Annotated in this window: 71 protein-coding genes and 1 pseudogene (2 of these 72 running past the window's edge); 54 read left to right on the top strand and 18 right to left on the bottom strand. The window is 39.7% G+C overall.

What is annotated here, in order from left to right:
* On the top strand, window positions 1-206 hold the 3' end of the coding sequence (locus tag VP98_RS02035; RefSeq protein WP_046173628.1) for an Imm30 family immunity protein. It extends 265 nt beyond the left edge of the window; only the last 206 of its 471 coding nucleotides appear in the window; its start codon lies beyond the left edge, outside the window; the stop codon is at window positions 204-206.
* Window positions 207-248: 42 nt separating this feature from the next.
* Here the strand turns inward: VP98_RS02035 and VP98_RS02030 are convergent, their stop codons facing one another.
* Window positions 249-437 carry a hypothetical protein gene (locus tag VP98_RS02030; protein ID WP_046173627.1) on the bottom strand — a complete coding sequence of 63 codons (189 nt, stop codon included), beginning with the start codon at window positions 435-437 and terminating at the stop codon, window positions 249-251.
* 76 nt (window positions 438-513) lie between these two features.
* Window positions 514-825 carry a hypothetical protein gene (locus VP98_RS02025; RefSeq protein ID WP_046173626.1) on the bottom strand — a complete coding sequence of 104 codons (312 nt, stop codon included), beginning with the start codon at window positions 823-825 and terminating at the stop codon, window positions 514-516.
* 107 nt (window positions 826-932) lie between these two features.
* Here VP98_RS02025 and VP98_RS02020 point away from each other — a divergent pair, with 107 nt between their 5' ends.
* The 4 genes from VP98_RS02020 to VP98_RS02005 all read left to right on the top strand — a co-directional run bounded on the left by VP98_RS02020 (window position 933) and on the right by VP98_RS02005 (window position 3,153).
* Window positions 933-1,517 (top strand): hypothetical protein, encoded by a 585-nt coding sequence (locus VP98_RS02020; protein ID WP_046173625.1) that lies wholly within the window; start codon window positions 933-935, stop codon window positions 1,515-1,517.
* A gap of 82 nt (window positions 1,518-1,599) precedes the next feature.
* On the top strand, window positions 1,600-2,031 hold the full coding sequence (locus VP98_RS02015; RefSeq protein ID WP_046173624.1) for a WapI family immunity protein: 432 nt from the start codon (window positions 1,600-1,602) through the stop codon (window positions 2,029-2,031).
* A gap of 50 nt (window positions 2,032-2,081) precedes the next feature.
* Window positions 2,082-2,633, top strand: coding sequence for an SMI1/KNR4 family protein (locus VP98_RS02010; protein WP_046174110.1), 552 nt, complete (start codon window positions 2,082-2,084; stop codon window positions 2,631-2,633).
* 124 nt (window positions 2,634-2,757) lie between these two features.
* Window positions 2,758-3,153, top strand: a complete 396-nt coding sequence (locus tag VP98_RS02005; protein WP_046173623.1) for a DUF3224 domain-containing protein — start codon at window positions 2,758-2,760, stop codon at window positions 3,151-3,153.
* 108 nt (window positions 3,154-3,261) lie between these two features.
* On the opposite strand, the gene VP98_RS02000 is transcribed toward VP98_RS02005, so the two are convergent.
* Entirely contained in the window at window positions 3,262-3,645 is a 384-nt protein-coding gene (locus VP98_RS02000) for a nuclear transport factor 2 family protein (RefSeq protein ID WP_046173622.1), read from the bottom strand.
* 211 nt (window positions 3,646-3,856) lie between these two features.
* On the opposite strand from VP98_RS02000, the gene VP98_RS01995 reads away from it, so the two are divergent.
* The 7 genes and pseudogenes from VP98_RS01995 (at window position 3,857) to VP98_RS01965 (ending at window position 6,942) form a co-directional block, all read left to right on the top strand.
* Window positions 3,857-4,171, top strand: coding sequence for a hypothetical protein (locus tag VP98_RS01995; RefSeq protein ID WP_197076537.1), 315 nt, complete (start codon window positions 3,857-3,859; stop codon window positions 4,169-4,171).
* 98 nt (window positions 4,172-4,269) lie between these two features.
* A pseudogene (locus VP98_RS01990) lies at window positions 4,270-4,601 on the top strand (antibiotic biosynthesis monooxygenase family protein).
* A gap of 37 nt (window positions 4,602-4,638) precedes the next feature.
* A complete protein-coding gene (locus VP98_RS01985; RefSeq protein ID WP_046173620.1) occupies window positions 4,639-4,965 on the top strand; it encodes a hypothetical protein in 327 nt (108 codons plus the stop codon).
* Window positions 4,962-5,363, top strand: a complete 402-nt coding sequence (locus tag VP98_RS01980; RefSeq protein WP_046173619.1) for a hypothetical protein — start codon at window positions 4,962-4,964, stop codon at window positions 5,361-5,363. The genes VP98_RS01985 and VP98_RS01980 overlap by 4 nt, the downstream gene beginning before the upstream one ends.
* Window positions 5,364-5,369: 6 nt before the next feature.
* Window positions 5,370-5,495: a hypothetical protein gene (locus VP98_RS19310; protein ID WP_269431492.1), complete on the top strand. Its 126-nt coding sequence runs from the start codon at window positions 5,370-5,372 to the stop codon at window positions 5,493-5,495.
* Window positions 5,496-5,751: 256 nt separating this feature from the next.
* Entirely contained in the window at window positions 5,752-6,150 is a 399-nt protein-coding gene (locus VP98_RS01970) for a GNAT family N-acetyltransferase (protein WP_046173617.1), read from the top strand.
* Between the two features lie 126 nt (window positions 6,151-6,276).
* On the top strand, window positions 6,277-6,942 hold the full coding sequence (locus VP98_RS01965) for an HAD family hydrolase (protein ID WP_046174109.1): 666 nt from the start codon (window positions 6,277-6,279) through the stop codon (window positions 6,940-6,942).
* A 229-nt stretch (window positions 6,943-7,171) separates the two neighbouring features.
* Here the strand turns inward: VP98_RS01965 and VP98_RS01960 are convergent, their stop codons facing one another.
* Window positions 7,172-7,495, bottom strand: a complete 324-nt coding sequence (locus tag VP98_RS01960; RefSeq protein WP_046173616.1) for a hypothetical protein — start codon at window positions 7,493-7,495, stop codon at window positions 7,172-7,174.
* A gap of 561 nt (window positions 7,496-8,056) precedes the next feature.
* On the opposite strand from VP98_RS01960, the gene VP98_RS01955 reads away from it, so the two are divergent.
* From VP98_RS01955 to VP98_RS01910, 9 genes are all read left to right on the top strand, one after another.
* Window positions 8,057-8,260, top strand: coding sequence for a zinc ribbon domain-containing protein (locus VP98_RS01955; RefSeq protein ID WP_046173615.1), 204 nt, complete (start codon window positions 8,057-8,059; stop codon window positions 8,258-8,260).
* A 624-nt stretch (window positions 8,261-8,884) separates the two neighbouring features.
* Window positions 8,885-9,712, top strand: a complete 828-nt coding sequence (locus VP98_RS01950; protein WP_156151290.1) for a TIM barrel protein — start codon at window positions 8,885-8,887, stop codon at window positions 9,710-9,712.
* 16 nt (window positions 9,713-9,728) lie between these two features.
* Window positions 9,729-11,096: an amino acid permease gene (locus tag VP98_RS01945; RefSeq protein WP_046173614.1), complete on the top strand. Its 1,368-nt coding sequence runs from the start codon at window positions 9,729-9,731 to the stop codon at window positions 11,094-11,096.
* A 146-nt stretch (window positions 11,097-11,242) separates the two neighbouring features.
* The gene (locus VP98_RS01940; protein WP_046173613.1) at window positions 11,243-12,256 is read left to right on the top strand and encodes an SIS domain-containing protein; all 1,014 of its coding nucleotides are present in this window, start codon (window positions 11,243-11,245) and stop codon (window positions 12,254-12,256) included.
* A gap of 78 nt (window positions 12,257-12,334) precedes the next feature.
* Window positions 12,335-13,117: a fructoselysine 6-kinase gene (gene frlD / locus VP98_RS01935; RefSeq protein ID WP_046173612.1), complete on the top strand. Its 783-nt coding sequence runs from the start codon at window positions 12,335-12,337 to the stop codon at window positions 13,115-13,117.
* Between the two features lie 67 nt (window positions 13,118-13,184).
* Window positions 13,185-13,913 carry a GntR family transcriptional regulator gene (locus tag VP98_RS01930; RefSeq protein WP_046173611.1) on the top strand — a complete coding sequence of 243 codons (729 nt, stop codon included), beginning with the start codon at window positions 13,185-13,187 and terminating at the stop codon, window positions 13,911-13,913.
* A gap of 710 nt (window positions 13,914-14,623) precedes the next feature.
* A complete protein-coding gene (locus VP98_RS01920; protein ID WP_046173609.1) occupies window positions 14,624-14,929 on the top strand; it encodes a hypothetical protein in 306 nt (101 codons plus the stop codon).
* Between the two features lie 209 nt (window positions 14,930-15,138).
* A complete protein-coding gene (locus VP98_RS01915; protein ID WP_046173608.1) occupies window positions 15,139-15,912 on the top strand; it encodes a TerC family protein in 774 nt (257 codons plus the stop codon).
* A 194-nt stretch (window positions 15,913-16,106) separates the two neighbouring features.
* Entirely contained in the window at window positions 16,107-16,367 is a 261-nt protein-coding gene (locus VP98_RS01910; RefSeq protein ID WP_156151289.1) for a hypothetical protein, read from the top strand.
* A 330-nt stretch (window positions 16,368-16,697) separates the two neighbouring features.
* Here the strand turns inward: VP98_RS01910 and VP98_RS18735 are convergent, their stop codons facing one another.
* Window positions 16,698-16,859 (bottom strand): hypothetical protein, encoded by a 162-nt coding sequence (locus VP98_RS18735; RefSeq protein WP_156151288.1) that lies wholly within the window; start codon window positions 16,857-16,859, stop codon window positions 16,698-16,700.
* A 284-nt stretch (window positions 16,860-17,143) separates the two neighbouring features.
* Here VP98_RS18735 and VP98_RS01905 point away from each other — a divergent pair, with 284 nt between their 5' ends.
* Entirely contained in the window at window positions 17,144-17,395 is a 252-nt protein-coding gene (locus VP98_RS01905; protein ID WP_046173607.1) for a hypothetical protein, read from the top strand.
* A gap of 329 nt (window positions 17,396-17,724) precedes the next feature.
* On the opposite strand, the gene VP98_RS01900 is transcribed toward VP98_RS01905, so the two are convergent.
* Window positions 17,725-18,714 carry a LacI family DNA-binding transcriptional regulator gene (locus VP98_RS01900; RefSeq protein WP_046173606.1) on the bottom strand — a complete coding sequence of 330 codons (990 nt, stop codon included), beginning with the start codon at window positions 18,712-18,714 and terminating at the stop codon, window positions 17,725-17,727.
* 450 nt (window positions 18,715-19,164) lie between these two features.
* Here VP98_RS01900 and VP98_RS01895 point away from each other — a divergent pair, with 450 nt between their 5' ends.
* Window positions 19,165-20,013, top strand: a complete 849-nt coding sequence (locus VP98_RS01895) for an HAD-IIB family hydrolase (RefSeq protein ID WP_046173605.1) — start codon at window positions 19,165-19,167, stop codon at window positions 20,011-20,013.
* A gap of 93 nt (window positions 20,014-20,106) precedes the next feature.
* Here VP98_RS01895 and VP98_RS19045 read toward each other — a convergent pair whose 3' ends face one another.
* The gene (locus VP98_RS19045) at window positions 20,107-20,250 is read right to left on the bottom strand and encodes a hypothetical protein (protein ID WP_197076536.1); all 144 of its coding nucleotides are present in this window, start codon (window positions 20,248-20,250) and stop codon (window positions 20,107-20,109) included.
* Window positions 20,251-20,410: 160 nt separating this feature from the next.
* On the opposite strand from VP98_RS19045, the gene VP98_RS01890 reads away from it, so the two are divergent.
* Complete coding sequence (locus VP98_RS01890; protein WP_046173604.1) at window positions 20,411-20,821, top strand: DUF6892 domain-containing protein; 411 nt, start codon at window positions 20,411-20,413, stop codon at window positions 20,819-20,821.
* 24 nt (window positions 20,822-20,845) lie between these two features.
* Complete coding sequence (locus VP98_RS01885) at window positions 20,846-21,382, top strand: hypothetical protein (protein WP_052712095.1); 537 nt, start codon at window positions 20,846-20,848, stop codon at window positions 21,380-21,382.
* A 271-nt stretch (window positions 21,383-21,653) separates the two neighbouring features.
* On the opposite strand, the gene VP98_RS01880 is transcribed toward VP98_RS01885, so the two are convergent.
* Window positions 21,654-22,436, bottom strand: coding sequence for an AraC family transcriptional regulator (locus VP98_RS01880; RefSeq protein ID WP_046173603.1), 783 nt, complete (start codon window positions 22,434-22,436; stop codon window positions 21,654-21,656).
* 179 nt (window positions 22,437-22,615) lie between these two features.
* Between VP98_RS01880 and VP98_RS01875 the strand changes: the two genes are divergently transcribed.
* The 9 genes from VP98_RS01875 (at window position 22,616) to VP98_RS01835 (ending at window position 33,795) form a co-directional block, all read left to right on the top strand.
* Window positions 22,616-24,292 (top strand): glycoside hydrolase family 2 protein, encoded by a 1,677-nt coding sequence (locus VP98_RS01875; RefSeq protein ID WP_046173602.1) that lies wholly within the window; start codon window positions 22,616-22,618, stop codon window positions 24,290-24,292.
* Window positions 24,293-24,717: 425 nt separating this feature from the next.
* Entirely contained in the window at window positions 24,718-25,368 is a 651-nt protein-coding gene (locus VP98_RS01870; RefSeq protein WP_052712094.1) for a YesL family protein, read from the top strand.
* Window positions 25,369-25,436: 68 nt separating this feature from the next.
* On the top strand, window positions 25,437-27,719 hold the full coding sequence (locus tag VP98_RS01865; RefSeq protein ID WP_046173601.1) for an AraC family transcriptional regulator: 2,283 nt from the start codon (window positions 25,437-25,439) through the stop codon (window positions 27,717-27,719).
* Window positions 27,720-28,019: 300 nt separating this feature from the next.
* Window positions 28,020-29,660 carry an extracellular solute-binding protein gene (locus tag VP98_RS01860; protein WP_046173600.1) on the top strand — a complete coding sequence of 547 codons (1,641 nt, stop codon included), beginning with the start codon at window positions 28,020-28,022 and terminating at the stop codon, window positions 29,658-29,660.
* A gap of 87 nt (window positions 29,661-29,747) precedes the next feature.
* On the top strand, window positions 29,748-30,731 hold the full coding sequence (locus VP98_RS01855) for an ABC transporter permease (protein ID WP_082087793.1): 984 nt from the start codon (window positions 29,748-29,750) through the stop codon (window positions 30,729-30,731).
* Between the two features lie 13 nt (window positions 30,732-30,744).
* The gene (locus tag VP98_RS01850) at window positions 30,745-31,620 is read left to right on the top strand and encodes a carbohydrate ABC transporter permease (RefSeq protein WP_046173599.1); all 876 of its coding nucleotides are present in this window, start codon (window positions 30,745-30,747) and stop codon (window positions 31,618-31,620) included.
* A 452-nt stretch (window positions 31,621-32,072) separates the two neighbouring features.
* Window positions 32,073-32,747 (top strand): HAD family hydrolase, encoded by a 675-nt coding sequence (locus tag VP98_RS01845; protein WP_046173598.1) that lies wholly within the window; start codon window positions 32,073-32,075, stop codon window positions 32,745-32,747.
* Window positions 32,732-33,148: a hypothetical protein gene (locus VP98_RS01840; RefSeq protein ID WP_046173597.1), complete on the top strand. Its 417-nt coding sequence runs from the start codon at window positions 32,732-32,734 to the stop codon at window positions 33,146-33,148. Before VP98_RS01845 ends, VP98_RS01840 begins: the two co-directional genes overlap by 16 nt.
* 221 nt (window positions 33,149-33,369) lie before the next feature.
* Window positions 33,370-33,795 (top strand): MaoC family dehydratase, encoded by a 426-nt coding sequence (locus VP98_RS01835; protein WP_046173596.1) that lies wholly within the window; start codon window positions 33,370-33,372, stop codon window positions 33,793-33,795.
* A gap of 98 nt (window positions 33,796-33,893) precedes the next feature.
* Here VP98_RS01835 and VP98_RS01830 read toward each other — a convergent pair whose 3' ends face one another.
* Entirely contained in the window at window positions 33,894-34,160 is a 267-nt protein-coding gene (locus VP98_RS01830) for a heparan-alpha-glucosaminide N-acetyltransferase domain-containing protein (protein ID WP_046173595.1), read from the bottom strand.
* A 238-nt stretch (window positions 34,161-34,398) separates the two neighbouring features.
* Here VP98_RS01830 and VP98_RS01825 point away from each other — a divergent pair, with 238 nt between their 5' ends.
* The 6 genes from VP98_RS01825 (at window position 34,399) to VP98_RS01795 (ending at window position 37,606) form a co-directional block, all read left to right on the top strand.
* Window positions 34,399-35,010 (top strand): HAD family hydrolase, encoded by a 612-nt coding sequence (locus VP98_RS01825; RefSeq protein ID WP_046173594.1) that lies wholly within the window; start codon window positions 34,399-34,401, stop codon window positions 35,008-35,010.
* A 251-nt stretch (window positions 35,011-35,261) separates the two neighbouring features.
* Entirely contained in the window at window positions 35,262-35,597 is a 336-nt protein-coding gene (locus VP98_RS01820; protein ID WP_046173593.1) for a hypothetical protein, read from the top strand.
* Between the two features lie 54 nt (window positions 35,598-35,651).
* Window positions 35,652-36,071 carry a DUF3221 domain-containing protein gene (locus VP98_RS01815; protein WP_046173592.1) on the top strand — a complete coding sequence of 140 codons (420 nt, stop codon included), beginning with the start codon at window positions 35,652-35,654 and terminating at the stop codon, window positions 36,069-36,071.
* Between the two features lie 247 nt (window positions 36,072-36,318).
* Complete coding sequence (locus tag VP98_RS01810) at window positions 36,319-36,504, top strand: hypothetical protein (protein WP_046173591.1); 186 nt, start codon at window positions 36,319-36,321, stop codon at window positions 36,502-36,504.
* A 68-nt stretch (window positions 36,505-36,572) separates the two neighbouring features.
* On the top strand, window positions 36,573-37,079 hold the full coding sequence (locus VP98_RS01805; protein WP_046173590.1) for a hypothetical protein: 507 nt from the start codon (window positions 36,573-36,575) through the stop codon (window positions 37,077-37,079).
* A gap of 281 nt (window positions 37,080-37,360) precedes the next feature.
* Window positions 37,361-37,606 carry a hypothetical protein gene (locus VP98_RS01795; protein ID WP_046173588.1) on the top strand — a complete coding sequence of 82 codons (246 nt, stop codon included), beginning with the start codon at window positions 37,361-37,363 and terminating at the stop codon, window positions 37,604-37,606.
* 138 nt (window positions 37,607-37,744) lie between these two features.
* On the opposite strand, the gene VP98_RS18190 is transcribed toward VP98_RS01795, so the two are convergent.
* Window positions 37,745-38,284 (bottom strand): DUF6241 domain-containing protein, encoded by a 540-nt coding sequence (locus VP98_RS18190; protein WP_052712093.1) that lies wholly within the window; start codon window positions 38,282-38,284, stop codon window positions 37,745-37,747.
* A gap of 172 nt (window positions 38,285-38,456) precedes the next feature.
* Between VP98_RS18190 and VP98_RS01785 the strand changes: the two genes are divergently transcribed.
* On the top strand, window positions 38,457-38,798 hold the full coding sequence (locus VP98_RS01785; protein ID WP_046173587.1) for a hypothetical protein: 342 nt from the start codon (window positions 38,457-38,459) through the stop codon (window positions 38,796-38,798).
* 164 nt (window positions 38,799-38,962) lie between these two features.
* Here VP98_RS01785 and VP98_RS01780 read toward each other — a convergent pair whose 3' ends face one another.
* On the bottom strand, window positions 38,963-39,361 hold the full coding sequence (locus VP98_RS01780; RefSeq protein ID WP_046173586.1) for a VOC family protein: 399 nt from the start codon (window positions 39,359-39,361) through the stop codon (window positions 38,963-38,965).
* Between the two features lie 357 nt (window positions 39,362-39,718).
* On the opposite strand from VP98_RS01780, the gene VP98_RS01775 reads away from it, so the two are divergent.
* The 8 genes from VP98_RS01775 (at window position 39,719) to VP98_RS01740 (ending at window position 44,268) form a co-directional block, all read left to right on the top strand.
* Entirely contained in the window at window positions 39,719-40,060 is a 342-nt protein-coding gene (locus tag VP98_RS01775; protein WP_046173585.1) for a PadR family transcriptional regulator, read from the top strand.
* The gene (locus VP98_RS01770) at window positions 40,053-40,535 is read left to right on the top strand and encodes a hypothetical protein (RefSeq protein WP_046173584.1); all 483 of its coding nucleotides are present in this window, start codon (window positions 40,053-40,055) and stop codon (window positions 40,533-40,535) included. The genes VP98_RS01775 and VP98_RS01770 overlap by 8 nt, the downstream gene beginning before the upstream one ends.
* Window positions 40,532-41,035 (top strand): permease, encoded by a 504-nt coding sequence (locus VP98_RS01765; protein WP_046173583.1) that lies wholly within the window; start codon window positions 40,532-40,534, stop codon window positions 41,033-41,035. Before VP98_RS01770 ends, VP98_RS01765 begins: the two co-directional genes overlap by 4 nt.
* 459 nt (window positions 41,036-41,494) lie before the next feature.
* Window positions 41,495-41,893 (top strand): hypothetical protein, encoded by a 399-nt coding sequence (locus VP98_RS01760; protein WP_046173582.1) that lies wholly within the window; start codon window positions 41,495-41,497, stop codon window positions 41,891-41,893.
* A gap of 201 nt (window positions 41,894-42,094) precedes the next feature.
* The gene (locus VP98_RS01755; RefSeq protein ID WP_046173581.1) at window positions 42,095-42,559 is read left to right on the top strand and encodes a hypothetical protein; all 465 of its coding nucleotides are present in this window, start codon (window positions 42,095-42,097) and stop codon (window positions 42,557-42,559) included.
* Between the two features lie 121 nt (window positions 42,560-42,680).
* Window positions 42,681-43,004 (top strand): DUF3885 domain-containing protein, encoded by a 324-nt coding sequence (locus VP98_RS01750; protein ID WP_052712092.1) that lies wholly within the window; start codon window positions 42,681-42,683, stop codon window positions 43,002-43,004.
* Between the two features lie 133 nt (window positions 43,005-43,137).
* Window positions 43,138-43,500, top strand: a complete 363-nt coding sequence (locus tag VP98_RS01745; protein WP_046173580.1) for a group I truncated hemoglobin — start codon at window positions 43,138-43,140, stop codon at window positions 43,498-43,500.
* A 255-nt stretch (window positions 43,501-43,755) separates the two neighbouring features.
* Window positions 43,756-44,268 (top strand): DUF3916 domain-containing protein, encoded by a 513-nt coding sequence (locus VP98_RS01740; RefSeq protein WP_046173579.1) that lies wholly within the window; start codon window positions 43,756-43,758, stop codon window positions 44,266-44,268.
* A gap of 41 nt (window positions 44,269-44,309) precedes the next feature.
* Here VP98_RS01740 and VP98_RS01735 read toward each other — a convergent pair whose 3' ends face one another.
* On the bottom strand, window positions 44,310-44,936 hold the full coding sequence (locus VP98_RS01735) for a hypothetical protein (RefSeq protein ID WP_046173578.1): 627 nt from the start codon (window positions 44,934-44,936) through the stop codon (window positions 44,310-44,312).
* 304 nt (window positions 44,937-45,240) lie between these two features.
* Here VP98_RS01735 and VP98_RS01730 point away from each other — a divergent pair, with 304 nt between their 5' ends.
* Window positions 45,241-45,669 (top strand): Rrf2 family transcriptional regulator, encoded by a 429-nt coding sequence (locus tag VP98_RS01730; RefSeq protein WP_046173577.1) that lies wholly within the window; start codon window positions 45,241-45,243, stop codon window positions 45,667-45,669.
* A 65-nt stretch (window positions 45,670-45,734) separates the two neighbouring features.
* Window positions 45,735-46,637, top strand: coding sequence for an NAD(P)/FAD-dependent oxidoreductase (locus tag VP98_RS01725; protein ID WP_046173576.1), 903 nt, complete (start codon window positions 45,735-45,737; stop codon window positions 46,635-46,637).
* A gap of 307 nt (window positions 46,638-46,944) precedes the next feature.
* On the opposite strand, the gene VP98_RS01720 is transcribed toward VP98_RS01725, so the two are convergent.
* From VP98_RS01720 to VP98_RS01700, 5 genes are all read right to left on the bottom strand, one after another.
* A complete protein-coding gene (locus VP98_RS01720; RefSeq protein ID WP_046173575.1) occupies window positions 46,945-47,655 on the bottom strand; it encodes a GntR family transcriptional regulator in 711 nt (236 codons plus the stop codon).
* 103 nt (window positions 47,656-47,758) lie between these two features.
* Complete coding sequence (locus tag VP98_RS01715) at window positions 47,759-48,571, bottom strand: HAD family hydrolase (RefSeq protein ID WP_046173574.1); 813 nt, start codon at window positions 48,569-48,571, stop codon at window positions 47,759-47,761.
* A gap of 57 nt (window positions 48,572-48,628) precedes the next feature.
* The gene (locus VP98_RS01710) at window positions 48,629-49,861 is read right to left on the bottom strand and encodes an MFS transporter (protein WP_046173573.1); all 1,233 of its coding nucleotides are present in this window, start codon (window positions 49,859-49,861) and stop codon (window positions 48,629-48,631) included.
* 191 nt (window positions 49,862-50,052) lie between these two features.
* Window positions 50,053-50,307 carry an HPr family phosphocarrier protein gene (locus VP98_RS01705; protein WP_046173572.1) on the bottom strand — a complete coding sequence of 85 codons (255 nt, stop codon included), beginning with the start codon at window positions 50,305-50,307 and terminating at the stop codon, window positions 50,053-50,055.
* Between the two features lie 180 nt (window positions 50,308-50,487).
* A complete protein-coding gene (locus VP98_RS01700) occupies window positions 50,488-51,078 on the bottom strand; it encodes a DapH/DapD/GlmU-related protein (RefSeq protein ID WP_046173571.1) in 591 nt (196 codons plus the stop codon).
* A 122-nt stretch (window positions 51,079-51,200) separates the two neighbouring features.
* Here VP98_RS01700 and VP98_RS01695 point away from each other — a divergent pair, with 122 nt between their 5' ends.
* Window positions 51,201-52,109, top strand: a complete 909-nt coding sequence (locus VP98_RS01695; RefSeq protein ID WP_046173570.1) for an AraC family transcriptional regulator — start codon at window positions 51,201-51,203, stop codon at window positions 52,107-52,109.
* Between the two features lie 197 nt (window positions 52,110-52,306).
* Here VP98_RS01695 and VP98_RS01690 read toward each other — a convergent pair whose 3' ends face one another.
* Complete coding sequence (locus VP98_RS01690) at window positions 52,307-53,215, bottom strand: LysR family transcriptional regulator (RefSeq protein WP_046173569.1); 909 nt, start codon at window positions 53,213-53,215, stop codon at window positions 52,307-52,309.
* Between the two features lie 328 nt (window positions 53,216-53,543).
* Between VP98_RS01690 and VP98_RS01685 the strand changes: the two genes are divergently transcribed.
* Together VP98_RS01685 and VP98_RS01680 are read left to right on the top strand one after the other, a co-directional pair.
* On the top strand, window positions 53,544-54,740 hold the full coding sequence (locus tag VP98_RS01685; RefSeq protein ID WP_046173568.1) for an MFS transporter: 1,197 nt from the start codon (window positions 53,544-53,546) through the stop codon (window positions 54,738-54,740).
* Between the two features lie 156 nt (window positions 54,741-54,896).
* Window positions 54,897-55,180, top strand: the 5' end (the start) of a protein-coding gene (locus VP98_RS01680; RefSeq protein WP_046173567.1) for an aldo/keto reductase. The gene runs 565 nt beyond the window's last position; only the first 284 of its 849 coding nucleotides appear in the window; it begins with the start codon at window positions 54,897-54,899; its stop codon lies off the right edge, out of view.

Below are 55,180 nucleotides of genomic sequence, written 5' to 3'. Positions count from 1 at the left end.
ACAAAAGCAGGGGATGGCTCAGCATCCTGCATGTGAGGATAGTAAACCATGATGAATACAGAGGGCTGCTGGCAGAGGTCTTAAGGGAAGCGGACACGCGCATTCAGGAGGCGGTTATTGGACTGTTTCATGATATACAAAAGGAAAACCCCGGCCAATTCAAGGAAAAAGCCGAACAGGTAACAGCCATCCTGACTAAGGAATAAAATCAGGAGAAAACACAGCAGCCAGGGCGGAAACCGGACTGGTTACTGTTTGCGGTGTTTCATGGGAAGGGCTTTTACAAATACGAGAAAAGAGAAAACAGCGAACCCGCCATTTAAAAAAATTTCAAAAGTGGTGCCAGTAAAATAGTTTGTGATGGCGCCGCTTGCAAAAAGCAGGGCCAGAACAAGCCAGATTGCCGGTTTGTACCGCTGGTAGATAGATTGGAACATCAGGCTCACCTCTCCTATTTTTCTTTCTTTTTTCTACGTGCCGCGGGGGAAAAAGTTTCAAAAAAGCCCGGTCAGGTTAACGCCTGCCTGCTTTTTGCTTGCCTGTAAGCAGCACCCAGGAAAACAGCCAGGTCATCGCAGCGAAAAAGAGCACAATTCCATAAATTTCGTTGGTATTCAGATGGACAGCAGAAAATTCAGTCCAGGCACCCCTGTAAAAATACTGCCAGATCCATATGTAGGAAAGTATTGTAAATATCATATAAGTAAAAGGGCCCGCCAGCGTTTTATTGGAAAACCAGGCTGCCACTGCCCCCGCTATAAACGCAGCCGGCAGAGCGAGCAGCTCCATTACGTACGGGTCAAACCAGGTTGATGCACTGATCAAGATTCTCCGCCTCATTTCCATTTTTTATCATGAGCCTTTCTACGGCATATAAACGGAAAAGTTTCAAAAAAGAAAAAAATAAAAGAACATGAAAGGCAGGCAGCCAAATGCAATTTACATACAGGTTTAGCAGCCGCTGGTGCGTGGATTATTCAATTGAAATAAACTCCCAGCAGTCGGGCTCGAATGTAACTTATGTAAGTGACTGTTTAGGTGATTTGCTCCGTGCCCTAATGGATTTAAACGCAGATTGCGTGCCAGAAGGTGATAATTTGATGACGGAGACCTCCTGCCTTTGGAATAGTGAACCGCTTATTACGACCTGGAGTTTCAGTTTAAAAAGAGCTGGACTGCTGCATGTTGTGGTTTCCCAGGAATATTCCGCGGCAAACGAAGATGGTACCTATGCCGGCATTCAAACAGAAATTGATATTGATACGGAATGCTCTTATGATTATTTGCTGGAAGTGATCATCAAAGAAGCAGATGTGTTACTGAAAAAGCACGGAATTGTCGGGTACCAGCAAAACTGGGATCATGAATTTCCGCTGAGTACATTTCTGAAATTAAAAAACTATTTACTGAATAAGAAGCCGTATGTACTAATAGAAATTGGCGATGACTACGGAGAAATCAAAGCAGGGAATGTAAAGAGCGATATCGATTTATTGTTTAAAGAAGTCCCTGAGTAGTTCTTTTACTCAGTCGTTTCTGTTAAAGGCCTGCTGGTTCACTATCCTGTGGCGAATTCAACCGAGCCGGGAGGAGATAACAATGAGGTTTTTAATTGCCGGCCAGGAAACCAAAATTGAAATGAATGTAATAGAAAGAATGTATTCAAACACGGTAGACTACTGGGACAGCAACTGGATGAGGTCACAATTGCGCATCGAAATTCCCGGTTACCTTGTTCACTTTGAAGCAGCTTTGAGAACGGACGAATTGTCGGACTTTTTACAGCAGCTAAAAAAGATGAACGAGAAATTAAAGGGAGCAGCATCCTTCAGCGCAATGGATGGCTGGATGGACATTGAATGCAGCATGAACGCATTGGGAGGATTGAACTGGCAGGTAGAGACATGCTATCCTGCTGGATACGGTGCCGTTCTTCAGTTTGAATTTGAATCAGACCAGTCATATTTAAACAGTTTAATAAAAGAGCTGGAAGCTGTTCTGGCTGTTTTTCCGGTTACCGGAAAGCCCTGAACAGCAGGCTGATTATCATAAAGCGAAAGAGAGCGGGGGGAAATCAAATGCTGGCAGAAGGAAGCATAGTAAAACAAACGCTGCATTCTTTAAAAAAACGCCTGGAGGAAAATAGTGGCGTTATCCAGATTCAAAGTGAACAGGGGCATATATATAAAGCAGTGTGCACGTTCAATGACCCGGCAAGTGATGGGGAAATAACCGAGTTTGAACAAAAAACAGGCTTATTGCTTCCGCGGGACTATAAAGCATTTTTAAAAATAACGAATGGCTGCCGGTTATTTGATGATAGTGAATATGGCGGGGAAATTGAGCTTTACAGCCTGGCGCAAATTCTCGAATGGAATGGAGATTACGGCGAAGGGGAAGGGTGTTTTGACATCGCATATATTTATCAGGATAACATTGTGATCGACTCCAAGCAGTATGCAGAAAACCAAAAAAATTATCTTTTATGGAAGAGCCATATCGATCCGTTTTCAGAGGCGGAACCGTTAGGGATGAACTTTGAGCTGTGGCTTGACCGGTTTATTATGAGCCAGGGGGCAAAATTTTGGTGGTGGCCGATTTATACGGCTGAAAATTACTATAAACTCACATAAGCGTTTTAGCCGTCAGTGGCTGAATTGGAGTGTTATTAAAATCCAAAAATGAATTTACCATTATATGGTTTGCTGGTATACTGGAGACAAAATCGCTTCTACTAAAAATGGGAGGTTCTAAAGCATGGAGGCAACATTTTCTGTCAGTAAGTGGGATGAAAAACCGGTTGATGAAACAAGAAAAGATTTCCCTGTGAACAGCGCCCGGGTTGAATATGAAATTGATGGCGTATTAAAAGGAAAAGCGTTTGTGGAGTATTTATTATATTATTTAGAGTCGAATGCCACGGATGGTCACCTGGCCACTGCAAAAATTTCCGGTTTTCTGCATTTCGAAGGCACGTATCAAGGCAGGCAGGGAACCTTTACAGCTATTGAGCAAGGAATTTTTGATAAAGGAAATTTAGATTCTCCAGGAAAAATACTGAAAGCAACGGGTAACCTCGAAGGGCTGAAAGGGTTCTATCATTACACATTTTCAGGGCAAGCCAGTAAAATGATGCTGGACTTTGAATTTTAGAATGGCTTTCTTTTAAAACAGGCATCTCTTTAATTTGCAGGAATGCCTGTTTATTGTCTGGCATACTCATCTAATCTGCTCATATCAAGCTTACTTAAATCCTGTGATCTAACTGTAATCTTCAATCAGTGAGATTTTTCCTTCGCTAATCTCAAATACTGACTTTCCTTTCAGCTCTATCTTATCGCCGGCCTTCAATCCGTTTGGAAAATCAACAGCCAGGATTCCTTCATAATCAACATGCACCTCTACATTTTTACCTGAATCACTGAATTCCGTAATTCTCTGGCGGCGGCTTGAGAACATCTTTGACGAGTTTTCCGCCAGTTCCTGAAACTTCTGGATTCCCCTGGTTTCAGTATCCAGCCTGCCGCTGGAAAAATTTCTGAACAGAATATCATTGTGCAGGAGCCTGGTCATTCCCTCTACATCAAACGAATTGTATGCCTCCACATAGCTTTCGATCATTTCTCTGGTCTCCTTACTGCTCATCCTCAAACTCCTCTCCGGGTTTTCCTATTTATATTCTTTAGAACTCAGTCTTTTCCTTCGTAAATATAAATCTTTTACTTAATCCTATAAGAAACTGGCTCCACATATAATGTGGTTATTTTTTGTAAGTTTAGTATAAGCTCTGTATGGAAGTTTATTGAGGGGGCCGCGATTTGAAAACGGTATGTGAAAGGATGGGAATGTGAAGAAAATGAAGGTTTTAGCATTTATCGTTTTTGCCCTTATGTTTCTTTTTTTAACTAGCGTTTCTGTTGAAATACCTTCTAATTTGCGTGATCACGTTTATTATGCAGTCTCGATTTCTTATATAGGAGCACTTCTTTTTTTGTTAGTTGTTAAGGAGAGAATTAGAGTGCTGTTTGGCATTGGTTTTTTAATTGGCATTGTGAATTTGCTGGGAGCCCATGCTGGATGGGACTGGGGACTTTTTATAGGGATCCTCACATTATTTACATTAGTTGTGGGAATGGTCATACACTACGGAAGCGAAGAACAGGGAAAATAAGCGGCCGCTTTCCTGCTGCACAAGGAGATATAAATAATTCACTGATTGAAAAAATATGGTATTATTTTCAATATAAATGGAATTGGAGGTAATCAGTGATGTCATTTGCAAACACACCGGATCCCCCTTATTACGCTGTTGTGTTTACTTCCCGGCGAACAGAAATCGATGCGGACGGCTACGGCTCGACGGCTGATTTCATGGTTGAGCTTGCTTCAAAGCAGACGGGATTTAAAGTGCCAGGAAAAAAAGCGGATTAGGAATCACGGTTTCCTTCTGGGATTCATTAGATGCCATTCAGCGCTGGAGGGAAAACCTTTCTCATCAGAAAGCGCAGGGGAAAAGGAAAAAAGACTGGTATTCCTCCTGCATAACACGCATTTGCAAGGTGGAAAGAGATTATGATTATGCCAGCAGTGTGAAGGATTGAGTTTCACAGACGGCCAGCAGAGAAAGGAGGGGTGTAAGTGTTACGTGACCACGTGAAAGCATTGAGCATTGTTTCTGTTTTATCAATAATCGCAGGACTGGTTTTTATGTTTTCAAGCCTCTCTCTTGGAACGGCTCTGGGAGATTCCTGGCTCGATGGACAGATAAGCCAGAGTGCCGAAGCGGATACCAGCCAGTACGACACGCGCATTAAAATGTACACGAATAATTTTGTCATTCTTGGCACTGTTCTTCTGTGCGCCGGCATTTTGACGGTGCTGCTTACATACTTTGCTTCTGTACGTTTCGGAGTAATAGAGAACAGCGGGACAAAAAATGAAGATAATTTCATTGAAAAAGGGTGAGTCTGATAAGAAACGTAATCCTGGTTTTACTGACAGCCGTTTTAGCAGGCTGCACCCCTTTACATTCTGGTGAATACAGAGCTCTTACGGGGAAAGAAAAAAATGAATTTATTCAAGCGAATCATTTGAATGCCGGTGCTGTCAGAGACGTTCACAATGAAATCACAGTTATGACATTTGAAGACGAACAAGAAGAAGGATTTTATACTGTCTCAAGTAATTCGAAAGGTGAATGGAGTACTTCTTACTTTAAAACGCCCAAAAACAAAGAGCTGCCAGTTCTTATTTCCGGTGTGGCTGCAGGTGCACCTTTCATTGTCATAAAAATAAATGCAAAGGACATATGGGAAAACGGCAGGCATATATCAATCAGCTGGGATAACGGAGAAGTGCAGTAGGAAAGTATGGAGAACACTCAACATGTAATCATTCCTTATAACAGCCCTTCCAGCCAAAATGATATATCCTATGAATCCGTTCAAATAAAAGACAGTGAAAATAAGATTTTATTTGATTCGAGCCAGGAATAAATCCGGGCATGCAGAGAATTGATAAACAAAAGAGTATACGCAGCGCCTCCCGGGGCGGAATAATGAAAGGAAGGGCGGAATTTCTTCTCCCGGGGGCGGTAAATGAAAATACCGGCCATAACAGCATAAGAAAGCGCCAATAAAGCAGGGACGCTGTAAGATAAGTAAGTATTCTTTATTTAGCGGAACAAGGGATTTGGCACATGGAAAGAGAAGCATAGTAACAATAACATTCTGCACCTGGAGGGGAAAGGGCATGGAATGGTCAAAAGATGAGTTTATGATAAGCGACGAGAGTTCACTGATGAATCTGGATATTGTTTCGTACTTGCTTTCATCCACGTATTGGGCATCCAAAAGAACGAAAGAAGCCATTGAAGCCAGTATTCAAAATTCAATTTCTTTTGGTGTATATCACAATAACAGGCAAATCGGCTTTGCCCGGGCTGTGACCGATAGAGCTGTGTTTTCCTGGATTTTGGATGTGGTCATTGATGAAAGGTACAGAGAAAAAGGGATCGGCCAGTGGCTGATGAAATGCATGCTGGAGCATCCCGACATGAAACATACGAAATTTGCCCTGGCTACAACAGACGCTCACGAGTTTTATAAAAAATTTAATTTTAAAGAAACGCAATGTATGATAAGAGTGTAAGAAAAGCCGCTTTCACAAACAGGCAGCGTTAGCTGGATCAAAGGAAATCTATTTATGGGAAACGCCCGGATTTTTAAAATTGGGGGCGTTTTTTACATAGACAGGCAAAGGGGGAGCAGGGGCAGAATGATCAAGGCTGTTTTGTTCGACCTGGATGGAACTTTATTGAACCGGGATAAATCAGTAGAGAAGTTTATAGAGCAGCAATACGAGCGGCTGAATAAATGGGTGGGGCATATACCCAAAGAAAAATACATGACCAGGTTCATAGAGCTGGATAACCGCGGGTACGTTTGGAAGGACAGGGTATACCGGCAGTTAGTCAGTGAGTTTTCCATTACCGGGGTAACATGGGAAGACCTGCTTCAGGATTACATAAGCGAATGTAAAAACAACTGCGTCCCTTTTGATCATCTTTTTAGCACGTTAGAAGAACTAAGAAGCCGCAATCTTACTCTAGGAATCATCACAAATGGAAAGGGGCAGTTCCAGCTGGATAACATAAAAGCTTTGCGCATCGAAAAATACTTTGAGGCCATTTTAATATCTGAATGGGAGGGAATGAAAAAACCTGATCCCCAAATATTTAAGAGAGCCCTGGATCAGCTTAATTTTTTGCCCGAGGAAAGTATATTTGTCGGCGATCATCCAGTAAACGATGTAAAAGCTGCCCGAAACGCAGGAATGAAAGGGATTTGGAAAAAAGACTCCCAGTGGAACCATGTTGAAGCTGATTTTATTATTGATGACCTGGCAGAATTGCCTTTAATCATCCAAAAGTTAATCAAATGAAAGGGTATGTCCTTTGAATTTTTACTTGTTCCTAATTGGTTAGGATCAATCCATTTTATCCTGATGTAACGCTGTTTCACGCGTTTTTCTTCGCAGCCGGGGAATGAAAAAAATCAAAATAAACCAATATAATAGCATCAGAGAACATCATTTGTATTTGTATGATAAAGACTCGGAAGCACAGCTGAGCTGGTGCGGGATCAGCTCAGCATTGCAAAATTCCGGCTGCTCAGCGGAAAATCTCATCCAATTCATCCAATGCTTTTTCCTCATCATAGCCGGCGCCGTATATTTCTTTGGCATCCTGCGTGTACATGCTTGCGATTCGTGTCTGGTGTTCTATTGCCGGGTCGGTGAGTTCATCCTCTATAACCGGGGAGATACGCAGGGATGTAAGAGCTCTTATATACTTGTTTACGGTGTTTTCATCTATCTTTCCCTTTAAATTAGAAGCGGCGACAGCATCGTTTAATGCCTCAATGGCTGCTTCCTTGTTTATACCCGGTGTGAAAACAATTTCCCTGGTTTTCATGACTACATCCTTTAATTCCATAATAGGCCTCCATCTTTTTTTAGTCGCTGCATTCCCATAGTTTGAGTTTAACGGCGCTGCACTCTTAAAGCAAAGGCCGGGATTGAAAGATGCCATTTCTAAATAAGACACTGCTGCTCGACAGCTTGTCCCGAAGCAGACCATAGAAATAGCAGAGCGCCCGTTTTACTCTAATGCTTCTTCTGCCCAAATTAAGTAACACTTGTATATTTTATAATACAATAATGGATGGGTGGCAATGTAGTTTTAAGTACGGCGAACGGGATGGGGGTTACTAAAAAAGGCAGCCAGAGGGGGCTCTGGCTGCAATCGGGTAATGGAAATATAAACTTGTGAGGATGAGACCGCCTCACTGCTAACCAGTATGACCCCTAAAATAAAATTTTATTCATTCATAAAAAAAATGCTGAAAAAAGATGTGAATCAGCTGCCAATCGTTCGCAGTAAAAAGCGCAATAACGTGGCCATGCCGCATCTTTTTAGAAATTCCGCTTGAAACTTTTTCAAGCCGCCTGCGTATAAAAACGCAGGAAATCCAGTTTTTGGAGAGGAGAACAAAGCATGTCTGAAAAAAGCTGTATAAAATGCGGAAGCAAAGAGGCGGGGACTAAAGAAGTGGCCATGACAGGCACGGGATTATCAAAAATGCTTGATGTTCAGCATAATAAGTTTATAGTGGTTTATTGCAAGAGCTGCGGCTACTCGGAATTTTATAATAAGGACTCTTCCAGAGGGGCAAATATACTGGATCTGTTTTTTGGCTGATAAAATGAAAAAAAAGATGTGGGGGTATTATTGAAATAAGGTAATGCTCAGACTGTAGATAAAGTGGTTCTCAAATCTTTGATTTGGGGCCGCTTTATCTTTTTTATGTACTTAAGAAGGCCGGCTTTTTAAGATTTATGGCAGTGAAAGTAAGCATTGCCTGGGTGGGTAATTTCCCAGTCTCTTCAGGGTTGTCCAACGCATGCCATGCTTTTCTTTTGAATTCTGCAAAGGCTGGTTCAATCCTGGTTCAATCGTTTTTTTATACGCTTTGCATAGTCTTTTTTATTCTGTTCTGTATGGCACAGGTGGTTCGCTTCTTCCAAATAGTCCTCTCACACGTGCCGGTGAATCAGCTTTGCATGATTCTGACTTTGTATAAACGATGTACAGAGCGTTGATAACACGGTTTTGATTCCGCATAATGTACGCTCCGCAAGCAGTCCGCCAACCAAAGGGCGGTAGAAGATTTACATAAAGATCAAGGATAAATCTATAGGAAATTTCTTAGGTGTATTAATTGTAACGAAAAAATTTAAACTTACCGTTGAAACTTTTATATTTATTGGTTACAATACAAGATATAACAAATAAAAGCGTTTTCACGCTGAAGGAGTTGGGAAATTGGATTTTGCCGGAATGAATATAACTTTTAAACATTATCCTTTCCGTTGCTTTTTGGATTCGATGGACAGAATTGGCATTAGTAATATTGAACTGTGGGCGGGCGAACCGCATTTGTATGTGTATCGAAATGCGCTGGAAAGTATTCGGAATATCAAAAAAGAAATTAAGTCCCGAAATATGAAAATTGTTTGTTATACTCCGGAACAATGTGTTTATCCCTATAACATTGCTTCTTCAGATCCTCACTGGCGAAAAATAAGTGTCGATTATTTTGCGGCTAATATACATGCTGCTCTGGAGCTGGAAACCAATATGATGCTGATTACATCGGGAATTGGTGATTTTTCAATTTCCCGGGACGAGTCGTGGAAATATGCCAGTGATTCGATTTTTCAGTTAACAAAAGCAGCCGAAAAAGAAGGCATGACCCTCTCATTAGAGCCATTAACGAAATTTGAATCGAATTTAATTACGGACTTTCGTGGACTAAAAAAAATGATAGATGACATTCAGTCCCCTTCCTTAAAAGGAATGATTGACACAGTGGCCATGCAGCTTGCTGATGAAACACCGGATGACTATTTTTCCCTTCTTCCAGAATTAAGCCATTTCCACCTTATAGACGGTGACGGTCAATCTGATCAGCATCTGTCGCTTGATGATGGAGTACTAACTTGGAGAAATTACCTGAAAAGCCTTCAAAGACACGGCTATGAAGGAGTGTGTACCCTGGAGATAATGGGATCAGATTATTACCAAAATCCGCAAGAAACAATTATGAAATCTATGGAGAAAATAAGAGAATTGGAAATTCTATCATCCTAAATTGGAGGAACCCTGTATGAGTAATGACCTTACACGAAAGTTGGGTTTTTGGCCTGCCCTGGCTATTGCTGTTGGTACGACTATAGGTTCAGGCATTTTTGTTTCGTCTGGTGAAGTAGCAAGAGCTGCGGGGACCCCTTCTATCTCTATACTGGCGTGGATTATTGGCGGATTGATTGCGATTCCGCAGGTGATGGTATTAGCTGAGCTGTCAACTGCCTACCCTCAAAATGGAAGCGGTTACGTTTATTTGAATAAGGCAGGCTGGAGACCCTTAGGATTTTTATACGGGTGGGCTACCTTTTGGGCCCTGGACCCTCCCTCCATTGCGATTATGGCTTTAGCAGTCGTTTCGTATGTCGCCACTTTTCTCCCTTTCTTCTCTGGAATGCCTGGAAAACTGCTTGGAATCGCGCTTATACTGATTATCACATCCATTCATTATCGAAGTGTAAAAGAAGGAGCTCTTTTTCAGGTTATTATTACAGCGGTTAAAATTATTCCATTCTTAATTGTTATCATATTAGGAATGATGTATATGAATCCTGGGCATTTTGCTTATACGCCCGCAGCTGCAGAGGCAAAAACAAGTCTTATTGGCGGGGTGTCTGCAACTACCTGGGCATATACAGGCATGGCAGCAATTTGTTTTATGGCTGGAGAGTTTAAAAACCCAGGAAAAGTTCTTCCCAAAGCTCTGATTAGCTCTGTTTTAATTGTATTAGGCCTATACACCCTGTTAGCGATTTGTGTTATTGGATTAATGCCTTTTGAAGACTTAATCAAATCTAATGCGGCTTTATCAGACGCTGTAACATACATTCCGGGACTTTCTGACATTGCTTCATCCTTTGTGGGTGTTACGGCGATTATTGTCATCTTGGGCTCATTAAGTTCCTGTATCATGTTTCAGCCGAGACTAGAATATGCGATGGCCAAGGATGGTTTATTCTTTCAACGCTTTGCAAAGGTTCATCCAAAATATGAAACTCCAAGTTTTTCTATCATTGTTCAGGTAACATATGCGTGTGTTCTTGTTATGTTCAGTAATTTAACAGCATTATTAGGCTATTTCACCCTTATTCAATTGGTGATCAATATTATGGATTTTGCAGCAGTGTATAAATGCCGCAAACGGGATGATTATCATCCTGTCTATCGTATGCCGGTGTGGAGATTGACAACCATATTGGCAATTATTGGTGCAGCGTGGCTGGCATGGGGGACATTTACCTGGGCTCCTGTAGAAGGAATGATCGCAGCATTTATTGTAATTGCAACAGGTCTTCCCGTTTATCACTACTGGGAGAAAAAATACAGATATAAAGAAAAAGAATATGGACTTGAAGAAAAAGAGCATCAGATTAACGATCTAGCGGAATGAGGCAGAGAAAGTTATGTTGTTCTCGTTAGCTTCCTTGTGTTTTCGTTTAAAATAATTGTATAATTTATTATAATACAAAACATAACAAATTATTTTTGAGGTTGTACTGCAACTTATATGGATTCGATTAGAGGAGGAAGAATTTTATGCTTAAATTTGATGAAGAATTATTTCTTAATCTTGTAGAGAAAGAGGGCCTTGGTTTTAGAGAGCAAATTGAAAATATTGTGGATGGGATCTCACAAAGAGGATACAGTAATATTTTTCTTATCGGTGCGGGCGGCACGATCGCCATGATGTATCCATATGAATACATTTTAAAATCAAACTCTACTATCGATGTCCATGCTGAAATTGCGGCTGAATTTATGGTAATGAACAATAAGCATTTCAGCAAAGACTCTGTCTGCATTTTTACCTCTGTGTCAGGCACAACAAAAGAAACCGTTGCAGCTGCTGAATACTGTAAAGAGAGAGGAGCTACTACTATTGCTTTAGTAGCTGAGCCAAACACGCCTCTAACGCAAGCTGTCGACTACTGTATCACGACAGGGTCTGAGAAACATTCTTTTGATACTTTCTTTATGCTTCTGTACATGATCGTTTTCCGTTTTATGTACAATAACAATGAGTTTCCTCAATATAAGCAATTCACAGAGGAGGTCGCTCTGCTTCCAAGGGCAATTTTAGATGCAGTGAAAGCGTTTGATAAAAAAGCAGAAGAATTCGCTGTTAAGCACAAGGAGACAGACTACCATATGATGGTCGGCTCCGGTAACCTGTGGGGAAACACTTATTCCTATGCAATGTGTATCTTAGAGGAAATGCAGTGGATACATGCCAAATCGATTCATGCAGCTGAGTTTTTCCATGGCACACTTGAACTTGTTGTAGAAGATACAAGCGTTATTCTGCTGAAAGGTGAAGACGAAACACGGCCGCTGATGGACCGCGTTGAAAGATTCGCGGAGAAGGTTACAAAAGAACTGACAGTTATTGACACGAAAGACTTTGACATGCCAGGCATCAGTGAAGAATTTAGAAAGCATTTTGCAGTTAGTATCAACTGGTCTGTTTTAAGCCGGATTAGCGTGCACTTGGAACGTGAAAGAAATCATTCACTGGATCTTAGAAGATACTACCGGCAAATGGAATATTAAGAATTTCGACGCGATGAGCACTATACCCTAGTGCTCATTTCTTTCAATGCACGGGCATTTATAGAGGGAGGGGAAAGGATGAAAATTGCAACAGTTGGAGATAACTGCATGGATGTCTATAAGGCAAGCGGGAAAGCTTACCCGGGGGGGAATCCGGTTAATGTAGCTGTCTATTTAAAGGAATTGGGTGCCGATTCTGCTTATATTGGGTGGGTGGGCACCGATTCATATGGTGATAAAATGATCAAAGCCATCCAGGATAAGGGGGTGGATATCACTTGCCTTTCTCGTAAAGAGGGAAAAACAGCCGTTACCTTTGTTGAATTGGTGGAAAACGACAGGGCTTTTGGAGAATACAATGAAGGCGTAATGGCTGATTTCTCTTTAACACAGGAAGAGCTTAGCTTTATTGGGACGCATCAACTCGTCCATGCGGGAATCTGGGGTCATGCTGCAAGCTATTATTCATCTTTTAAAAAAAGGGGATTGGCCACTTCTTTTGATTTTTCAGATAAATTAAATCATAGTCTGGTAAATACTTTACCCAGGTTTGTGGATTACTCTTTTTTCTCGTATACAAAGGACGATGACTTTATTCGCCTGTTTTTAAAAAAAGTAAAAAATCTCGGTTCTAAAATTGTGGTGGCGACTTTGGGGGAAAACGGCGCACTTGCCTACGATGGTGAACAATTTTATCAATGCGGCGTAGTTGAAAAGAATGTAGTTGATACAATGGGAGCGGGAGATTCCTTTATTTCCGGATTTATTTATGGAATATTGGACGGGCTCCCTGTCAGTAAATGCTTAGAGCTGGGTACAGAAACAGCTGCGAAGACAATTAGATATTTTGGTGCCTGGTGACTGGGGGTGGCCATTTATGTATAATAGATACTACATAATCTATTAATTGATAAGGATGAAACAAGATATGACCTTAAACCCTTCAACTCCCCAGCCACTTTATATGCAGATAAGGCAAATGTTGAAGAATGATATTCAGCACGGAAAGTACAAACCGGATGAACAGATCCCAACGGAAGCAGAACTTTGTGAAACATACAGCGTAAGCCGTATTACCATACGAAAAGCCATCGAGGAACTGGTGAAAGACGGCACGCTGACACGTATTCCGCGCAGAGGCACGTTTGTGACATCAAAAAAGTTCCATAATGAACTATTGTCTGTAAGCGGATTCTCAGAGTTCAGCCATCAGTTGGGCATGATCCCTAATTCCCGGATTTTAAGAAGTGAGGTTATACCGGCAACTGAATATGTTGCAGAGCATCTCTTAATCGAAGAAGGAAGCCCCGTTCTGGAACTTGAACGTCTTATGTATGTCAATGACCGCCCTCTTTTTTATGATATTGCGCATTATTCGCTCATCCGCTTTCCAGATTTAGAAAAGAAAATTGCAGGGGGTGAATCTACATATAAAACTCTTTTGCAAGATTACCATACAGAAATAGTCAGCAATGATAAAATTATTGATGTAATTGGAGCTACAAAGCATTATGCAAAATTGTTAGAGTGTGATATTGGATCCAATCTTTTTAAAATTATAAAAATTGCTTTTGATGCGAACGATGAGCCTGTCCACCTATCTACTTTTATGTGTGAGACAAACAAGGTAAATCTTACTGTTCACCGGGCAAAATAGACTCATAACATGTTCCTCAGCCTGCAGGCAAAGCGCAGACCAATTTTTTATCCTGCGCGGTTTTCACCGGGAATCAGTAAGTCTGCGTCCTTTCCGGGTTAAAGTGCCAGGTAAACCCTTAAACTAATAAAAAGATCAGCCATTTCAAACGCTGGTCTTTTTTATTTTAAAGCGAAAGCAATATCTCAGAAATAACGCTGTAATTAATTCATCAAGTGTGGTAATAAAGTTAACCCCCTGAGCAGGTCGAATTTCCGCTTTAGTTTCCACTTATCTGTGTGAGCAAGATCTTTTACAGATTCATTGTGAAGGATTCTGATTTCATCCGAACTGAAGCAATTTCTCCCGGGGCGGAATAATGAAATAAAGGACGGTATTTCGCTTCTCTGGGCCGGTAAATAAGAATACCGGCCAAAACATGCGAAAAACCGCCTAAAACTGAAAAATACCGGCCATAAAAGCAGAATAAAGCGCCGAAAGAAGGCAGGTTATACGTTATGCGGAACAAGGAATTTGGTGCCGGGACAGAGAAGTATAACTGCATGGAATAGCAAAAGGGAGAGAATAATGGCGGAAAAAGAAACCAAAGGGTTAAAAAATGACAACTGAAACAGCAGGCGGATGCTTGTATGAAAGCTATTAAACTAGCGAAGCAGGTTATATTACTTCAGTAAAAAAATTAATTCAGTGGGAGAAAAGGAGAAAATTCTGTGAATATTATTTTTTTGGCTGCTGCTGTTCTTACTTCTTTAACAGTCCTAAGAAAAATAATCTCAATTGAAAGGATAAAGCCCGAGTCAGCGGCGAAGAAAATAAAGAAAAATGCAATTATGATGGTCTGGGGGCTCTTGCTTGTTTTTTGTATTCTTTTTATTCCCTATCAAACCTGGATACTAACTGGGCGTTTAAATGATTGGAATGGTGTATATATACTCGGAGCATCCGCAACAGCGACAGTTATTTTGTGTTTTTCTTTTTATTTTAAATTCAAGACAAACAAGGCGGCAGGCGGCTAATTTTAAACGCAAATAGCTTTTCCTTTCACATAAATGCTTCACCGGGCGAACAATGCCTTTACGGTTGGCCGGCAGAAAAAACAAGAGATATAGAAAAAATTTTAAGAACAAAACTTTATTTAATAAGATTGCCTGTGTATCATAAAGGGGAATAGTATGGTATTGCAACTATTACATCCCATTTTGTGTTTAGGAAAGGAAAGATGTTGATGGATTCAATCTGGCTGGAGTATGCCTGGGCATTGCTGATTTTAATTGGATTGGAAGGCCTGTTATCGGCCGACAATGCCCTTGTACTGGCGGTTATCGCCAAGCATTTACCTGAAGATCAAAAAAAGAAAGCGATAAGTTACGGAATCCTTATGGCCTTTGTTTTCCGTTTCGGGGCGCTTTTTGCCATTTCATTTATCGCCAACGTCTGGCAGATCCAGGCGATAGGAGCACTGTACCTTCTTTACCTGGGCTTAAAGCATGTAATTCAAGCGAGGTTCGGGAAAGAAAACGAGAATATTCGCGAAGAGGTCAAAGAGGAAGCGAAAGGGATGGGCTTCTGGCCGACAGTCGGAAAGATTGGTATAGCGGACCTTGCGTTTGCGATTGATTCCATTCTGGCTGCGGTGGCGCTTGCTCTCGGTCTTCCAGATTCACCGCTTGGCAATTTCGGCGGCATGGATGGAGGAAAGTTCCTTGTGGTTCTTCTCGGAGGAATTGCGGGCCTTATCCTGATCAAGTATGCAGCAACCTGGTTCGTGAAGCTTCTTGACCAGCGTCCCGCACTGGAAACAACCGCTTATGCCATTGTGGCCTGGGTCGGTGTCAAGCTTGCGGTCATTACGCTTGCCCATGAGGATATCGGGGTCCTGGATCATGATTTTCCGCACAGTACCGTCTGGACATTAATTTTCTACGGCGTACTGGTGGCCATTGCCCTGATCGGCTGGTTTGCACCGGCCGATAAATCAATGGAAAAAGAGGATTTATAAAAGGCAAAATCATCTAAAGAAATGTAAAATGAAGCAACAGGCAGCACAGGGAAGCCCTATAACATGGGCTTCCCTGTGCTTGTTTTTATTTGACGAGCTGCCAGCCATGATGATGGTTCTTCTAAGGTTTTTTTGTGGAAATATTGTGAAAATTTGAAACCTGAACCAAACATATGCGTAAATGGGAAAAAGGAGTGAGGATCATCAAAAAATATTTCGTCTTTTTGATTAGCTTTGCTTTGCTGTTTACGGCCGCCCAGATCGGAATCGGCCTGCTTCTTACCCTGTCGTATGCGCCTGATTTTTCTTCAGCAGGAGGCAGTCTAGATTCACAGACAGCTTTCGGTCAAACATCTTTAAACGAAACCTTTGCTGTTATCATGTTTGCAGCAGCAACACTCGCTTATTTTCTCACTGAAAAACTATTCAAAGCTTCCAGCATATCTGAAAAATGAAAGGCTTCACAGTCTTTCATTTTTATTTTTAAGCCGATGCCGTAAGAGAAAATAAAAAACTGTCTCGGAGCAGGAACAGGCATGGTGTCAGAGAGCGAAGGGAAAATTCCTTTTTCACTTGATTAACTGGAGGAGAAGCTGGACCCCGGACAGTATAGGATCATTATCCGTTTTTCCTGCGAAACAAAAATCTCAATTTACGCTTGCGGCCCCTTTTGAGGTCACAAATTAACAAGGTAGTGAAGCTTAAAAGCAGGGAGATTATAGGGGTAATTATCTATACGAAAATAAATTATTGCAGGAGATAAAAGTTGAAAAAATGCGGCTGCCTTATAGAAAAAGCATTTCTAACACCGCAGCTGACCAATAAAACAGGCTCATCACAGAAAATGAACCGATGAGCGTGAACAATGGACCTGGCAATTCCTTGTATTTAGCAATTAGGAGTAAGCCAATAGCTATATGGCTGATTGCAAATATAAATACTGACATACGGCACCTCTTTATTTGTCGTTGAAATAATCGAAAGCCTGAACGGCAATAGCGGAAGAGACTTCTGCCAAAAATCTTACTGCCAGTAATAAAAGTTCCATTCTACTCAGCTCCTTGTAGTAATCAGTACACAAAATGCAAACAGTTGAACAAAAAGTGTGTCCACAAAAGTATGTAGTATTAATCGTAATCAGGTGCATTGAGAAATACCGGCCTCAGTTACATATTATCTTTGATCATAAGGAAGATCAATTCTTATTTCCGGAAATATCCAGGAGGCTCAATTGAATTTCTTTTTCATGCCTCATAAAGGTGGTTATCAATTGCCTCTACAAAGTAACTATGGCGCTCTGGATTTCGAAAATCCGGGGTGTTTTTTTGAAGCAAGGAACAGCTGGGTAAGTCCCGGGGACAAAAAGGTTGAACTTACCGTTGAAGGCAAGCCCTTATATGTTCAATTGAATGAAGCAGACTCAGAAAAGCTGTACAGGCTTTTGACGGATAAAATTTTGTCGGACCATGTAGTGGTCAAGTAATTCAGCCCCCGTTTGAAAGCCAGGCCTCCTTATCAAGTTCAATGCTTTCATTGCTTATCACCAATTCTAGGCAAGCCATTCCCCGGGCTTCAGGATCATCGCGGCATTACCAGCTGTTTTGCTTTTTATAAAACAGCAGGAATTTTACAAATGGAACGCGTAGCCCTGTGAATGCCGCCATTTCTTTCCTGGATCAAGCGCTGTTATTCTGCACTTTTTTTAAGGGATTGTCCTATCGCTTGTTTCACTGCATAAAAGATCGATTTGTGGATTTTTTGTCCGGAATTCTTCAAAAACGGATGAAACGGCTCTTTACTATTCAGATGGATCTACGTTGATTCCCTTATAATAAGTTTCGTAGCCAGCCTTACAACTTCCCGCTTTAATTCCGCCTGCTGTTTTATCGATTGTATCAATATGCGAGCGGCTTGCTGTCCCAGTTCCATAATGGGTATATCAATTGTTGTAATAGCGGGAGCCGATACCTGGCAGATTAATTGATTGTCATATCCGATCACAGCCAGGTCCTCTGGTATTTTGTATCCACTGGAGACCGCTTTTTTAATAATTCCCGCAGCCACCTGGTCACTTCCTGTAAACAAAGCAGTAGGTTTTTCTTTTAACTTATAGATTTCGTTAAAGATACGGAATCCATCTTCAATATCAAATGCTTTACCGAATAGCCATTCTTTCTTGTGCGGCAGTTTATGAGCCAATAAAGCCTTTCGATACCCTGCTTTTCGTTGTCGCTGGGCTTCACTGTAGGAGTGATCATAGCAGAACCCTATTTTCTGGTGCCCTTTTTCGATTAAATAGCTGACAGCTTTGGAGGCGGCTTCAAATTCGTCATAACCTATAATAGGTATATCAGCTGAAGGGTGGTATTCGTTACATAATAAAATGGGGCCGTATTTTAAAAAAGGCTCTATCAATTCCCACTCATTTTCCAGTGCCCCTAAAATAATTCCATCGACTTCTTTATTTCGCAGCAGCTCCATCAATTCCAATTCGACTGCTTGATTATAAAAAGTTTGAAAGATAAGGGATTTATAACTGTATGTTAAGGCTTCATGAGAAATACCTTTAATGAGCTGAGCAAAAAATGGATGGTCAATACTTGGAACCGATACAGCGATTGTATGAGTTTTACTGGTTCTAAGACTACGTGCAAGCGAGCTGGGTGTATAATCTAGTTCTTTTATTACCTTTAAGATTTGCTCTCTTTTTTCTTTCGATACATACGGGTGATTATTAAGCACACGGGATACGGTTGTTTTTGAAACATTGCATAATTTAGCTATTTCATCAATACTGGCCATCGTTTATCATCCTTAAAAAAATGTTGACATGTTATCGATTTCAGAAATTAATATGAGCTTGTAAGTTCCACATAATGATAAGCAGTTGGAGAAGCGGTATCTTGCAGACATTTGTCAAGCTCAAAGGTCGCCGGGACATTTTAAAAGCCTTTACAGGATCATAAATGTGCGAAGAAGGTCCATGTCTCGATCAGCTAGAAGGCACGTTAGCTCCATATTTACAAAAAAAGGACATAATTGCAACAGGCGGCTATTGGATTACAATGTATTGCGCATGTCTCATTGAATAATGTCAGGCGTCGACAATGCAGCAATGGACCGGGGGATTTAGGGAAATCAGGAATACGTGAACTGCCTGAATTGCCAAAAGGTCACGTATAGAATTTTTTCACTGTCTGGGATAGAGGGCTCACCTTTGAAGAATAAAACAGAGTGATGGAGGGATTAGTAATGCTATTAAATAAAAAAGCGGAATTTACGTTGCTACCGCCTGTCAGAAACCCAAAATACATTGTATTTTGTGATTTTGATGAAACATATTATCCTCACACCATGAGTAATAAGCGTCAGCAAGATTTGTACGAGCTTGAGGATTATGCAAAGCAAAAAAGTGAAGAAGGGACACTTGTTATTGGGTGGGTTACCGGAAGCAGCATCGAGTCGATTCTAGACAAAATGAAACGGGGAGGGCTCAGGTTTTTCCCCCATTTTATAGCGAGTGATTTGGGAACGGAAATCACCTACTTTTCGGAACATAACTTCGGCCGGCAGGATATGGAATGGCATTCTCGAACCGTAAGTGAAAATTTCACTAAAGAGAAGATTGAAGAGATCGTTACCTTTCTGCATGAGAAAAACAATATTCTTTTAAGCCCGCAAACGCAATTGGGAAGCTCTCGTTATAAATATAATTATTACTATAAAGAGCAAAGTGAAATAGTAGACGAGGAAAATTTATTAGCCATTAAAGCAGCAGGAAAGAAGTACAGGGTGGCAGTCAATATCAATCGCTGCAATCCTCTTGCTGGCGATCCAGAAGATAGTTTTGATGTGGATTTTATTCCAATCGGCACCGGAAAAGATCAAATTGTACGATTTATGCTGGCGAAATATCATTTGCAGCCAGAAAATGCTTTTGCGTTTGGAGACAGCGGAAACGACCTGCGCATGCTGGAAACCGTGAAATATGGTTACCTGGTACAGAATGCGACACAAGAAGCAAAAAATGCTTATTCAGCGATTGCGAAAGGGCAGTATTCAGAAGGGATTATGAACACGTTAAAATCCATTATCAATTAATTTGGAGAGAGTAAAACACAGATGGATCACCTGGAGACCCGGGGATCCATCTTTCAACATGGTCTGGTATTTCGTAAAAAAATGACTTCCATTTTAATGAAAGAAGCCAAATATCCAGACAATCAGATAAAGAGGAAGCGAAACAAGGATCATTCCGGCAGCGAAATAGCTGACCGGCCGCAGTATAAACGCGAAAATATCATATAAAAAATCCGCCAGTTCATCCACAAACCTCATGGTTCATCCTCCTCCCTCTGTAACGTATCCACTATATCTATTGAATTTGTGATATAAGAGTATTGTATAATAAGCAGGAGGGATAATCTTTTATTTTTTCTATTTTTTTCAAAAGTTTAACGTTCAGACTGGGTCAGTTAATAAATTAGGAGGCAAGATCATGGATAAAAGCGGAATGTTTCAGGATTTTAACTTTAAATTGGTGGTCATCGAAGCATTATTGGACAAAGAGCCTCTCTTTCTGGAAGAGTTAATAGAATTGAAAAATAAGTATACCAGTTGTTTTGAATGGTATGCTGGAAATGGGCCTATTGAAGAAATCAGGGACTATTTAGAAGAAGTAACTCTGGAAAAAAGGGACCTTGACAAGGTTGAATCCCTTTGTTTTGACGGGGGCAATGACATTTACCATATTTTAAAGCCCGATTGGGATGGCGAGGACAGTTTATTTGATGTAACTTCTGTTGAAGGCTTTCAGAATTTACCGAATTTAAAAGAAGTGGATTATGTTTCAATGTGTTACCCGGAGGTGCTGGAGCCATTTAAGCAAGCTGGAATTGATGTTATATAGTCATTTTATAAAAGGAGGAGGAGCATGCGGAACCGCCTTTTGAACCCCATTCTGCTGCTTATTTTGGCTTCAATGCTGTCAGCTTGCAGTCAGGAAGTGAATAACTTCCATTCACCATTATATACAGGGGGAAGCCTGGAAATCGGCATTGTGGGTAAACCTCCTGAAATGAGGGAAAGCAATGTGCAGTTTATTTCATTGACCCTCGAAGACGTGGAAAAAGGAAATATTAAAAATGCGGATGCGGTGTTTATCACCAAAGATCATTTACCGGAAGCAGCAGAGCCCGAGTACGCGGCCGCTTACCTGAAGTCTCCTGTTCCTTTTGTATTTATCGAGTCCGAGAAGGTATATTTAGCATTTATTGATGAAGAGCTTTCCTATGAAGACGCCCATGCATCACAATCAGGTGATTATTTGATTGGGTACTTTCATGATACATATTTCGGATTGAGCCTGTACGATCATCAACAAACAAAGAAAACGATTCAGAGCTGTTATTCGAGAGTGTTTTCGATTATAGAAAATGCAAAACATACGGGAGAGATTATTTTAGAATAAACCACAGCCTGCTCCGGGCGGGAAGCAGATTCAGGCCGCCAACAAACGATTACCGGCGGTTGTGCCTTTGGGGATCACCCCGGTTTCGGCTGCCCGCCAGGCGAGGGTCTGAAAAAGTCTATTTAAAGAAAAAGAAGCTGACTGCCTGCTATATGCAGATAGTGGGCTTCTTTTCTTTTTTCTTCGTGATTTTAAGAAGTCTTTTTACCATTCATCAGGAAAAATCTCCTTCACATTGCCAGCGAATTAAGTGCAGAAGGAAACCCCTCTGTTACCGTTTGCTGTTCAACCTGCGGTATTCAGTGGGAGTTAAAGTAGTCAGCTTCTTAAACTGTCTCATAAAATGGACGTCATTTTGATAGCCGCATAAACTCGATATTTCACCGACTGGAAAATCTGATTCGATTAAAAGCTCTTTGGCATAAGTAATGCGGCTTTCTATAACATCCGACATACAGGAGATGTTAAAGGCATCTTTATAAATATTTTGTAAATAGCCACAGCTTATATGCAGCTTATCAGCCATTAATGGTATTGACCAGTTGTTTTGCGGGTTGCTGTGTATTTCACTTCTTAGTTTAATTAGTTCATTATGAATTTTTGAGTGCCAGGGGTGAAAGTTCTTTGTCTCCATTTGTTCTTTCGTTTTTACAAATAAAATCTGCATCAAATATTCGATGGTGCGCTCCTTGTAAGGATTGTTTGAGTAAAACTCATTTGCCATTTTCTGAATTAAATCGGATATATAATAAGGATTTGAGATATACAATGGTGTATTTAGCTCTATGGGATATTGATTAAGAAAAACCGGATCAATTTCAAAATGTATCCAGTCATTTTTATACTCAGCGCCGCTTGTTTTATATTTATGAGGGAAATTCCGATCATAGATGATGAGGGTATCAGCAGGTGTAGCTATCGACTCTCCATTTATAATAAAAACTGCCGGAGTTTTTACAAGCAAAAGAAGATTCCATTCATACCCATTAGGGCGATTAACCGAAAAGTATTTGTCATGTATCGTATTACAACCCATGCGCAGAATTTTAAACATAACATCATCACCTTAGAATATATCAGTTTTATCTTATTATATTTTATTGGAATTAGTACGGCAATTCTTTATATTTTAACTATGATAAAGAACTTGATAGTTAATTCTGTTTTATTTTTTATCAGTATTCTTATGTAATGTAAGCGTCATCAAAAAGCACAATGTTATGGAGGAAGCTAATGAATACGAGATTATTTCAAAATCACATTGTACGTAAAGAAATCCCTCTTGATCCTATGTGGGATTTTCATACCTTGGATTCGGAGGAGAAGAAGCAGGAGGAATTTAAAATGCTTGTTCCAGGCTGCTGGGAGAGCAATCCCAGGCTGGTTTCTTATAAGGGAAAGGCAGTGTATTCTAAGAAAGTAACCTTTGGAGCCAATGCTCGTCTGGTATTCAAAGGAGTCAGCCATACGGCACATGTCTACCTGGACAAGAAACAGGTTGGATACCACTATAATGCTTATACTGAATTTAGCGTATTATTACAGGATATCCCCTATGGTGAGCATTTAGTGGAGGTTAAAGTGGATAATTCTTTCCACGAGGAATCTGCTCTGCATGTGAGCAATGATTACTATTCGTACGGTGGAATCACCCGTCCGGTAGTAATGGAAGAGATAGGTGAAATGTTTATTAAAAATGTCCGCTTTATTCCATATCGGGAAAATGAGAAATGGTGTGCATCAATCAGTGCCTCGGTAAGTAATCTTTCCAATGAGCAAAAGAATATAACACTGAAAATTAAGATCGGGGATGAAGAGGTTTCCTTTGCTGACAAAGTACTTCCTCCGAATGCTGAAACACTATTGGAGAATACCTTTGAATTTCCTTTTGCAGCTGCATATACATTGCAAAATCCTAAATTGTATATGATGGATGCCAGTCTTTTATACAATGATAAAGTAGTGGACGATATCATAGACAGAGTAGGCTTTCGTGATATAAAAGCCGACGGAAAGGATATATTGTTTAATGGAGAAAAAGTGATCATCAAAGGCGTAAACCGCCATGAAGACTATGCGGAATTTGGATGTGCGATTCCCATTGAAGCAATGTATCGTGATATCGAATTGATTAAATCATTAGGTGCAAACTGCGTTCGTACTAGTCATTATCCCAATGATGAGCGATTCCTGGATTTATGTGATGAAAATGGGATATTGGTATGGGAAGAGTCTCACGCAAGAGGATTAAATGAAGAACAGATGAGACACAAAAACTTTGAAAAACAAAGTTTGGATTGTATTAAAGAAATGATTGAAAATCATATAAACCATCCATCTATTTTTATATGGGGAATTTTAAATGAATGTGTGAGCAACACAGAATTTGGGAGATCCTGCTATGCCAGGCAGTTTGAACTTATTAAGAGCCTGGATTCCAGCCGGCCGGTATCCTTTGCAAGTCTTGAAGCTCATATAGGCTCAGATTTGTGCCTGGACCTGGTTGATATTGTATCTTTTAATATCTATCCGCGCTGGTATCATGATACACCGGTAAAAGATTCATTGAGCACTCTTAAAAATTTTGTTAATAACACAGGTGGAGCAGGTAAACCATTACTCATTAGCGAAATAGGAGCGGGTGCAATTTATGGTTTTAGAAGTAATAACCAGGAAAAGTGGACTGAAGAATATCAGCAGCATGCTTTAACGGAGCAAGTGACTTCTATTTTATCCGATGAGGATTTAAGTGGTGTGATTATCTGGCAGTATGCAGATTGCAGGGTAGACAGCGGCTGGTTTCATGGAAGGCCAAAATCCCAGAATAACAAAGGATTAGTCGATATTTATAGAAGAGAAAAGCTTGCTTATAGTAAAGTAAAGGACATATTCCATTCCTATCAGAAGTAGTTGTTTTATATGAGAGAAAGTCTGTGATTACCAGGACTTTTCCCCGGTACGGATCTGCTGGTTCCGGTTGAAAAAAAAGTCTCTATTTCCTCGTGTTTTGCCGCATACACTCTGAACATTCGGAGTGCATCTCGCCGCTCATTTTAAAAAAGGCAGCTAACCTTTAGGGTAGTGCCTTTTACTTGTCTTGTGAAGGATTGACGAAGCTGTAATGGACAGGAATATTGCCATCCTTATTACGAGTAATCTTTTTTAAAAAAAGAAATGGTTAAGGCGGGAAAGCAAATGAATAAAGCAATTGCTGGAATAATTCCTTGAAGAGCATCCGTACTGATTTTGAGATACAAAAGTATAATCATAATCAGTTAATCCAGAATATTTTAAACAATAAAAAAATTTAACCAATTGCGAGGCAGGGATAGGAAATGAAGGGAATTCCGGGATGGTATATGCGGTTTGGTGATTGGGTCCTGAAATTATTAATTTTAAATATACTATGGGTTATGTTCACAGGACTGGGTCTTATTATTTTTGGTTTTTTTCCAGCTACCGCAGCATTATTTGCAGTTATAAGGAAATTAGTTATGCACGACGAAGATGTCTCTATCTTTCAACTATTTTGGAGCACTTACAAATTAGAGTTTATTAAATCAAATTTTCTAGGTAGTATCATTTTGTCAATAGGGGCTATTCTTTTCGTGGATATATATATACTGAATAAGCTGGATCCAAGTATATTGAATCAAGTGTTAATTATTGTTGTGTTCGTATTAATAGTAATATATATGGCGTTAATAACTTATATTTTTCCGGTATTTGTCCACTATAAGATGAATGTATTAGGGTATTTTAAATACACTATTATTCTAATAATAGGAAGACCCTTCCACACAATATTCTTGATGGTGAGCATAATTGCCTTATTGTATTTACTAAGATGGATCCCTGGGTTAATTCCGGTTCTTGGAATTAGCGTATTTGCGTTAATCATTATGAAAATTGCATCTATGTCTTTACCAAAAATAAATAATGATGAAGGTTATATTTTAAAAGAAGAAACGAAAAATATAAAGTAATTTGTTTGAAAAATGTGCAATTACACAGGATAGGGGGTGACATAGTGTTAGGATGGAGGCGCTTACTAATGGGTGAAACGCGTAAAACTGTTTTTATGAAGCTCCTTATTTCGTATTTAATCGTTTTACTTTTACCTGTTATTATTGGCATTATTTTATTTTACAGGATTGAAGCCCTTATGGTGGAGAACGCGAATAAATCAAATACCGTTATGCTGGAGCAGGTAAGAGATGTATTAGATAATCGGTTTAAAGAAATCGAGCAATTATCATTACAAATTTCCTTGGATCAGAAGTTAAATCGGCTGATGATGAACCAGCAAAATATAAGTAATTATGAATATATTGACTACGTAAATGAGTTAAAAACATACCAGCCTGTTAGTACAAATAGTAATGATTATTATGTTTATTTTTCCCAATCTGATGTGTTGCTCTCGCCAAAAATGAAAACGGATTCATTCTTATTTTTTAATCATATTAAGCGTTATGAAAATAGTTCATATGAAGAAATAATGAATAATAGAATGTCCGGCTTTCATTTGAACAGCTATTTTCCTTCAGAGAAAATTACTATGAATTCTGGAGAGGAGCGTATCATTACATTTATACAATCATTGCCGTATGGAGAAATATCAGATGTTAAAGGAGCGTTAATGATCCACATTTCTGAACATCAGATCAAAGAAATGCTCCAGCAAATTGAAGGCTTAAACAAAGGTGTAATATATATAGCTGATGAGGATAAAGAGGTCATGATGTCTACCAGTGATAATGAAGGTGCTTTTGGAGAAATAAAACAATTATTAAATGATAATGCGGGATTTTTTGCAAAAGAGGTAAATGGGAAGGATATGATTGCTTCCTATATTGTTTCAGAGCAAAATGGGTGGACTTACGTATCTTTAGTACCGAGAGAGTTTGTATTGTCCAAAGTGAATAATGTGAAGTTATGGGCACTGAGTATGATGCTGGTATCAATTATTATTGGAGTAGTGGTTTCTTACTATTTAGCAAATAAAAATTATCGGCCTATTCGCGAAGTTGTCAATACTGTCATTGGTAAAAATAATCCAATGGGTAAATTCACAAATGAGATGGACTTAATAAAGCAAACAATCCTTAGTTCCATGGATGAACAATCACAATTACAGCGTATTGTTTCTCAACAAAAACCAGTAATACGGTCTAATTTTCTTTTACGGTTGATAAGGGGACAAGTAGATGTAACGACGATCCCCAAAAACGAGTTAGACAGTATGGGTGTCAGCTTTACATTAGATTATTTCAGCGTAATCATTATTCAAATTGATGATTTCTGTCAGTTTAATAATGAAAATACCGAAACGAATTGGGTACTGACCAGATTTATTATTGCTAACCTTAGTGAAGAGTTATTTGGTGATAATGGATATATTATTGAAATCGAACGCGAAAAGCTTCTTATCTTAAATAATCATCATACTGATTCAGATAGTGAAAGAAGCAGGCAGCTGGACCTTAGCAGAGAATTAATGGACATTTTAGATCAACAATTCGGTATAAAGATTTCCGCAGCAATCAGTCAAATTCATTATGGTCTGAATAAAATTACTGAATGTTACGGAGAATCGGTCATGGCTTTAGATTACAGGATGATAAAAGGGCCAAGTTCCATTATTTTTTATAATGATATTAAGAATAATAATGAATATGATTACCATTACCCTGTGGAAACGGAAGTTCAAATACTTAATTTTGCCAAAAACGCTGATTTTGTAAATGTAGAAAAAGTACTTGACCAGATTTTTAGTAATAATGTGCAGCAAGAAATGACACCCGAGATAAGCAAATGTTTATCTTATGATTTATTAAGTACCTGGGTTAAGCTGCTTAGTACGCTGGGTGGCGAAGATAAAAAAAGGATTATCGAATTGCACAAACCGTTTAAAGTTATTTCGGAATGCAGGACAGTCAAAGAATTGCAGGAAAAAATAAAATCTCTATATTATGATTATTGTCTTAAAGTACAGGAAAAACAATCTACTCAAGGGGAACGCTTATATCTGGAGATAGCTGCTTTTATTGAAGAGAACTTTACCGACAATATGCTTAGTCTTGGGTTGATAGCTGAACATTTTGCAATGAATTCGTCATATTTGTCTTCATTTTTTAAGAAGCAAGGTGGTATTACTCTGTCAGATTTTATTACTCAAATTAGAATAGAGGAAGCTAAGAAGCTGCTGCCAAATCGAAAGCTTACGATATCAGAGATTGCAACAAAGGTAGGGTATGCAAACAGTGTAGGGTTAATCAGGGTGTTCAAAAAAGTTGAGGGTGTTACACCTGGGCAGTATCGGGAGATTATTTAAAAGATCATACAGGCCAAATGATGAAAAGGCTAGCACCAGTGGTTATAGTTATAGACAGCCCTTTTACCATATTTGTCTTATGACATTATGGTAGAGGGCTTTTATTATACATTATGGGAAGAAATAATTAAAAAGTATGTATATATAAGAAGTTGATAATGCAATCAAGAATAGATAATGGACGTTACAACATTTTGATAATCAATCAAAAGAATTGATCATGTATTTTTAAGCTCTTTTGGGTTTATGATTAGTGCGAGCAAGGGGTCAAATCACAACGATAAGGGAGGACAGAGTCAAATGCAGAAAAAAGTGAAAGCGTTATCAGGTGTTCTTTTGATGCCAACGCTCCTATTGTCAATTGTTGGATGTTCAGTCAACGAGACATCTGATAAGGCAAAGGAGCAAGGAGAAAAGAAAACAGCAGAAATGAAAAGCCCGGAGGAAGTTGAATATCCAGATCAAATTATTTACTGGACTGAATTAGTTCCGAATGTGGCATCGACTTCACAAAGCCTTAACGATGTCGGAGCTTATAAAAAGTTAGAAGAAATTACGGGCACAGCGGTTGAGTTCAAACATCCATCCGGGGAAGGAACAGATATTACTGAACAATTTAACTTAATGGTTGCATCCGGAAAATTACCTGATGTCATTGAATACAATTGGCGGACTGTTCCAAAAGGACCCGATCAGGCAATTGAAGCGGGTACAATTATACGATTAAATGAGTTGATTGAGAACTATGCACCGAATCTAAATCGTTATTTAAATGAGAACCCAGAGGTTAAGAAAATGGTTACAACCGACGAGGGGAATATTTATACTTTTCCTTTTCTTCGTGGCGATGAATCATTAATGGTGTTTATGGGTATGATCCTCCGCCAAGATTGGCTGGACAAGCTTAATTTAGAAAGGCCATCGACGATTAGTGAATGGGAAGACGTTTTAACAGCTTTCAAAAATGAGGACCCTAACGGAAATGGCAAAAAGGATGAAATACCGCTCATGGTCCAGCTGAATGACATGAAGCATATAGGAGCATTTGTTGGTGCATATGGAATCCATGCTCAATTCTATAACGACAATGGGACTGTTAAATACGGGTCTGTACAGCCGGAATTTAAAGAATTTTTAACAACGATGAATAAATGGTATGAGGAAGGATTACTTGATTCAGATTTTGCTGCAGTTGATTCCAAGTTAATGGATGCCAAGGTAACAAATAACCAGCTTGGCAGTTTCTATGGCTTTAGTGGTGGTGGAATTGGTAAATATACAGGGTTAATGAAAGACAGAAATCCCGATTTTAAGCTTACCCCCGCTCCTCATCCCAGCCTTAAAGAAGGGGAAAAGGCCGCTACAGGCCAACTAGCACATCCATATGAGGGTATGCACAGTGCGGCCATTTCAGGTTCAGCTGATAATCCGGAAGAAATTGTTAAATGGCTTGATTTTGCTTATTCAGAGGAAGGACATATGCTTTTTAACTTTGGTATTGAAGGCGAAAGCTATGAAATGATTGACGGATACCCTACTTACACGAAGGAAATGACGGATAATTCAGAGGGTCTTCCAATGACACAGGCTCTTGGTAAATATATAAGAGCATCTTATGGTGGACCGCTTATTCAAGATAAACGTTTTTTAGAACAATACTATGAATTGCCTGAACAAAAAGAATCCGTGGATTTATGGGGTGAATCAGCAGAGAATAAAATTAATTTGCCTCCTACTACGTTAAACGCTGAAGAAAGTGAAGAGTTTAATTCAATCATGAGTGACTTAAACACGTATTATGATGAAACAGTTATTAGATTCATCATGGGCGAAGAGCCGCTGGATAATTTTGAAGATTTCGTTGCAACATTAGAAGGGATGGGTATTCAAAGAGCGACTGAGCTGCAGCAGGCTGCATTGGACCGCTACAATGAAAGATAATTAAGTTCCTTAATGCGGTTGTTTCGAGGGAAATCCCGACACGGCCGCATTTATCCATCCGGGTATCATAGAAAACGGGGTGAAGATATGGCAAAAGTAGAAAAGGAAATTATTGCTGGCTCTATTAAACAAAAAAGCAGTTTTGGTGATAGAGTGACGAACTTCAAAAATAAGGCGGTCAAAGATTTTAAAAGAAATAAGCTTATATATTTGATGATCTCACCGGTTGTCTTATATTATATTATCTTCCAATACGGGCCTATGTATGGATTGCAAATTGCTTTCAAGGATTATTCACCTGCACTTGGTTTTCATGGAAGTCCCTGGGTAGGGTTTGAGCATTTTAAAGACTTTTTTAATAGTTTCTATTTTGGACGGCTTTTGAAAAATACCATTCTTCTTAGCTTTTATAGTTTGATTTTTGCTTTTCCAGCAGGAATTATACTGGCGTTATTACTTAATGAAGTGAGAGGCAGAGTATTCAAACGAACTGTCCAGACGGTTACGTATATGCCTCACTTTGTCTCGCTGGTCGTTATAGTGGGTATATTATATGATTTTACGGCAAGAGACGGAGTGATCAATTATATTTTAGTATCTTTATTTGGCATTGAGCCAATTGCTTTCATGAGGGAATCAGAGTGGTTCAGAACACTTTATATAGGCTCGGATATTTGGCAAAACGTTGGCTGGAGCTCGATCATTTTCCTTGCGGCTATGTCAGGCATTGATCCTTCATTATATGAAGCAGCTAAAATGGACGGGGCGGGCCGGTTTAAACAAATGATTCATGTTACGTTACCTGGTATTATGCCGACAGTTGTCATCTTGCTAATATTGCTTATTGGCAAGTTTATGACAGTGGGTGATGAAAAAATATTATTAATGTACAATCCAACAACCTATGATACGGCTGATGTAATTGGAACATATGTCTATAGAAAAGGGATTTTAGAGAGTGACTTCAGCTACAGTGCTGCTGTTGGGCTGTTTAAAGCTATCATAGCTTTTACACTGTTAGTAATAGCAAATGGAATAGCAAGAAAAGCTGGTGACACTAAATTATGGTAGGGGGAGATACAAGATGAAAAAAACACTCGGAGAGCGGTTATTTGATTACGGGAATATACTATTTCTAGTTCTTTTATCCATTGTAACCCTCTACCCACTACTTTATATTTTAATTGCATCTGTAAGTGATCCTGCTTATGTTGCCCAGGCTAGAGGGATTATGCTTTTACCAAAGAATTTCACCCTGGACGCGTATAACATGGTATTTAAAAACCCAATGATTATAACTTCTTATCTTAACACGTTGTTCTATGTAGTCGTTGGTACAACTCTAAATATTGTCTTAACGTCTTTGGGTGCATATGCGCTTTCTAGAAAAAACGTGCTATGGAAAAACTTTATTATGTTTATGATTGTCTTCACTATGTTTTTTGAAGGGGGACTGATTCCTCTTTACTTGCTTGTAAGTGAGTTGAATATGATTGATACACGATGGGCGTTGATTCTCCCAACAGCAGTCAGCGCGTTTAACTTAATTATTATGCGTACTGCTTTCCAGGGTATACCTGACAGCTTAGAAGAGTCAGCTCGTATTGATGGAGCAAATGATTTTACCATTCTTTTTAAAATCATTCTGCCGTTGTCACTGCCTGTCGTCGCTGTTATGGTTCTTTTCTACGGTGTGTATCATTGGAACTCCTGGTTCCATGCGATGATTTTCTTGCAAAATAGGGAGCTATTTCCGGTACAGCTCATATTACGTGAAATTCTAATTGCAAATGATACTAGCAGCATGACGACAGGAGTAAGTGCAGTGGATGCGATGCCTATAGGAGAGACCGTTAAATACGCGACTATTGTCGTAGCAACACTGCCAATCCTTTGCTTATATCCGTTTTTACAAAAGTATTTTGTTAAGGGTGTCATGATTGGCGGAATAAAAGGGTAAATAAATTTGAGTTATTGCAGATTAGGGCTGTCTTTTAATCGCTCTGGAAGTTCAGTTTAAGCATGGCGGTATATAACAATTAGATTGATTTAAATGATTTGGATTGACAGGGCGGGGCCGGGGAATTCAACTCCCTCAAAGATCATCTTAATCGGTGGGCTGGAATTCTTGATAAATCAAGGATTTCAGCCTTTTTAGTATGTTCTTTACATTATTTTTTAAATTTGCAAATGTCCTTATTGAACTGCTTCACCGCAATATCCGCTGCATTATTATCTTCATTAGCAACAGGTGTGAGCACCTCTCTGTTTTTCCCGAATATTAAAGTGGAGGTACCATTTGTAAAGAGATTTATAGTATTATAAGCAGTAAATTAGAATAAAGGGAAATTAGCTCAATAAGAGACTGTGGTAAAATCAGGGGGACTATTAGATATATTAAGGGAGTTCAATATGAATACATACAAAGTTATTTTATTTGATTTAGACGGAACACTTTCAGACCCCAAGGCAGGAATAACTAAATCGGTTCAATATGCATTGCAAAAAATGAACATTGTTGAGCCTGACATTGATAAGCTTGAATGTTTTATTGGTCCGCCACTACATGTTTCATTTGCTGAATATTATAATTTCGACGAGGAAAATACACAAAAAGCAATTGCCTTATTCAGGGAGAGGTTTAAGGAAAAGGGAATGTTTGAGAATGTGTTATATCCAAATATCGCATTGCTATTGAAGTCGTTAAAAGAACAACAATTTACTTTAGTTGTAGCAACTTCGAAGCCTACTGTATTTGCTGAACAAATACTAAAGTACTTTAATATTGACCAGTATTTTGAACATATTGTCGGAAGCAACCTTGATGGAACAAGAGCATCAAAAACTGAAATCATCCAATACATACTAGATAAGTATAAGGAACATACGCTTGATGATTTTGTTATGATCGGCGACAGGAAGCACGATATTATTGGTGCAAATAACATCGGAATTCACTCTATAGGAGTAACTTATGGATATGGTTCATTTGAAGAACTGAACGATTCTAACCCTGCTCATATTGTCAGGAGCGTAAGCCAGTTAAAGGATATTTTGATGGGTAATCTTGAATGCTCAACTATCTGAAAGGCTCTGGAAGTGCGGTTATAGTAACGATGTTAGGCTTACTAATAATGGCTGACGGATTATCTTTTGATGACTTTTATGTCGGCCTTGTATATGTTACTGGTTTTGGATATATATTTAGTCTGTTAGGAGCTGCCTGCTTATTTTTAGTGAAAAAGAAAGAATACAATACAGCAAAAAGTTATTTATTGTACGTATTGTTGGGTATTCTGTGCGGGTGGTTCATGACCTATACTACTGAAAATGAGTTGTTTTCACCTCTATTCTTTTTGGCCGTGTTAGGATCATTGACGTTTCTCGCAAGCCAAAAAATTAAGAGCAAAGCTTCTGCCTGTACTCTCTCAGTTTTGCCAGGCTTATTAATTGGCCTTTGTATTATATATATCAATGTTCGATACTAAATGAAAAAAGTAATACAATCGAGCAAATGAAACATAAATGCCATTATGTGGTGTTGTAATGCCCAGAATAAAACGCCCGGGTTATAGAATCCAGGGCGTTTTTGTCATGTGTTCGGTTGAACAGGCAGGTTATCAACGAACGATTCGATTATTTTTCCCGATTTTTCGGCTGCATGGTGCTAAAATAAACAAGTACAACGACATAAAATAGAGGTGCAGGAATGAAATTTGATGAGTTTACAATTGGACAGGTGTTTCACACTAAATCGTTCAAATTAACAAAAGAGGATATAGTGAGGTTTGCAGGTGAATTTGATCCCCAGTATATGCATTTGGACGAGGAAAAAGCAGCTGAGGGAAGGTTTAATGGAATCATTGCTTCCGGTATCCATACGCTGGCGATCACATTTAAACTCTGGGTTGAAGAAGGTATGTATGGCGGCGATGTAATTGCTGGAACACAAATGAATAATATAAAATTCATGAAGCCCGTTTACCCTGGAGATGAGCTGAAAATTATGGTTGAGGTGATTGATAAGAAAACAACAAAAAAAGAATCAGGCATCCTCACTGTATTGTTATCGACCTTTAATGACCGAGAAGAAAAAGTTTTTGAGGGTGACTTATCTGTATTGGTAAAGCGCTGAAAAAATTTTTATAAAAATTAAATCTTATAACAGCAGGGCAACGATCGAATAATACAAAAGCGCTTCCCCGGGCCGAAAAAAATGATGACCCAGCCCAATCAAGAATAAGGTGAATAGCCTGCGCATGAATAAGCGGCGCAGAGGGTGTCCTTTTTTTCCGCCCCGGATAGAAAAAAACCAACCCCAAATAAAAAAGAGAAGATAACATAAAACCGGCCGGTGACTGCCGCATCAAGAAAAGAGGCAATCTGATAATCTGTCTGTGACACATCCGTCGACATATGGACCATTTGCCGAATATTAACCAAAATAATGCCAGGCAGGGCAAATCCGCGCAACACATCAAGCGTTTCCATTCGTTTCATAATCAAGTCCCCTTTAACCGCTGTCCGCGCACCGGTATTTCTATTTACACTATACCTTCTGATAAATAGCCCTGCTATCGATTTCTCTTACACCTTCCTTACAAAACCGCCTGATGTAAAATCAACCAATTTCTTGTGAGACAATAAAAAAAGGTGTGATTATGGAAACATGGAAATAGTTAAGTAAACCAATACAGCTTAACAGGAGTGGTATAACACTAAAGGAGGAACTAATAAATTGGACAGTATCATCTTTGATTTAGATGGAACCATCTGGGATTCCATAGACACCGTTCTCATTGCCTGGAACAGCGTGATAAAAAGAAAACTAAAAAGCGAATTAACCCGGAAAGACTTTGAAAACATAATGGGGCTGCAGATGAACGAGATAAGCAGGAAACTTTTTCCTGAATTGCCCAATAAGCAGCGGCAGCAATTAGTAAAGGAGTGTGGTGAGGCGGAAATTGCTTTCCTGGAAAAACAGGGTGGGGTTCTCTATGAAAATGTAGAAAATGTCCTGAAAGAGCTTTCGCAAAAATACAAACTGTACATTGTCAGCAACTGTCAGGAAGGCTACATAGAAGTTTTCTACAGGTACCATAAACTTGAAACGTATTTTTCAGATTTTGAAAACCCCGGGAGAACGGGCCTGTCAAAAGGGGAAAATATTAACTTAATTATGGATAGGAATCATTTATCAAACCCGGTTTATATAGGAGATACAGAAGGTGATTTAAAAGCAGCCAGATTTGCCGGAATTCCTTTTATATATGCGAAATACGGATTTGGGCAAGTAAGTGAATATGAGCAAGCAATTGACAGTTTCGAAGACCTTTTAAACATTTTCTAGTGGAGTAAAAAAAATGATTTTTGGCACTTATTTCAACGAAACCCCGTCTTGAAAGTAGAAAAAGAAAATACCGTTGTATGTAAAAAAGCAGCCGGAAAAATGACTCCATTCTTCTGGCTGCTTTTATTTTTAAATTATTCAAAAGGCATATGGTTTTTTATGGTAAAATAATGTTTATAGAAGGGGTATTCATCAAAATGAGGAGATGATTCTTTTTCTTTTTTTTCGCAGCTTTTTTAGGCGGGTGTGGTTTGGAAACAAAAATACTTTCTCAATTTTATGAAAAAAACCTTGAGGAAGTAACGAAAATAGTAATTATCGATGGAAACACAGGATACTCAAAAACAATTACAGATAAAACGATTATAGAAAGCTTTCTCGATGATATAAAAGATATAAAGTTTATTCCGGATGAAAATCAAGAAGACAGATCCGGGTTTAATTACGGGATCGCTTTTTACTGGGATGAAGAAGTCACTTTTTCATTTTCTTTAACAAGAATAGGTGATCATTACTATCATACCGCGCCAGATATCTATCCAATTGTCGATAGTTTCTATCTAAATCTTCCTGGTGAGGAAAAGTAATTTGTCTTAAGCTAACGAATGTGTTTCTGTAGAAAAAGGAAGGTGGTTCTGAGCATGTATAAAGTAAAAAATAGTATAGCAGTTCTTTTACTCACAGCTGTCTTAAGTGCCTGCTACAATAATCAAGCAGATCAGCCATCAGGCGATGACGGTGACTCTGCACAGCAGGAAAAGCCGGTGGCTGAAGGAGAAGGCAGTGAAAAGAAGGCTGTTACAGAATTTGCTGAAACGACGGGCTATATTGCGTCTATTTCACCGGATAGAATTTTTATAGTTCCTGCTTTAGAGCAAGTAAACAACCAGGAGCTGCGTGAAAAGGAGATAAAGGGACAAATTTTCATCCGCACAAGGGATATGGATGAGCGGGAAATTTCAAATCTTGAAGTCGGCCAAAAGGTCAAAGTGTCATACAAAGGTGTAATGTATTCAAGTCCACCTCAAGCCTACGGGCACGAGATAGAGATTCTCAAATAAAAATGCAGGTCTTTCTTTGATAGCGGCTATCACGCCGCTTTGCCGATTTTACAAGGGAAATGTGTCTTTTTTTTTCGGAAAAGGAATAAAACCACGGCGGCAGAATGACCGCAGATGAAATTAAACAAATTTAGCAGCGCAGGGATGGCACGCCACATCGTTCGCTTCAGCTATATCTTCTTCCCTTAGCATAGGGCCCATCATTTACAAATTATACTATTTGATCCAATATAATAAAAAAGGGGTGATGAAACTGCTTGTATATTTATTAGTGGCGGGGGCGGCTGTCTTTTTTATGTATTATTTGCCGATGCTGGCAAAGGATTCGAAAAAAATGGCTGATTCGGCGAAAGAAATGGAACGAGGTATAAAGACAATTGTGAAGCAGAATGAAGAAATAATTGAATTGTTGAAGCGTCAGACCCGCAGCTAAAAGAAATCTCCGGTAACTGTTGATATGCAGGCCTGACCGAGATCTTAATATACAGGGCGGTGGAATGGATGGATTTTTTAAAATCATTAGCAGGTATATATTATTTAGGGATCGGCTGCGGAGTATGGAATAAAGATGAAGTCATTGAATGGTGCGACAGGGTAATCGAAGCCATGGATCATCCGCCTGTTGAGCTTCTCGAAGTATCCATGATGTCAAAATCAAAGCTGGATGATATCGAGAGAAAGCTATTTGAGTTATCTGCCATAGAAGATGAAGAACATATGGCAAAGGTCGTTTTATCCATTATTCATAAAAAGGCAGAGCTGGCGCAGCTGCCGGCTGAAAGGGCAATCCGGATAACATCCCGGCTTTTGGTACATACGGGATTATCGTGGGAAAGCGAGTATTACGGCTTATATTCTTTTGATGACAGCTACGATTTGGCTGTGAATGGAGTAATAGAGAAGCTGCCCGCTGAAGTTGAGAAGGATTTCATTGGAGAGCTGGGAGCTTTTCAAAAGTACTTTAAAGAATTTCATGAATTATACGATAATGTATTAAAACAGGAATGAAACAACAGGCAGAAGGGTTAAAGCCTCTGTTTTTTGCGTAAGGGGATTTGTCTATGGGTCCGGGTGCATTCACTTTTCTGTCTATACTTATAATGTTTAGCAGTATTGTCTACTGGCTGGTCTATACAAAGAAAAGAAAAAATAATACCGATAAAGACATAGGGTATAAACTTATATTCGTAGTTATTTCGGTCTTTTGGCTGTTCCTATTATTTTTTTCAGCAGTAATCTAGAAAAGTGCGGCAGCCCTTTAGGTGTCCGGGGAGAGGGTCAATATAAAAATGAGATATGTTGCATTCCCTTTTTGGGTAACACTATTCATATTGCTGGGCGGGTGTTCCCATCCAATAGAAGATTATCCATCGGCGGTAAGGTGGAAAAATACCAATTATATAGGTTCAGGCACCTTTATTTCAAAAGAAGGAATAAAAAAGGAAATTGGTGCTGTCAAAGGACAAATAGAAGGGTTTCCGGCCAAAACGGATATGCGAATGCTTATCCTGAAGGGAGCTCTCTTTTTGCGGTAAAAGGTCTTTCGATAAGTGAAGCAATAGCCGTTGAAGAAAAATCGTATGCTTCTTTTAACAAAGCCGGAGGAATCATAAATTCTTCCGGCTTTATTTGCAATGACAATATCATTCAGCAGGTTTACTTGATCGGAAGCGTTACATTCCTTTCAGCAAGCGCTCGCTGTGTTCACCAAAATTCACTTCGACAAAGGCTTTTTCTTCTGCTTTGCTTAAAGCACCGTATGCTTTGCCATCTCCTTTTCCCTGGTATTCCCAGAGATAATTGTGGTCTTTGACAATGTGGCTAAAGTCATTTCTTTTCCAGCGGCCTGCTATTTCCAGGAGGTCGTCTTTCCGTTCATAATCATTCATTTGAATGACGCGGTACAGTTCATCAATGGCAGTGACAGTCATGGGGATCGCTCCCCGTACAGCATTCGCTTTCACCTTTTGGTGTGTCATTCTATGCATAGCTTCAATAACCTCGTCCTGGCTGGCTCCAGGCGCAAGATCGAGATAATGCTGTACTACCCCGTATGAGACTTGCTTCGCATGGACGCCTTCCGTAGAAACAGCTTTAATATCGGCTTCTTCTTGTTTTTGATCGTTCATGACCACGGCCAGGAATGCTCCTGTTCCAACAATGACTGCAGTCAGCATGAAGATTACAGACCATCCAATTGCTTTTTTAGACATGACCTGCCCTCGCTTCCCACTTTATGAGTTATTAAGTTTCCTTCAAACTAAGCTTTTATTTCAATGATAACGCAAATGAAGTTATATGACAAATTATTCCACCTAAATCAGGCAGGTGAAATGCGGTAAGATAGATAATAAAGAAATTTGATAATTACTGGAGGATTTAATGATGACTTTTGAAAAATTGATCCAGCAAAAGCCGACACTAGAATGGAGGAGAAGAATGGAGGAAGGCGACGATCTTTTTACGGATGAAGCAATCAATGCAGCCGATGTAATTCTTGACTCTTACATCAGCAGATTAAAAGAACTGGAAGACAGGCCGGCAGAGGCAGCCATTATGGAAAACGTCAAAGAAGTGGTTAGCAGATTCAATGAATTAAACGACCAGCATGATTACTTTATCGAAACAATGGAAAGAGAGGAATTAGCCGAGTTTATCCAGGAAGGCGCGAAAATAGCCGGATTAAAAACGAAAGAAGACATAACGGAAGAATGGAGAGAATGGTAAGCAACAATACGGCCTGCGGATAAGGCCAGTGGGGGTGCCGACATGCCGGAAGAAGAGGTGTGTCTTACTCCTTTTTAAAAAAGAGGCGCATGTAAAAACCCGGTTCTTTAACAACCGGGTTTTTTTGGTTTTGGCTTCCTGTGACAGGGTTCCGTCGTTGTTTTTTATCCAGGAAAATTTAATTGCCAGGAAACGCCGAAACGGTCATTGAACCAGCCGAACTTTTTACTGAAGCCATAATCGCCTATAGGCATTAGCGCTTGTCCTCCTTCGCTAAGCTTCTGATAAAGACTGTCAATTTCCTCCTCAGTCGTACAAACTGTATAAATGGAGAATGATGGTGTAAAAGAAAATGCATGCTTCACATTGCTGTCAATGCACATAAATTCCTGTCCTTTTATCGAAAAAGAAGCCTGCTTAACCGTTCCTTCATCTCCGGGTTCATTCGCTCCATATCGAACAATACTGATGATTTCTGATTCTTCAATAACAGACGTGTAATAATTGATCGCTTCTTCTGCCCTGCCATCCTGGAACATTAAAAATGGGATCACTTTTTCCATTCGCCATCCATCCTTTTTAAATACATTTTCTTAATTAAATTCAATACATATTTTAGAATCCCTTCTTTGCGTTCAGTTATCGAACTTCACAGCACCGGTTTACTATCAAACCATACACAATAATGGCTGGCAGGCTGTATTATCTCACTGCTGATTTTTGCTCAAAAGGAAAGAACGGGAAACGTCCTTAGTCATTTTGTGTTTCTTGTTAAACGAATGCACCTTTTAATCCTTCACCTTTTATTTTTTCTTTATAAAAAAATTGACTAAATACTGTTTTCGACAGTATACTGTTGTTAACAGTACTGTTTTATCGGAAAAAGGTCATTACATTAAAAATAGGAGGTTATATCTTTTATGAAGCATACAGGGAGACATACAGGTGCATTTCTTTTGCTGTTTTTAACAGAGGGAGATAACTATGGGGGGAAACTGCTGCAAAAATGTGAGGAAGAGCTTCCCATCAATCCAATTGATAGTGCGATATTATACCGCACATTAAAAAAATTAGAGGAAGAAGGCGCTGTTGAGTCTTATCTAAATACATCTAATCAAGATAAACCGATAAGGATGTACAAAATCACTGCAGTTGGAAAAAGAAAATTAGAAGATTTTCAAATTGATATTGAAGAAAAAATTCAAAATTTATCGTTTTTCCTGGAGAAATACGAAAAATGGAATAGTGAAAGAAATGGCTAATGGAATTGTTTTATATACAATAGCTGCTGTTTATCTGGGGATATCTTTTATAAAAGACAAACACAAAACAAAGGCAGCTGTATTAAGCTCATGGAAAATGTTTCGCAATGTTTTACCTGATTTATTAGCCATTATGCTTTTTGTTGGGCTGACATTATCTTTATTGACACCATCCCTTATTTCTTCAATTATTGGAGAAAACTCCGGTTTACCTGGCATGGTTTATTCAACAATCATTGGATCGATTGCTATAGTTCCCAGCTTTATCGTCTTTCCTCTTGGACATACATTAGTTGAAAATGGTGCTGCTCTCCCACAAGTGGCTGTATTAATGTCGACATTAATGTCTGTAGGGCTGGCAAGTTTATCTATGGAACAAAAAACGTTTGGACATCGTTTTGCCTATGCCCGAAACGTTTCTGCCCTGGTAATGTCTCTTCTCTTTGCATTCATTATCTGGGTGGTGATGACATGAAACAGTTAAAAAGATATCGGTTCTTTCTTATTTTATTATCAGGGCTTTTCCTTATGGCATTTATAAATCAAGCTGTTGCTGCAGAAGCAGTTCAGTTAACCGGTAAAAATATTTTGGATATGCTCATTCTGCTTCCTCCCATATTTATATTAGTGGGATTATTGGACCAGTGGGTAAAGAAGGAAACGCTCATTCGATACATGGGTGAAAAATCAGGTATATTTGGTATCCTTTTCACCGTATTATTAGCAACAGCAGCTGCTGGACCTCTTTATATAGCTTTTCCAATTGCCGTACTTTTATTGAAAAAAGGAGCCAGCGTCCGCTATATAGTGTTTTTCCTAGGGGCCTGGTCAACAGTAAAATTGCCAGTTCTAGTGTATGAATTCACTTCATTCGGTCTTGAATTTACACTTATTCATATCAGTTTCGGCCTCGTGTTTTACTATGTAACAGGAATTCTTTTTGAAAAAATGTATAGCCGGCAAAAGCTATTATAGTATGATACAACTATGGAATTGTAGATTTACATCATTACGTCTGTAAGTCCCTCACTTCCAAATTCTTTAGTATCTGCAGCGATAAAATATATAAAATATTAACTGAATATTCGGGCTGTTAATTGATGCAGCAAACAGGACTGCCATCGGTGCAATATTTTTCGGCAAAATCTTCAAACTACTTAAGCTATATGCTGCGAAAAATCACGGGACAGGGCGCATAGAAGCATATCCACACTATTGTTTAAGTGAACATTTGAGTTCACATACACTTCGCCCAGAATGCCTGAAACCTTCTTGGTCAATCTTCTGGTGGAAGACAATCTACGGATAAAGCCGTTGAACGAGAGTCTGTTGACTTACGCAGAACCGTACCCGTGGTATTGATTGTCGTTGAAAGCCGTTGTATTCTATGGCTGCATTTAGGAACTGCAAAATTAGGTGAAAAGAGGAAGCAATATGAAAACAAAATGGCTTTTGAGCAGCAGTGCAGTGGTAATGGGTTTGTTGGGGCTGGCAGGAACCTTTCTTCCCGAAGAAATTTCAAACATTTTAGGGATTGATCCTTCGCCGGTAACTCTGATTCTTCTGCAAATCATTGGAGGATTATATTTAGGATTCGCCATGTTAAACTGGTTTACACGTTCTTCCCGGATCGGCGGCATTTATAACAGACCTGTCGTATTGGGAAACCTGATTCATTGCATCGTTGTTTTTTTTGCCCTAATCCGGCAGCTGGCGGAGCAGTTTAACTTGATATTCGCTATTTTAACATTCGTTTATTTTGTATTTGCCGTTTGGTTCACGCTGGTTATGCGCTCGAATCCTTTAACCAATGAAGCAAAAATGTCTCAATAACGCTAAATAACCCAATAACCGGAGCAAGCAAGGATTTATATGGGGGATGGTCTCTATTTAAGGCTCACCATGCTGAACTGGTATACACGTTTTCTCTGGTGAGCAGGGCAGCTGTCAGGGTACTGATACATTCTGGCGATTTGCCAAAACCGATGGATCTTAACGTATTCAACAGACGGGAAGAAACATAGGAGGTTTACGATGAAAAAACTCGTTTTAGCATGTTTCTTGCTGCTGGTAACGGCTGGTTTATATGGCTGCAGTTTCATCGGGGAAAAGGAGTTAGATGTTCCAAAGGATATTAGCAGGATAGAGGTAACTGGAAATGGATTAGGAATGTACTTTCCGGAAGCGAAACAGCCTGTTGAAGAAAAGCTGGTTTTGAAGCAGCTCGAAGAAATTGAAGTGTTTGCTGATGCTATAAAGAATTCTTCTCCTCATTCAGGTCCCGTAACGGCTGAAGGAGAGAACCTTACACTGACGTTTTTTTTCAAAGAAGGTGCCGCCCGGGCATTTCTTTTTTGGTTCTACCCTGATCGAAATTCTGCGCGGATTCAAGCGGATAGTGGCCGAAAAGGAGAAGACGAACAAATTTACTTGCTTAGCGAAGAGAATGTCCAGAGGATAGAAGAGCTGATGGCTGAAAAAGAAGGAACGAACGATTGAAGAAGAGAAGATGAATTATTTAAGACAATTCATTTTTAACGGATTTTTCTAAAAGACTATTGAATATGAATGGGGGCTTTATGATTAATGGTCCTGCAAAAGAAAGGTGCGAGAGGCAGAAATGCAAGTAAGCGACTATATACAAAATACGTTCCCGGAATTAAAGCTCAGACCGCCTTTGTTTTATAACTGGGAAACGGGTATTCGATTTGAACTCGGTGTGGGCTATAGCCATAAAGAGGCGTATGAAAACAGTCCATATCTACAAAGAACTTATAAAAGGGCGGTTACCCTGTTTCGTTCCCTGCATGCCCCAAATGATGATATTTATATTATTGTCGATGTAAATGATTTTGCGGACGGCAAAACCTTTCAACGCAAACTAAAAGGTTTGTCTCCTTATATTAAAGAGAAGAGAATATTGAAAACAAATGAAAAAAGGTGAGAGATCTCCTCTTATCAGTTAATTGGATATAAAAATTGGAAAAATTAATGTCTAATAATAATTCATTAGGGATTGTACCGGACACTTCTGGGGAAAATGGTAGTATAAACATTCAGACAGGAGTGGGATACCAATGGAACAAACACTTTATGAAAAGGTTGGCGGAGAAGAAGCAATTTCCAAAGTGGTCGACTATTTTTATTCCGAATTGGTGCTTAAAGATGATACCGTGAATCACTTTTTTGAACATACAGACATGGAAAAGCAACGCCGCCACCAGACAAAATTTATCAGCTTTGCATTGGGCGGACCTAATCAGTATTCAGGAAAATCAATGGCGAAAGCACACGAAGGTATGAATATTCAGCCAGCCCAGTTTGATGCGATCGCCGGCCATCTTGGCACCGCTCTTGCTCACTTTGGAGTAGAGGAAGCGGATATAAATACAGCCTTGAGTAAAGTTGCTTCACTAAAAGAAGATATCACTTACAAATGATTGGTGCCCCTGACGGATGATTTAGTTAAAGAAAATGGATTACAGCATTAATCGAATGAGATTGGATGGAATAAGCCCCGGCTGATGAAAAGCCCGGGCTTTTTTGTGGCGGCTTTTATGGTTGTCCGATTTGAATGCATTCGAATAAAAATGGGAAATAAATCAAATGTAAGGTTGACGTTACCAGCATAACGTATACGGCAAATAAAGGTGCTTTAACAGTATTCTATTACTGGTTAATAAGGAGAAAAAGCCATGCGGGTAAAAAAAGTTCGCGGCATGAAGCGAAAAACAGAAAATATGATGAAGCGAATAGAAGAGAGCACAATGGAATTTCCTTCAGAATTTTATAAAGGATACTGGCATCTGCACTTGCCCGCGGACCAGGACTTTATAAATTCTCATAAAACTCCCTGTAACGTTAAGCGGCTATGCATTCAAGCGTTAATAGACAGAACAAATCATCTTATGGAAATAAAGCCAGACAGCAATGAAAAGCTCAGGGCTGCGGCTTGTATTACTTTTCCGCATTTATGGGACTCACAAATCATTGTTTTCAAAGGTGATCGTCACTTTCAGAACTTTTTTAACCGGAACGATGACTTTCAAAGATGGATTCCACTAGCAGAGGAAAGAAATCTTGCAGCCGAATGGGAATTATCTATTCCAAGTGGAATGAAGGTAAAGGGCTTTAAAGAAGAAGTTATTGACGATGAAGAGGAAGCCTGTCATACAAGAGAAATTTGGTTTATAGGGGAGCTAATATAATCAAAAAAGATATATTTTCCCCCTCGAACGTACACGGGCAGCTATACTGGGTTATCATAGGTCCACAGAGCTGGATGCACAAAGCCCGGAAGCGTTCCGCATATATATTCATATGTAGAGAATTGCGGCTTATTTGAGAGAACGACAATGCTGGTACCACCGTAGCCAATCCAAAAAACACTTGTGTCCTGACCTGCTTCCACTACTACTGTGTTTGTGACTTTTCCTTCCCAACTTCCTGTCCACTCTCTTTGTTCCACGCTAAACACATTTTTATTTGCTGACCATAAAATGGTTTCATTAATGGACCATATTGCAGAGAGCCAGGGGAAAATATCCTGAAATTGCTTTTCAGTTTGAATCTCCGTAACCGCCACAGCCAGCTGCCGGCTTTCGAACAAGTAATGGCAGGGGACACTTGTTTTTGCGCAATTCTTTTCATACTCTTGTTTACTAGAAGAAGGAACCTCGAAACAAAAGAAGACAGGATATGCTTTAATGCTTTTCATCCATGCAAGCACGAAGTTCCCATCACACTCAAATGGATAAACGTTATCTATATCAAAAATATAATTTACAGTTCCTTCGATAGCAAACGGAAAATGGCCGCCGGCATCAGGCTTATCGCTAATATAGTGCTTCGGAAAATAAGCTATTCCAACATCCATACGCATTCATCCTTTTGGTAATGAGTTATTTATTGAATTTACTATACCATTAAATAGCACGATTCACCTGTCCTATCCCATGATGATCCCCGGCTTTTACATAAATCAATGGCGCTTAAAAGAGAAGATATCCGTCCTTTGAAAGATGATATACACCCAGATGCCTGAAAACAAATTCAATAAAGTTCGGCTAAAGAATTACTTTCAGATTACGGCAAGAAAAGTTTGCGGTTTTTCGAAGTCCGGGTTATAATCAATTACAGATATTAAATGTCTGTAATAGTTTTAATTATGAGGTGCATCAATGAAGTATTCAAAAGCAACCAATTATGCACTCCATACAATGGTGCATTTAACGCTGGAACCAAAGGGCCAGGCAGTAAGCGTAGAGCAGCTGGCGTCCATGCAGGATTTGTCTCCGACGTACTTGTCGAAGATTTTGACAAAGCTTGTGAAAGCCGGATTAATTGAATCTGTCCCCGGGGCAAAGGGCGGCTACAGTATTTCACGCCGCGCCCAGGATATTTCGTTTCTGGATGTGATTGAAGCGGTGGAGGGCCAGTCGGTGCTGTTCAACTGCGCATTTGACCATAACGAAAGCGAGTGCTTAATTGAGCGGGTGATGATCGAGGCGGAGAGCAGCATGAAGAAAGAGCTGGCCGGCCGGACGATTCAAAGCATAGCGGAGCAGATAGAAAAAAGACATTGTGAAGAAGCAAAAAAAGAAAAATAAATTTTTTTACACTAATTAAAGACATTAAGGGTCTTTAATATATTTTATAAAAAGGAGTGTTTTATATGCTGGACTGTGTAATTATTGGCGGGGGGCCTGCGGGGCTGAATGCCGCGCTGGTCATGGGGCGTGCTGGACGGCAGACAATTTTGTTTGATGAGGGTAAGCCGCGTAACCGGGTAACGCAGGAGTCGCACGGATTTATCACACAGGACGGGGTAAGCCCGTCGGAGTTCAAGAAGCGGGCAAGAATGGATGTTGAGAAGTATCCGTCTGTCTCTATTCAAGAACAGAGGGTGGAGACTGTTGAAAAAGCCGGTGATGTGTTCCGGGTTCAAACAAAAGGCGGAAGGGATTATATGGCGAAAAAGGTGCTTCTCGCAACAGGGCTTCGAGATATTTTGCCGGGAATTGCAGGCATTCAAAACGTCTACGGAACGAGTGTTTTCAGCTGTCCGTTTTGTGACGGCTGGGAAATGCGGGACCGGGCGCTGGCGGTGTTTGCGGAAGGTGAACGGGCTTTTCATATGGGCAAGCTGCTGTCAAACTGGAGCCGCGATGTAATGGTGTTCACAAACGGCTATCGGATGCCTGATGGGGAGAGAGCTGTTCTGTCCCGGCAGCAGGTGGCAGTCGTAGAGGAAAGGATTGAAGGCCTCGATTCAAAGGAAGGGAAGCTGACAGCGGTCCGGCTGAAAAACGGCCGGGATATTCAAAGGGAGGCAGGGATTGTGATGACCGGTCTCGTGCAGTCGGCTCCCTTTGCAGAACAGCTCGGCTGCGAGGCCACCGCAAATGGCGGGATTAAAGTCGATTCATTGGGAAGAACAACAGTTGAAGGAGTGTATGCATGCGGAGATGCTTCGCTCAGCGGGCCTCCCCAGCTGGTGATTGCGGCGGCCGAGGGCAGTAAAGCGGCAGCTGGCGTCATCATGGATTTAGTGGAAGCTGCCTTTTTTTTGCCGTAACGAACAGTATGGACGTACTTGTTACCATTTGCTGAAGGCCGACAGCTGAAGAATACAAAGATGACGAAGAAGCCACATCTGTTATTAAAAATAGGACCCTCGAAAATTTCCGGGGGTTTTTTGCTTGCTGGTTTGATTAAATGCTGTTCAAGTTGAGGGAAGTGTGACTTAATTTCAAGATAAGCCGTTCAATAAATACTATAGCAGCCGGCTCCATTTAATCCAAAAGAAGCCAGGGAGAAGGTTTTACCCTCTACTCCGGCTTCTTGTACGTTTTTGTGTTAAAAGGAAGCCCCTATTTCGGTTTTTAGGAAAAGTGGCCATTCGTTTGGATAAAGAACTGGGATTGTTCATAATTATAAGTGACTTTTGAAAAATTAAACGGCTGTCCACTGGTTAAATAAAAAACGGATTCGACATAAAAGGCAGGCTCTTCACTTTCCAGGCATAATTGTTTTGCCTCTTCTTCCTTCAGCTTTCCTGCGTGAAGATACACATCTGAAAAGCCGATCTTTACCCCTAAACCTTTCTGAATATAATCAAAAATGGATTCAGAGACAATTTCTTTATTCAAATAGGTAACGATGGATCTATTAAAATAGGATTCTTCAAGGCACAAAATTTGCCTGTCAATATACTGAACCCTTTTTACAAAATAGATATCGTCATCAAGTTCAATATTTAAATGATCTGCTATTTCTTTTGCAGGCTTCGTTACTTCCAGTTCGATTACTTTTGAAGCTGTGTGAAAATCTTCAAGCTCCTTTTTAAACCCTTGATTAGAAAGGAGGCTTCTGTACCCGTTTCTTCTATGCCTTCTTACAAAAATGCCGCTGCCCCTCACTTGAAATACGACGCCTTTATTCTCCAATAGCTCCAGTGCTTTCGTAATCGTACTTTTACTCACGTTAAAATGAGCCATTAAGCCTTCTAACACGGGCAGTTTATCTCCCTGCTGAAGGGCATTTTCTTCAATATACATTTCAATTTCATCTGCGATTTGCTGGTACTTTACCATATAAAATAAAATCCCTATTCATCTGCTTATTTCGATTCTTTTGGCGTTCTACCGGTGTAATATGGAAGGAAGCTGTTTAGTTTAGATATTTAAAAGGTCTATATTATTTGTCTATGTCATTTTGCAAGGATAGTAATTGAATAATGGTTTTCATTACAGCATCTTCTTCATTAGAACGGGTAATAAAATTCGCAACGTCTTTTAATTCTTGAACTGCATTTCGGACAGCAAAGCTGTATGTGGCGCGAACCATAAGCTCTAAATCATTGTAGCCATCCCCAAATGCCATTGTTTCCTCTGGTGTTACGTTCAATAAACGCTGCAAGTATTCAACGGTCGTGCCTTTATGAACGTTCGCATTGGCTATGTCAATCCAGGCTGCTTCAGATGCTACAATATAAGCTGAATCAAAAAAGCGGGATAATTTTTCCCTCGTTTCGAAACACTTAAGGGCTGGATCGTGAATGGTAATCTTGACAAAATCATCTGTTATTTCGTTAAAATCAGATACTTGTCTTACTTGAGCATAGGATCTTCTAACAATAGCCGCTTCTTCCGGGGATAGGTGGTCTTTAGTGACAGCTCCATTTCTAGTACACGCAATAATGGTATGATCAAGACTAATTTCCTCAAGCAGCTGGATAATTTCCAGTCCCAGTTTATTACTTAGCAGTGATTCGTAAACAAATTCTCCATTATGTTTGATTCGAGTTGCACTATCTCCTAAAATCCATAAATCTTCAGCATCCTCGCCAAACAATTCTTCCACACGTTCACATTGCTTGCCAGTAACAGGAGCAAACGCCACTCCCTTTTCCTTCATTACCTTTTTCACATTCTTATACAGTTCTCTGTTAAAATCACCGCTGTTATTCAAGAATGTGCCATCCATATCCGTTAACACTAATTTAATCATATGATTTCCTCCTGCATTTCTTCTTTTTTGAAAAACGCTTGTTAGCCCTCAACACGATTAAAATGCTGTTGAGCTTGTGTCGTTTCTTTTTACTAAATCCTTCTTTTTCAATAATGTATTTAATTTTTCTGAACTCAGGAACATTATTGCCACAAAAACAACAATACAAAATGGGAAGATTTCTATTGTGGAATGCGATGCAATGAACCCAAGAAGGGGCGGTATGAATGTACTGCCTGTATAGGCAACAGCCATTTGATATCCCATAATAGTCTGGGAATGCTTCTTCCCAAAACGAATGGGTGTTTCATGCAGCATACATGGAAATATCGGTGCTAATCCGAATCCAACCATAATAAAACCTGCAAGCGAGAAAGTGGGCGGCAACGGCAGGAACAGAAGGGCAGCACCCGCCAGTGCTATAATTTGCCCCATCCGAATAAGAGTGCGATTCCTCATTTTAAAGGTAATAAAACCGGTAATAAAGCGGCCGATTGTGATTCCGGCGTAATACAGGGAAACCCATTGTGCCGCAGCCGCTGCCGGCAGATCCTTGACATTTACCAGAAAGCTGCTTCCCCAAAGCCCTACGGTTGCTTCAACCCCGCAATAAAACAAGAAGGACACCAGGGCTAGTTTAACCCCTTTGATTTGCAAGGGTTTCACATGCTTAGAATCTTCACTGTAAAAGGCAGCTTTTGAATCTTCCGGCTTTTCATTTGAGGCAATAGGGCCGTTTTTTGCCCCCCTGTTCCATAGGGGCAAAGTGAAGAAAAGGAGGGCAACTAACGCAAACTGAAGTCCAGCAATCGCAAGATACCCGCTTCTCCAGGCATGTTGTCCTGAAATAAACTGAGCCATAATGACAGGACCTAAAGTAGCTCCGACTCCCCAAAAACAATGCAGCCAGCTCATATAGTGTGCCTTATAATGGATAGCAACAAAATTGTTTAGCCCTGCATCAACAGCTCCCGCTCCTAATCCAAGCGGTATGGCACATATCATTAACCAAACAAGCGAGGGAGCAAAATAAAATCCCAACAAAGCCCCTGCAGTCATAAGGCAACTGACAAAGGTGACATTGCCGGTTCCAAACCGTTCAAGTATCTTTCCGCTAGCGAGACTCGAGATAATGGTACCGCCTGAAACCACCATAAACAGGAAGCCGGCAGTCTCAATTGAGGCCCCAAAATCCGGCTGCATCACAGGCCATGCTGCGCCTAGTAATGAATCAGGTAACTCTATACTGATAGAAGCCAAATAAATGATGACTAAAAGGAATGTGCCCATATTTGAATTTTCACCATTAATCTTTCGTAAATTTGCCCTCTAGTAAAACACCCAGGGCGCAGGAATTATGATAAATGGAATGTGGTCGTGGAATGCTTTCTCTCGAACAAGGTTGATGGCTCATTTTTGGACCAGAAAGTTATTTTGACCTGATTATTACCATTTTTTTAGAGAGCAAACTCTTTCCAAGGTTATTCAATGTCCAATAAGTATTTTTTCAACACCTCAGCTGCAGATTGTTCATCCGATCCATCTACTAGTAACGTAATCTCGTCTCCTTCTTGAACATTTAAATCCATAATTTCCATTACATCGAGACTGCCTGAAATTCCATTTTTAACGATCGTTACTTCACTGTTAAAGGAGGAAGCATTTTTAACCAGTCTACATGAGTTTCTAGCCTGAAGACCTTGTGGGAGACGAACGATAAGATCGCTAATTAACATGTTTCTCACCCTTATACTTCAGTGTAATGAACAATTATCCGGTTGACCCCTGACAAGAAACATTGGCCATTCGAAGAGGATCTATACAATGTTTAGCGAACCACTCGCTCGTTTGATTGTAATAAATTCCATGCTCTCCTTGTGCCCAATATCCTTAATTGGTTTCTTTTTATTTTGGCCTTACAATTTTCTATCTTTATAATAATACTCTTTATCCTTGTCTGTAATTTCACGAAGTACTCTGCATGGATTTCCAACTGCAATTACATTTGCAGGAATATCTTTCGTTACAACACTCCCGGCACCAATTACAGAATTTTCTCCAACAGTCACTCCAGGCAAAATGACAACATTCGCTCCAATCCAAACATTATCGCCAATATGTACGGGAAAAGTGTACATTTCCCCATGTTTACGAAGCTCATGGTGAACAGGATGACCCGTAACGGTGATCGTCACATTCGGTGCAATTAGAACTCCATTCCCAATTGTTATCTTATAATCATCTACAAGTGTTAAATTGGCATTAATATAACAATTGTCTCCAATCGTTACGGTCTTGCCCCTTGCAAAAGTAAGAGGCGGCTCAATCCACACACTTTCTCCAACTGAACCGAATATCTCATGAATCAGTTCGACTCGTTTTTCTTTTTCGGCTGGTCTTAAATGGTTAAAATCATACATCAATTCTTTTGCCTTTGTTTGCGCCTGGAGATATTCTCCTGTATCTGTCCAAAGCAGACCCTTTGCCATTTTTTCTTCTGTATTCATTTTGGCCACTCCTTTGCATTCGCAACTTACTCATATAATAATAATCCACAATTATTGAATTTTCTATCACAATAGGATAATTTAATATAACAATCGTATTTAAGGAGGAGAGGGAAATATAAATGAATCCTTCTAATAAATTTATTAAACTTGATGTTTTGGAAAACTCCTCTGAAATTGTTCATTATGATTCGGGCAATATGCCAATTAGGACTAAAAGAAGCTGGCTTTCTTATTTTCAAAATTTATCAGCAGTCTGTCATTGGCATGATGATGTTGAATTTATTGTCATTCTTCAGGGGGAAATGACTTATTTTGTAAATGGGGAAAAGTATCTGCTGCAAAAGGGAATGGGTATTTTTGTGAACTCAGGGCAATTGCATTATGGATTTTCTGAATCAGGAAAAGACTGTGAATTTCTTGTTCTGTTGTTTCATCCGGAATTAATTTCCGCGAATGCTCATATTGAATCCGAGTATGTTTTGCCTTTCATCCATAATCATAACTGTCCTCTTATCGTTTTTGATCCTCATATCCCATGGAAAATGGAATCAATACAGTTTATTAAGGATATTTTTGATGTCTGTCAAAGAAAAGAAAAAGGCTACGAACTAAGCGTTCAAAGCTTGTTGTATTCCTTTTGGCTAGTACTTTACAAAAATGCCATGCATACAGACAATCGCATAAAGAAGATAGGTTTTACGGAGTTGAAAGCGATGATCGGATTCATCCAAGTTAACTACTCGAAAAAGGTGTCTTTGGAAAAAATTTCCCAGGCTGGCGCAGTGTCACGCAGCAAATGCTGTCAATTGTTTAAAGATAAACTGCAAATGTCTCCTATTCAGTATTTGAACAAGTTCCGGCTCGAGAAAAGTATGGAGCTGCTGCAGGATCCTTCACTAAGTATTTTGGAAGTGGCTCATGATAGCGGCTTTTCAGGTGCAAGCTATTATACAGAGCTCTTTCATCGGGAAATTGGTGTGACACCCAGTGAATTCCGGATGTTGTACAACCCAAGCGGACAAAAATAACCCTGCATTACTTTTGATTCTTCACAGTGCAGTACTTGTTTGCAGACTTCTCACTTAACATATAAACAAAAGAGGCGTATGAGATCGGTAAGAAGATCACCATAAGCCTCTTTCTAATGTGCAGATTCTCACTTGAAAGGTAGCTTCTTCAAGGAATTGATAATAAGAAAAAGTTCATAATACGCTTCGGGCTTTTATTATCCATCTGATGAAGAATTTGTGAATTTCGCCTGAATTTCTTTTAAAAACAGATCAGCTGCAGCGGATAAAACTTGATGCTTTTTCCAGACAATATTTAAGCCGGCTTCCAGTCTTGGCTCCAGCGGCCTAAAACAAAGGCTGCTGTCGCTGGACGTATTCACCAGCTTGTCAATGGTTACTGCATAGCCGATGCCTTCTTCCACCATAATAGCAGCGTTATAGAGAAGATTGTATGTAGCCACGACGTTTAATTTATCAAAATCTTCTCCAAACCACTCCACAAATTCATTTTTAGACAATGTCTGCTGTATAGCCTGTCGTGAAAAGAGCAGCGGAACATTTACTAAATCAACTGCTTGAATGGTATCTTTCGAAGCAAGAGGACTGTCTTTTCTCATGACAACTCCCCAAACATCCTTGGCCGGAATATTAATATAATTATATTTTGATAAATCGGCTGGTTCAATTAAAATACAAAAATCAAGCAAGCCCTTGTCAAGCCGTTCGGTCACGTCGTCTTCGTTTCCACTGTAAAGGTGATACCGTATATTTGGATAGCGTGATTGTAAATCCTTTGCTGCCCGCGCAATTTGTTTCATGGCGTCTGTTTCCCCGCTGCCTATGTAAACATCACCGCTTATGGTTTCCTCCATGGAGCTGAATTCTGCTTCTAATTTTTCGACCATATCCACAATTTCTTCTGCTCTTTTGCGCAGGAGCATTCCTTCCTCTGTGAGAATAATACTGTGACTGCTGCGAGTAAATAGTTTTTTTCCTAATTCCTGTTCAAGATCTTTTAATTGTCTTGACAGGGTTGGCTGTGTCACATGCAAGAAATCAGCAGCACGCGTAATGCTTCCTTCTCTGGCAACAGTAAGAAAATAGCGCAAAACTCTAAATTCCATCCAGCATTCCTCCTTTATTATGTTTTAGTATAAATATTCAACAAATGCTTATCAAGCATATCTTGATATGAGATATAGGTATTTGTTATATGGAGATGGCATAGCTAAAATAAATAACGAAGGGAAGATAACTGAAAGGATGTTATCTAAATGTATTTTTGAGTTAAGCGATAAGGTAACAAGAAAATCAGTTTCATACAACAGCAGGTTTGGAATTACATCGCTTCAAAACCTCTAATTTCCATCACCAATCAGGAGGAATCACCGTTTCGCGAACGGGGGCTGGGAGCATTTTATTTTTTATGAAAGATAGGAGTTGTTTCTTTTTGTGAAAGAAAATAAATTGTTGATTTTCATATTGACCATAGGTGTTTTCGGCATCTTAAATACGGAGATGGGGGTTATCGGGTTATTGCCTTCCATTGCTGATCACTTTGATGTCAGTATAGCGCAGGCAGGCTGGACGGTGAGTTTTTTTGCTCTTGCTATTGCGGTATCGGGGCCGACGATGCCGTTATTGCTATCAGGAATCAATCGAAAAAAGGTCATGCTGCTTGTATTAAGCGTATTCGTTGTGGGAAACATCGCATCCGTGTTTGTCACGAACTTTACCCTTCTATTAATCATTCGCATCGCACTGGCTCTTTTCCATCCGGTTTATTGTTCCATGGCATTTACCGTAGCCGCTTCCTCAGTAAAACCTGAAGAAGCTCCAAAAGCTGTTTCTAACGTGTTTATAGGAATATCTGCCGGTATGGTAGCCGGCGTACCGATCGCAAGCTTTATTGACAGCGCTCTTTCGTATGAAATGGCGATGGCCTTTTTTGCTATTGTAAATGCATTTGTATTGGCCGCTACATTCATTTTTGTGCCGTCTATGCCTGTGGAAAAAAGACAATCGTACGGTGAACAGCTTGCTGTTTTGAAAAAATCCATTATATGGGTTTCTATCGCAGCTGTCATTTTATTAAATGCTTCTGTATTCGGGGTATACAGTTATATTGCTGAGTACCTGGAAACGGTTACCCGAATGTCTCCGAATACCATCAGTTTAACGCTATTCGTTTTCGGTGGAGCCAATATGATTGGAAACATCGTTGCAGGGAGGCTGCTCACGAATAGTCCTGTTAAGTCCGTCTTCACTTTTCCTTTGTTATTGGGAGCAGTTTACATTCTTTTATTCTTCACTGCGGAGCTGGCCGTACCTGTGGTAATCATCACTTTTCTTTGGGGTCTGCTGGCTGGAGGAATCATGGCGAATATAAATCAATATTTGATTGCATCCTCAGCTCCAGAAGCTCCTGATTTCGCCAATGGTTTATTTATATCAGCATGTAACCTAGGAACAACAGTTGGCTCAGCTGCAGGCGGGTTATTGATATCACAAATGGGTACACCATACGTTGTACTAACAGGAATTCTATCCGTAATTCTAGGTCTTGCTGTGATCCTGCTGCGGAACAATATGTTTAACGCTGCAGGACAAGCAGAAGAGCCTGGAGAAGGCGCTTCTGCTTCTAATTAAGCGAAGCACAGGGACCGTTTTCTTGCTTTGTCACAGATTGATCTATGGAGTAAACATGATATATGCGCTGCAAAAGTGATTTCTGGCCTCTGATCCATTTTTATCAGGAAATCATCTCGAAAGCAGCTTCAAAATTTGAGGTGAGGAGTGAAAAAAATGAATCAAGTAAAAATCGCAGGAAGGAACGTTTTTCCCATAGGCTTGGGAACCTGGAATATGGGAGACAAAGCAGATAAATTTGAACAGGAAGCTGAAGCGATAAGAGCTGGTCTTGACCATGGCGTTCAAGTTATTGATACGGCTGAAATGTATGGTGACGGAAATGCAGAGAGATTAGTTGCACATGCTATTCAGCCTTATAACCGTGAAGAATTATTTCTCATTTCAAAGGTTCTTCCTTCAAATGCCTCAAAAAAGCAATTACCAGTCAGTTTAGAAAA

Source organism: Domibacillus indicus (assembly GCF_000970685.1).
Taxonomy (GTDB): domain Bacteria; phylum Bacillota; class Bacilli; order Bacillales; family Domibacillaceae; genus Domibacillus; species Domibacillus indicus.
This window is presented reverse-complemented; position numbering and strand designations above follow the sequence as displayed.

Coding starts and splice junctions, on each gene's coding strand:
- VP98_RS02030 (WP_046173627.1), bottom strand. CDS start 437: ATGTTCCAATCTATCTACCAGCGGTACAAACCGGCAATCTGGCTTGTT.
- VP98_RS02020 (WP_046173625.1), top strand. CDS start 933: ATGCAATTTACATACAGGTTTAGCAGCCGCTGGTGCGTGGATTATTCA.
- VP98_RS02015 (WP_046173624.1), top strand. CDS start 1,600: ATGAGGTTTTTAATTGCCGGCCAGGAAACCAAAATTGAAATGAATGTA.
- VP98_RS02005 (WP_046173623.1), top strand. CDS start 2,758: ATGGAGGCAACATTTTCTGTCAGTAAGTGGGATGAAAAACCGGTTGAT.
- VP98_RS02000 (WP_046173622.1), bottom strand. CDS start 3,645: ATGAGCAGTAAGGAGACCAGAGAAATGATCGAAAGCTATGTGGAGGCA.
- VP98_RS01995 (WP_197076537.1), top strand. CDS start 3,857: ATGAAGGTTTTAGCATTTATCGTTTTTGCCCTTATGTTTCTTTTTTTA.
- VP98_RS19310 (WP_269431492.1), top strand. CDS start 5,370: ATGGAGAACACTCAACATGTAATCATTCCTTATAACAGCCCTTCCAGC.
- VP98_RS01970 (WP_046173617.1), top strand. CDS start 5,752: ATGGAATGGTCAAAAGATGAGTTTATGATAAGCGACGAGAGTTCACTG.
- VP98_RS01965 (WP_046174109.1), top strand. CDS start 6,277: ATGATCAAGGCTGTTTTGTTCGACCTGGATGGAACTTTATTGAACCGG.
- VP98_RS01960 (WP_046173616.1), bottom strand. CDS start 7,495: ATGGAATTAAAGGATGTAGTCATGAAAACCAGGGAAATTGTTTTCACA.
- VP98_RS01955 (WP_046173615.1), top strand. CDS start 8,057: ATGTCTGAAAAAAGCTGTATAAAATGCGGAAGCAAAGAGGCGGGGACT.
- VP98_RS01945 (WP_046173614.1), top strand. CDS start 9,729: ATGAGTAATGACCTTACACGAAAGTTGGGTTTTTGGCCTGCCCTGGCT.
- VP98_RS01940 (WP_046173613.1), top strand. CDS start 11,243: ATGCTTAAATTTGATGAAGAATTATTTCTTAATCTTGTAGAGAAAGAG.
- frlD (WP_046173612.1), top strand. CDS start 12,335: ATGAAAATTGCAACAGTTGGAGATAACTGCATGGATGTCTATAAGGCA.
- VP98_RS01930 (WP_046173611.1), top strand. CDS start 13,185: ATGACCTTAAACCCTTCAACTCCCCAGCCACTTTATATGCAGATAAGG.
- VP98_RS01915 (WP_046173608.1), top strand. CDS start 15,139: ATGGATTCAATCTGGCTGGAGTATGCCTGGGCATTGCTGATTTTAATT.
- VP98_RS18735 (WP_156151288.1), bottom strand. CDS start 16,859: ATGTCAGTATTTATATTTGCAATCAGCCATATAGCTATTGGCTTACTC.
- VP98_RS01900 (WP_046173606.1), bottom strand. CDS start 18,714: ATGGCCAGTATTGATGAAATAGCTAAATTATGCAATGTTTCAAAAACA.
- VP98_RS01895 (WP_046173605.1), top strand. CDS start 19,165: ATGCTATTAAATAAAAAAGCGGAATTTACGTTGCTACCGCCTGTCAGA.
- VP98_RS19045 (WP_197076536.1), bottom strand. CDS start 20,250: ATGAGGTTTGTGGATGAACTGGCGGATTTTTTATATGATATTTTCGCG.
- VP98_RS01890 (WP_046173604.1), top strand. CDS start 20,411: ATGGATAAAAGCGGAATGTTTCAGGATTTTAACTTTAAATTGGTGGTC.
- VP98_RS01885 (WP_052712095.1), top strand. CDS start 20,846: ATGCGGAACCGCCTTTTGAACCCCATTCTGCTGCTTATTTTGGCTTCA.
- VP98_RS01880 (WP_046173603.1), bottom strand. CDS start 22,436: ATGTTTAAAATTCTGCGCATGGGTTGTAATACGATACATGACAAATAC.
- VP98_RS01875 (WP_046173602.1), top strand. CDS start 22,616: ATGAATACGAGATTATTTCAAAATCACATTGTACGTAAAGAAATCCCT.
- VP98_RS01870 (WP_052712094.1), top strand. CDS start 24,718: ATGAAGGGAATTCCGGGATGGTATATGCGGTTTGGTGATTGGGTCCTG.
- VP98_RS01865 (WP_046173601.1), top strand. CDS start 25,437: ATGGGTGAAACGCGTAAAACTGTTTTTATGAAGCTCCTTATTTCGTAT.
- VP98_RS01860 (WP_046173600.1), top strand. CDS start 28,020: ATGCAGAAAAAAGTGAAAGCGTTATCAGGTGTTCTTTTGATGCCAACG.
- VP98_RS01855 (WP_082087793.1), top strand. CDS start 29,748: ATGGCAAAAGTAGAAAAGGAAATTATTGCTGGCTCTATTAAACAAAAA.
- VP98_RS01850 (WP_046173599.1), top strand. CDS start 30,745: ATGAAAAAAACACTCGGAGAGCGGTTATTTGATTACGGGAATATACTA.
- VP98_RS01845 (WP_046173598.1), top strand. CDS start 32,073: ATGAATACATACAAAGTTATTTTATTTGATTTAGACGGAACACTTTCA.
- VP98_RS01840 (WP_046173597.1), top strand. CDS start 32,732: ATGCTCAACTATCTGAAAGGCTCTGGAAGTGCGGTTATAGTAACGATG.
- VP98_RS01835 (WP_046173596.1), top strand. CDS start 33,370: ATGAAATTTGATGAGTTTACAATTGGACAGGTGTTTCACACTAAATCG.
- VP98_RS01830 (WP_046173595.1), bottom strand. CDS start 34,160: ATGAAACGAATGGAAACGCTTGATGTGTTGCGCGGATTTGCCCTGCCT.
- VP98_RS01815 (WP_046173592.1), top strand. CDS start 35,652: ATGTATAAAGTAAAAAATAGTATAGCAGTTCTTTTACTCACAGCTGTC.
- VP98_RS01810 (WP_046173591.1), top strand. CDS start 36,319: ATGAAACTGCTTGTATATTTATTAGTGGCGGGGGCGGCTGTCTTTTTT.
- VP98_RS01805 (WP_046173590.1), top strand. CDS start 36,573: ATGGATTTTTTAAAATCATTAGCAGGTATATATTATTTAGGGATCGGC.
- VP98_RS01795 (WP_046173588.1), top strand. CDS start 37,361: ATGAGATATGTTGCATTCCCTTTTTGGGTAACACTATTCATATTGCTG.
- VP98_RS18190 (WP_052712093.1), bottom strand. CDS start 38,284: ATGTCTAAAAAAGCAATTGGATGGTCTGTAATCTTCATGCTGACTGCA.
- VP98_RS01785 (WP_046173587.1), top strand. CDS start 38,457: ATGACTTTTGAAAAATTGATCCAGCAAAAGCCGACACTAGAATGGAGG.
- VP98_RS01780 (WP_046173586.1), bottom strand. CDS start 39,361: ATGGAAAAAGTGATCCCATTTTTAATGTTCCAGGATGGCAGGGCAGAA.
- VP98_RS01775 (WP_046173585.1), top strand. CDS start 39,719: ATGAAGCATACAGGGAGACATACAGGTGCATTTCTTTTGCTGTTTTTA.
- VP98_RS01770 (WP_046173584.1), top strand. CDS start 40,053: ATGGCTAATGGAATTGTTTTATATACAATAGCTGCTGTTTATCTGGGG.
- VP98_RS01765 (WP_046173583.1), top strand. CDS start 40,532: ATGAAACAGTTAAAAAGATATCGGTTCTTTCTTATTTTATTATCAGGG.
- VP98_RS01760 (WP_046173582.1), top strand. CDS start 41,495: ATGAAAACAAAATGGCTTTTGAGCAGCAGTGCAGTGGTAATGGGTTTG.
- VP98_RS01755 (WP_046173581.1), top strand. CDS start 42,095: ATGAAAAAACTCGTTTTAGCATGTTTCTTGCTGCTGGTAACGGCTGGT.
- VP98_RS01750 (WP_052712092.1), top strand. CDS start 42,681: ATGCAAGTAAGCGACTATATACAAAATACGTTCCCGGAATTAAAGCTC.
- VP98_RS01745 (WP_046173580.1), top strand. CDS start 43,138: ATGGAACAAACACTTTATGAAAAGGTTGGCGGAGAAGAAGCAATTTCC.
- VP98_RS01740 (WP_046173579.1), top strand. CDS start 43,756: ATGCGGGTAAAAAAAGTTCGCGGCATGAAGCGAAAAACAGAAAATATG.
- VP98_RS01735 (WP_046173578.1), bottom strand. CDS start 44,936: ATGGATGTTGGAATAGCTTATTTTCCGAAGCACTATATTAGCGATAAG.
- VP98_RS01730 (WP_046173577.1), top strand. CDS start 45,241: ATGAAGTATTCAAAAGCAACCAATTATGCACTCCATACAATGGTGCAT.
- VP98_RS01725 (WP_046173576.1), top strand. CDS start 45,735: ATGCTGGACTGTGTAATTATTGGCGGGGGGCCTGCGGGGCTGAATGCC.
- VP98_RS01720 (WP_046173575.1), bottom strand. CDS start 47,655: ATGGTAAAGTACCAGCAAATCGCAGATGAAATTGAAATGTATATTGAA.
- VP98_RS01715 (WP_046173574.1), bottom strand. CDS start 48,571: ATGATTAAATTAGTGTTAACGGATATGGATGGCACATTCTTGAATAAC.
- VP98_RS01710 (WP_046173573.1), bottom strand. CDS start 49,861: ATGGGCACATTCCTTTTAGTCATCATTTATTTGGCTTCTATCAGTATA.
- VP98_RS01705 (WP_046173572.1), bottom strand. CDS start 50,307: ATGTTAATTAGCGATCTTATCGTTCGTCTCCCACAAGGTCTTCAGGCT.
- VP98_RS01700 (WP_046173571.1), bottom strand. CDS start 51,078: ATGAATACAGAAGAAAAAATGGCAAAGGGTCTGCTTTGGACAGATACA.
- VP98_RS01695 (WP_046173570.1), top strand. CDS start 51,201: ATGAATCCTTCTAATAAATTTATTAAACTTGATGTTTTGGAAAACTCC.
- VP98_RS01690 (WP_046173569.1), bottom strand. CDS start 53,215: ATGGAATTTAGAGTTTTGCGCTATTTTCTTACTGTTGCCAGAGAAGGA.